We start from the raw sequence: 57,671 nt of genomic DNA on the forward strand, positions 1-57,671 counted from the left end.
CGAGCTTCTGAATTTCCTGCGTTCCTTCATAGATCTGAGTGATTTTTGCATCGCGCATAAAGCGCTCGACCGGATAATCCTTTGTGTAGCCGTATCCGCCGAATATTTGCACAGCCTCCGTCGTCACTTTCATGGCCGTATCCCCTGCGTAAAGCTTTGACATGGCGGAAGCTTTTCCATAAGGCAGTCCCTCTGATTCCAGCCATGCCGCCTGGTAGGTTAAAAGCCTTGAAGCTTCAATCTCCGTCGCCATATCAGCCAGTTTAAAAGCGATGCCCTGCTGCTCGGCGATCGGCCTGCCGAATTGCTTCCGCTCTTTCGCATACGCCTTCGCCGCCTCAAATGCGCCCTGGGCAATCCCGACGGCTTGAGCGGCAATTCCGTTTCTGCCTCCATCGAGCGTCTTCATTGCGATTTTAAAGCCTTCACCTTCCCCGCCAAGGCGGTTTTTTAAAGGCACGCGGCAGTCCTGAAAGATAATTTCGGTTGTCGGCGATGAACGGATGCCCAGTTTCCTCTCTTTTTTCCCGACTGAAAAGCCGGAAAAATTCTTTTCAATGATAAAAGCGGTTGTGCCTTTGTGTTTCTGTTCCGGCGCAAGGTTGGCAAACACGATGTAGAAGTCTGCGATTCCGCCGTTTGTGATAAAAATCTTCGTCCCGTTTAAAATATATTCATCACCGTTTTTGACCGCGCTCGTTTTCATGCCGCCGGCATCGGAGCCTGAACCGGGCTCCGTCAATCCGTAGGCTCCTATTTTTTCACCGCGGGCCATCGGCTTTAAGTATTCCTGCTTCTGTTCTTCTGTTCCGAATGCGTAAATCGGCCAACCCGCAAGCGATGTATGGGCAGACAAGGTGACACCCGTTGAGGCGCAGACTTTCGAAAGCTCTTCAACCGCGATGACGTAGGCGAGATAGTCGCTGCCGATCCCTCCGTATTCCTCAGGCCACGGTATACCCGTCAGCCCCAATTCCGCCATTTTTGCAAACAGTTCCCTGTCAAACCGCTCTTCCTCATCCCGCTCCTTCGCAGTCGGCTCCACCTCGTGATGGGCAAAGTCGCGCACCATCTTCTGTATCATTTGGTGCTCTTCACTCAGCTTAAAGATCATCCTTTTTCCCCCTTTGACACCTTATAAATGCTTACCGATAACGATCCGCTGGATCTCGCTCGTGCCCTCATAAATTTCACACACTTTCGCATCCCTGAAATATCGTTCAGCGTTAAAATCCTTTGTGTATCCGAAATCTCCGAGCAGCTGCACGGCCTCTCCGGCGACATACATCGCCGTTTCCGAAGCGAACAGTTTAGCCATTGAAGCAGCTTTTCCCGTCTGCATGCCTTGCTGTTTCAACGAAGCGGCCTGATAGACGAGAAGCCTGGCTGCCTCTGTCCTCGCCGCCATGTCGGCCAGCTTAAAGGCAAGCCCTTGTCCGTTCTTATACAGCTCTCCGTCCGGATACCGTTTTTTTAGAAATTGGACAGCTTCAAAAAGCGCTCCTTCGGCGATGCCTAGAGCCTGCGCCGCAATTCCGATCCGGCCGGTATCCAGGTTGGACAGGGCCATTTTGAATCCCTTTCCTTCCTCCCCCAGCAGCTGCCGCGCAGGAATGACAGCGTTATCAAAATTTAAAGTGACTGTTAGCGAACCGTGAAGCCCCATTTTCTCTTCATTTTTTCCGATGAAAAAGCCCGGCGTGCCCTTCTCCACGAGAAAAGCCGAAATGCCTCCCGTTCCCGCCTTCGGATCGGTTGAAGCAAAAACAAGATAAATGTCCGCGGCTCCGCCGTTTGTGATAAAAACTTTCGTTCCGTTCAGCACATAGGTATCGCCGCGCTTTTCGGCCCTGGTTTTTAGACTGCCCGCATCGGAACCGGCACTCGGTTCGGTTAAACAAAAAGCTCCCAAGTACTGCCCTGCTGCCAGCTTTTTAACATAATGCTCTTTTTGCCGCTCATTTCCGTATAAAAGAATGGGAATGGTGACAATTGATGTGTGTACAGATAGAATCGCACCTAGAACGGCACTTTTCTTTGACAGCTCATGTATGGTCATCATATAGGTGATGAAGTCATGGCCGGCCCCGCTGTACTTAGCCGGTATCGGAAGCCCCATCCAGCCGCGCTCCGCCATTTTCTTCAAAAGAGAGGTTGGAAAACGTCCTTTTTCCATTTCAGGTACAAAAGGAGCGACCTCCTGTTCGACAAACTCCCTGACAATCTTCTGCATGCGGGTCTGCTCTTCTGTAAACTGAAAATTCAAGCTCACCCCTCCTTATGTCGGCTGCTTTTCGTACGTATAAAACCCTCTGCCCGTTTTCTTTCCGAGACGTCCTGCGCTGACATATTGTTTAAGGAGCGGACAAGGCCTGTATTTATCATCGCCAAAGCCTTCATGCAGCGTCTCCATAATATACAGACACGTATCCAGACCGATCAGATCGGCGAGAGCCAACGGGCCCATCGGATGGTTCATGCCAAGCTTCATGATTCCGTCTATGCTTTCTTTCTCAGCGACGCCTTCATAAAGTGCAAAAACCGCCTCATTAATCATCGGCATTAAAATGCGGTTGGAGATAAATCCCGGAAAATCCCGCACCTCTATCGGAACCTTGTTCATCCGCTCCGCCGCAGCCACGACGGTTTCATATGTTTCGCCGCTCGTCTCAAGCCCCCTGATGACCTCGACAAGCTGCATGACCGGAACCGGGTTCATAAAATGCATACCGATAACGTTCTGAGGTTTTTTCGTGACGGAAGCAAGTTCCGTAATCGACAAGGACGATGTATTTGATGCCAATATGGCTGAGTCTTCGGTCACTTCATCAAGCCGCTTGAAAATCTCTTTTTTTACATCCATTTGCTCAACAGCCGCTTCAATGATGAGAAAGGCTTCCCGCGCTTCATCGAGCGAAGCCGAAGGAGAAAGACGCTGGTAGATTTGCTGCACGTCTCCATGCGGCAGCTTGCCTTTTTCCGCCTGTCTGACTAGCTGGCTGGAAATGCGCTTCATTCCTTTTTCAATTTGTTCAGGTGATACGTCATACATATAAACATTGTATCCGGCCTGGGCAGAGACCTGGGCGATCCCGGCTCCCATCTGGCCGGCTCCGATGACCATGATCGTGTCTTTTTTCATTTGAAATCCCCCTTTTTATACCTCGATCATCACGGCGTCTCCCTGGCCGCCGCCGCTGCAAATAGCAGCAATACCCGTACCGCCGCCGCGCCGTTTTAATTCGTACATAAGCGTTAAAATGATTCTTGCTCCGCTCGCACCGATCGGATGGCCAAGCGCAATGGCGCCGCCGTTGACATTGACCTTCTCCATGTCAAGGCCCGCGATCTTTCCGCTTGCCAAAGCAACCGCGGCGAAAGCTTCATTGATTTCAAACAGGTTGATATCAGAAAGCTCGGCTCCCGTTTTGTTAAGCAGTTCTCTGATGACAAGACCGGGGGTTTTCGGGAAGTCTTTAGCTTCGACTGCAATGGATGTGTGCGCTTTAATGACGGCGGACGCCTTCATATTAAGTTCCTTTGCCTTGTCTTCATTCATCACGATAAGTGAGCATGCCCCATCATTTACCCCCGGCGCGTTTCCCGCAGTAATTGTCCCATCATGGTCAAAAACCGGGGCAAGCTTTGACAGCCTTTCCAATGACGTGTCGGCCCGCGGAGCTTCATCTTGATCAACAGTTAATTCGCCGCCCCGCTTCTCTTGGATGCTGACCGGGACGATCTCTTCTCCGAGCACGCCTGAAGCCGCAGCCTGTACGGCCCGCATGTGGCTTCTGAGCGCCCATCGGTCCTGCTCTTCCCTGGCAATCTCCAACTCTTTCGCAGCGGCATTTCCGTAGGAGCCCATGTGAACGCCTGTAAATGAGCATGTCAGCCCGTCTGTGATCATTAAATCTTTAACCGCTCCGTCTCCCATTCTCAGCCCCCACCTCGCTTTTTGAAGTAAATAAGGGGCGTTTGACATCGATTCCATACCTCCTGCGGCAATGACCTCCGCATCACCGGCCCGGATGATCTGATCCGCCATTGTGACGCTTCTTAAACCTGAAGCGCACACTTTATTAATCGTTTCCGTTTTGACGTCCCATGGAAGTCCCGCAAAACGCGCGGCCTGCCTCGACGGCAGCTGCCCCTGTCCGCCTTGAAGAACTGAGCCCATGATGACTTCATCGACATCCTCAGGATGTACACCGGAACGTTTTAATGCCTCTTTTATAGCGATTCCGCCGAGCTCCGCCGCCGTCTTTGATTGAAGCGCGCCCCCGAGTTTTCCAAAAGGCGTGCGCGCTCCGCCTGCAATAACCGATCTCGCCACCTGACATCCTCTCCCCTTATCATGATTTGTACATACCGAAGATAAAAGAAGGCGGAGATCCAGCTCACACCTTCTTTATTCAAAACCTGAAATCCGTCTATGATGCATGTTCTTTTTGTTCTGACCCGAATACGGCGCGTTCAAGCAGCTCCGCTACATCGTACGTGCCGACCTGATCCTCCAATTCCTTGGCTTTTGTTCCGTCACCGAGCATCGTCAAACAATACGGACAGCCCGAACTGATGACAGAAGGCGAAGTGCTGAGCGCCTGCTCCGTTCTGGCAACGTTGATCCTTGTTCCAGCCTCTTCCTCCATCCACATGAGGCCGCCCCCCGCTCCGCAGCACATTCCGTTTTCACGGCTGCGCTCCATTTCCGTTAAACGGATGCCCGGAATGGAGCGGAGAATATCGCGCGGCGGATCGTAAACCTCATTGTAGCGGCCCAAATAGCATGAATCATGAAAGGTGACGGTTTCGTGAACCGGAAACTCAGGTTTCAGCCTTCCTGCTTCAATGAGGGCAGCGAGAATTTCTGTATGATGATATACTTCCGCTTTCAGACCAAAATCAGGATATTCATTTTTAAAAATATTGTATGCATGCGGATCGATGGTTACAATTTTTTGAACATCATTTTTTTCAAATTCTTCAATGTTTTTTGCGGCAAGTTCCTGGAATAAAAACTCGTTGCCAAGCCGCCTCGGCGTATCGCCTGAATTTTTTTCTTTATTGCCTAAAATCGCGAACGTGACCCCGGCTTGATTGAGGAGGCGTGCGAAAGCCATGGCGATCTTCTGGCTTCTCCGGTCATACGATCCCATCGACCCGACCCAAAACAGGTATTCAAAGGACTCGCCTTTTTTCTTCATTTCCTTCACTGTCGGCACCTCAACGTCGTCTCTCATGTCACGCCAGTTTTCACGTTCTTTTCTGTTTAATCCCCAAGGGTTCCCCTGCCTTTCAATGCTTGTCATGGCGCGCTGGGCATCTGCATCCATTTTTCCTTCTGTGAGCACGAGATAGCGGCGGAGATCGATGATCTTATCGACGTGCTCATTCATGACCGGGCACTGATCTTCACAATTCCGGCAGGTTGTGCAGGCCCAAATTTCTTCTTCTGTGATGATGTCGCCGATTAAGCTCGGATTGTAAAGTTCTGAAGCAGCCGCTTCCCTTGTTCCTTCTCCCCCTGCCGCCATGGCCAGCTGGTTGCCTTTCGTATGCTGAAAGAGCGGCGCGGGAACCCAAGGCGTTTTCGATGTCACTGCTGCTCCCTTTTCTGTCAAATGGTCTCTGAGCCGCAAAATCAGATCCATCGGCGAAAGCATCTTGCCTGTTCCGGTAGCCGGGCACATATTCGTACAGCGCCCGCATTCCACGCACGCGTAAAGGTCGATCAGCTGGGACTGCCTAAATTCCTCGATCCTTCCGACGCCGAACGTTTCTTTTGTTTCATCTTCAAAATCGATTTTTTGAAGCTTTCCAGGGTTTGTCAGCCGACTGAAAAATACGTTTGCCGGTCCGGCAATTAAGTGGGCGTGTTTTGACTGCGGCACATAGACTAAAAATGTCAGTAAGATGAGAAGGTGCGCCCACCATGCCAAGTAGAACACTGCCGCTGAGGCGGTTTCCCCCATAAAGCCGAAGGCAAAAGCGATGCCTGATGCCATCGGTTCGTGCCATGATAATGAATGTTCATGCCAGACCATGTTCATACCGTTTCCGAGTAAAACGGTAAACATCAAGCCGCCGATCAGCATGAGCACGATCCCCGACTTAAAATTGCGCTTCAGTCTGACGAGCTTTTCAATATAGCGCCTGTGAAAAGCCCAGACTACCGCAATTAAAATCATCAGCGTGACGATTTCCTGAAAAAACGTAAACGCCGGGTAGACGCCGCCAAGCGGAAGGCCTTGATCAGGAACGAGCCCTTTCAAAATAAAATCGATCGCTCCGAACTGTACGAGAATAAATCCGTAAAAAAACATGACATGGATGATGCCGCTTTTTTTATCTTTAAGCAGTTTCTTTTGGCCGAACACATTCTCCCATATCTTTTGAAGGCGCTCCTTCGTCCGCTTATCAAAATCCTCTTTTTGTCCGAGCCTGATGTAACTGATTCTCGTTCTGATCAAATAGACAAACAGATAAACGGCGTAAGCGGTTACACCTAAAAACGCAATGAAATTCAACCACAGTAAGACATTCATCAGCTGCTCCCCCTTTCATTTCCCCAACCTTAAATCCCCTTGAACTACCTTTATCTTAAATAATGAATGAGTGTTCAGTCAATATATTTTCATAAATGCAGGAAAATAGGGGGACACTATTCTTCACACGAAAAAAGGGAGTGTCTTCATTGGTGCCGCTTATGATTATGGTATGTTTTCTCATCCTGCTTCTTGCGCTCGATTTCCGTTTCGGCCGTAAAGCCTTTGAGAAGAAAGCCTACGAACCCGTTTTTTCAGAGAAGAAAAGCGATATTGAACTGATTCATAATGGAGAAGACTTGTGTGAGCGGCTTATGGATGACATCCGCCAGGCCGAATCGTCGGTGCATGTCATGTTTTATATTGTGAAGAACGATGACATCAGTCTTGAATTTTTGAAGGTGCTGAAGGATAAAGCGAAATCCGGCGTATGCGTCCGCTTGCTGATCGACCGGATCGGCGCGATGAAGGTGAAGAAAAAAGTGCTGTCCGGCTTGAAACAAAGCGGAGCGCACGTTTTTTTCGTCAACAAGCCGGGCTTCCCTTATTTCTTTTATCGGCTGAATGCAAGAAATCATCGAAAAATCGCCGTCATAGACGGAAAGATCGGCTATGTGGGCGGATTTAACATTGCGAAAGAATACCTTGGTAAAAAAGCGGAATTCGGACCGTGGAAGGATTACCATTTGCGAATGGCGGGAGAAGGCGTGGCCGACTTGCAGCACATTTTTTTATCGGACTTCAAAAGAGAAGCGCCGCAGCCAAAGCCGGACAGCAGCGTGTTTCCGCCGCTGCATCGAGGAGCGGTCACCCATTCCATCCATGCGACAAAGGGGTTTTCTCTAGAGGAAAAATACATTTCATTTATTGAACAGGCAAAAGAAAGAATCATGATTTGCACGCCTTACTATATTCCGAGCCCGGCTTTGCAGCAGGCTGTTCTTTCAGCCAGGGAAAGGGGCGTGATCGTGTCGGTTCTCGTGCCGATGAAAGCTGACCATCCGCTTGTCAAAGAGGCCGCCTACACGCACTTTCCCGCACTCTTGGAAGCAGGCTGCTATATTTACCGGTACTACAGGGGCTTTTATCATGCAAAAGCAGTGATCGTCGATGACCGGCATGTGATGATCGGAACATCGAATTTTGACAACCGGAGCTTGTTTCTCAATGATGAAGTGAATGTCGTCATCCATGATAAAAACTGGGCAAAACAATTCTTTGACGTCGTCAAGGAAAGCATTGAACATGCTGAGCTTCTGACAAAGGAGCGGTATGCGAAGCGGCCGGTAATGCAGCGGCCCGTCGAATGGCTGGCGAAATCGATTTCATATTTTTTATGAATCGTACGTTTATCCTGCATGAGATGCGGGTAACATTTCACCAAGGTGATGATTACATACGGAGGGATGTACGATGAACCAAGCAGAGTCGATTAAACTCCGCGCACAATCGATGACATTAAAAAACTTGATTGAGCTGTACAGGCTTTGCCGCTCAGCCAGACATCAGCTATATATATGCTCAAGAAAAACGATGTGCAAAATTAAAGATTTAATTGAGTTGGAAATGTTCAGAATGGCCAATCGCGAAAATGAGTGCCTGATTGTCATCGAAGGGAAAATGGCGCAGGAATTAGTAAAAAAAGCACAATCGATTCTTTCTGAAGCTCAAGTTCAATAAGAGAAGGCGGCGCTCCTTCCTTTGTGAGACGCCTCCCCACCAAATAAAGAAAAAAGCCCCCGTTCAATGGACGGGGGCTTCGTTTTACATTTTTTCAGGCGCTGATACGCCGATCAGCTTGAGTGCATTATTTAATGTGATTTGTGTTGCCTTCATCAATGATAAACGCGCCCGGCTTTTTTCTTCATCTGCCGGATCGAGAACTTTCTCAGCATTGTAAAAGCTGTGGAGCACAGATGCCAATTCAAAAATATAGTTTGTAATGCGGTGCGGAATCCGCTTCTCTGCGGCATCAGCGACAGCCTCAGGGAACGAGCCGATCACTTTTAGCAGATCATACTCTTTTTCAGAACCGATTTTCGTCAGATCAAGGTTTCCTTCAAATGAAATACCTTTTTCTTCGCCTTGGCGCAGCATGCTGCAAATTCTCGCATGGGCGTACTGCGCGTAGTAAACCGGATTTTCATTAGATGTAGAGACGGCCAGATCCAGGTCAAAGTCCATGTGGGTATCGGCGCTGCGCATCGCAAAGAAGTAACGCACCGCGTCAAGGCCGACCTCATCAATGAGATCACGCATTGTGACGGCTTTTCCGGTTCTTTTGCTCATTTTCATTTTTTCGCCGTTTTTGTAAAGGTGGACGAGCTGGATGATCTCGACCTCAAGCGTTTCTTTGTCATAACCGAGCGCTTCAATGGCCGCTTTCATGCGCGGAATATAGCCGTGATGGTCCGCTCCCCATACGTTGATCAGCTTTTGGAAGCCGCGGTCAAGCTTGTCTTTGTGATAAGCGATGTCAGGCAGAAGATACGTGTAGGACCCGTCTTTTTTGATCAGCACGCGGTCTTTGTCATCGCCGAACGCCGTCGAGCGGAACCATGTCGCCCCGTCTTCTTCATAGATGTGCCCTTTTTCGCGAAGGGCTTCGAGCGCCTGGTCGATCTTTCCGTTTTGGTAAAGCGATGTCTCTGAGTACCAGACATCAAATGGGACACGGAAATTCTCGAGGTCTTCACGAAGTTTGCCCAATTCGTACTTTAAGCCGTATTCGCGGAAAAACGCGAGGCGTTCACTCTCTTCTTCATGAACAAAACGGTCGCCGAATTCGCCAGCAAGCTTTCGGCCGATTTCCTTAATATCTTCGCCGTGATATCCGTCTTCAGGCATCGGCTTATCTTTTCCAAGCGCCTGATAGTAACGGGCCTCGACGGATAATGCGAGGTTGTTGATTTGATTGCCGGCATCGTTGATATAATATTCGCGGCTCACTTCATACCCCGCTTTTTCAAGTACATTGCAGAGGGAATCTCCGACAGCGGCTCCGCGGGCATGTCCAAGATGCAGGTTGCCCGTCGGGTTTGCTGAGACGAATTCCACCTGAACGCGTTCTCCGTCCCCGATATTTGTTTCACCGTAGGCCTCTCCTGCTTCAAGCACAGCCGGAATCAGCTTCGTTAAATATTGATTGTTCATGTAGAAATTGATAAAGCCCGGTCCTGCGATATCAAGTTTGTCGATCGACGCTTTTCCTTTGTCAAAGGATGCGACGATTTCCTCGGCAATATTCCGCGGCGCTTTTTTGGCGATTCTCGCCAGCTGCATAGCCATATTAGTAGAATAGTCGCCATGCGACTTGTCTTTCGGAACTTCCAATACGACTTCAGGAATCTCGCTTTCTGCGGCGAGGCCGGCTTTCATGACAGCTTCCTTAATTTCCTGCTTCAGCACATCTTTCATTTGTTCGACTATGTTCATGACTCGTGTCCTCCTCTATACGAAATCGACATCTTATGTAAATGCTTTTGTTCATCGCTTACAATCATATCGTACTCAACGCTGATCTTTCCGTCTGGCGGCTGATGGGTGACGGATACGGCTTTTGTATCCACGCCAAGCTCGAGTCTGCCGAAAGGCATTTTATAATGAGTGACGGTGCGGCTGCCCGGCCTGAAACGCTGTTTCATTTCGATGGCGCCGGAACGCATGACCAGAACTTCGTTTTCACTTGCTTTGACGATCGTCTTCACCTTTCCCGCATCATGCTCTTCATGATAAGAAAGATATATTTTATCTTTTTTCATATAATAAAACCCAGTTGTCCGAAACTCGATTGTTTCTGTATCCGATCCTTCCCGGATAACAGATTTCACATGGATATTAACGGGTGTCTCCTGATCCATTCCGACACTTCCTTTTTTGATCCGATTTGACTTGATTAGTATAATCATTCGGGAAAAAAAGTTCAACCGCAGCTCCTTTATACCATCTTAACAGAACGGACGGGGAGATAAACCATTTTCTAAGAAAAAAGCCGTCCTGAAAAAAGGACAGCCTGTTTTATTTCACCCAGCCGAGCAGCATTTCGCGAATCAGCTTGCTTGCCGTATTTGCGGTTTGTTCAGAATGGTCATAGACCGGAGCGACTTCGACAAGATCTCCTCCAACGACGTTGACGTCTGAGCGGGCGATTTCGTGAATCGAAGCGAGCAGCTCTTTTGATGTGATGCCTCCGGCGTCAACCGTACCGGTTCCCGGCGCATGTGCGGGATCTAAGACATCGATGTCAATTGTGACATAAACCGGACGCCCTGCGAGTTTCGGCAGGACGGCTTTAAGAGGCTCAAGCACTTCAAATTTGGAAATGTGCATGCCGTTTTCTTTTGCCCATTCAAACTCTTCTTTCATACCGGAGCGGATGCCGAATGAATAGACATTGCCAGGACCGATCAGTTCCGCGGCTTTACGGATCGGCGTCGAATGCGAGAGCGGCTCTCCTTCATAGTCGACGCGAAGGTCTGTGTGCGCATCCATATGGATGATGGCAAGATCGGGATATTTTTTGTACATCGCTTTAATGACCGGCCATGAAACGAGGTGCTCTCCCCCCATTCCGAGCGGGAATTTTCCTTTTTCTAAAATGCTGTCAACATATTCTTCAATCATGTCAAGGCTCTTCTGCGGGTTCCCGAAAGGCAGCGGGATGTCGCCGGCGTCAAAGAAATGAACCTCGTCCAGCTCCCTGTCCAAATAAGGGCTGTATTCTTCAAGCCCGATGGACACCTCGCGGATTCTCGCCGGACCGAAGCGGGAGCCGGGACGGTAGCTGACCGTCCAATCCATCGGCATCCCATAAAGGATGGCGTCCGCCTCTTCCCAATCGGGGCGGCTTGCGATAAACACCTTGCCGGAATATGCTTCATCAAATCTCATCTTCAAAAACCTCCCTGAAAAAAAGCGCAGAATGCCATCCTGCGCCAAACTGTTTTATTTGATTAAATCGCTGACGAATTTCGGAAGGACGAATGCCGCTTTATGAATTTCTTTTGTATAGTATTTCGTCTCAATATCGAAGAAGCGGCTGTCCTCCACTTCAAGAGGATCGTATTTTTTCGAACCGATCGTAAACGTCCACAATCCGCTTGGATATGTCGGAATGTTGGCCAAATACAGCTTTGTAATCGGGAAGATCTCTTTTACATCGCGCTGAACGTTTGTGATCAGTTCAGGTGTAAACCAAGGGTTGTCCGTCTGAGCAACGAAAATGCCGTCTTCCTTTAGCGCTTTTGCTATGCCGGCGTAAAAGCCTTTTGTAAACAAGTTGACAGCAGGCCCTACTGGCTCGGTTGAATCCACCATGATGACATCGTACTCATTTTCAGATTGGGCAATGTGCATGAAGCCGTCATCGACTTTTACTTCGACGCGCGGATCGTCAAGTTTGCCTGCAATGGAAGGCAAGAATTTCTTGGAGTATTCGATCACCTTGCCGTCGATATCGACAAGCGTCGCTTTTTTCACGCTCGGATGCTTCAAAATTTCACGGATGACGCCGCCGTCTCCGCCGCCGACCACAAGCACATGCTCAGGATTCGGATGCGTAAACAGAGGCACATGCGCCACCATTTCATGGTAGACAAATTCATCTTTTTCAGATGTCATGACCATGCCGTCCAGAAACAGCATGTTGCCGAATTCTTCCGTCTCGGCCATTTCGAGCTTTTGAAAGTCTGTCTGCTCTGTATGTAAAGTCCTGTTGATTTTCATCGTAATGCCGAAGTTTTTCGTTTGCTTTTCTGTATACCAAAGTCCGCTCAAAGCGTCATCTTCCTTTCATAATAAGCTGTATTTCCATCTATTTTTCTCGCCTGCAGCGACGATTATTCTGCACTGAAGCATCGGCTTTTGCCTAAGGAAAAAGTATAGAGGAATTGCAGGTGATTGTAAAGACAGATCGATTCATTTTCAGGGGTCATTCCAAGATCATTCTATTCCCATTGGCTGATTTTTCTTTTATAATGGCTAAGCTTAGCACAGATGTCCGTAAGGCTTATTCTGCCGTACTTTTGGAGGTGTTCTCATTTGCAGAACAAACAACTGCTCAAACTGTATATAACCGGCCGCCGGAAAAGGTTTTTATTGATATTTTTTCTGATCGGGGCGGCCGTTTTGTTTTTCAGCCCCGTTTATATCCGGGAGGCTGCCGTTCCGTCTTTGCTGGATTGGCTTCTCGAAGTCAGCGGATCCGTTTATTTGATGCATATGGTCGCTGTCCTGTCCGCAGCCTGTTTGTTTTACGGCACAGCGGAATGGATGCGGCGTTCAGCCGGTGCAATTGTAACAAACAGAACGGTTTGGCCATTGATTTTGCTCGGCTGCACCGTTTCTGCTTTTGTGATGATCTGCCTGCTGTTTTGGAGCACGGCCATCGGCTGGTTTACATTCGGCGGCTACGGCTCAGAGAATGTTCATCCTTTTTTTGAGCTGTCAGGTTCTCCTCTCTGGTTTGTCGTGTCACGCCTGTTCATTGACTGGTGGTTGCTTTGCTTTTTGATTTTTCTCGGTTTGGCGGGTGCGCTGATCGCAAAGAAAGAGCAGCTTGCTTTATGGCTGCCGCTTGCATGGTCTGCCGGTTTAATGCTCCTTTTCAAATTCAATATATCCTTTAAAGGGCTGCTCCCGGGAGAAGGCATGCTGTTGTCCATCCATGCAGCCGGGGCTTCCCCGATTCTGGCCGCATCTGTCAGCGAAGGTGCCGTTCTCGTCTTATGGCTGATTTTATATGTGATGACCCCCAAAAAATAGGATTCCTCGGATTGCTGTGTTAATCAGCCGCTCGAGTGTCTGCCGTTTTTTCCTTCCCGCTTGTTTAAATCCTCCTCTTTTTCCTCATAATGATAAGAACATTTTATTTATCCGGGAGGAGATTTGAACATGGACATGATGACGGACAAGCGGGTCCGTTTAACCATCAAGACGATACGCGCATTTTTGTTCATGGGAGCATTGATGCTGATCTTCCTTTCAATCGTTGTCATGACGGTGGTCCTGGCGGCCAAATGGCAAGGCGCTCCTTCGATTCAGGTGCCGAGGTCTACCGTGCTGTATGACGGAAGCGGAAAGCAGATGGGGGAAACGCATTACGGGCAAAAGCGGTACTGGGTTTCGCTGAAGAACATCAATCCCGCAGTCATCGATGCCACGCTTGCAGTTGAAGACCGGAACTTCTTCCGGCACCACGGCTTCGACTATATGAGGATGGGCGGCGCCCTCATTGCCGATCTAAAGGCGATGTCCAAGGTTCAGGGAGCCAGCACCATTACCCAGCAATATGCGAGAAACCTCTACCTCGGCCACGATAAAACATGGAAAAGAAAGTGGAATGAAGCTTTTTATACGATACGGCTCGAACAAAACTACACAAAGAAAGATATTTTAGAAGGCTATTTAAATACGATTTATTACGGGCATGGAGCCTACGGGATCGAAGCGGCTTCCCGGCTGTATTTTGGCAAGCGGGCCAAAGATATCAATACGGCGGAGGCTGCGATGCTTGCCGGCATTCCAAAGGGGCCTTCAGTTTATTCGCCTTTTGTTAATGAAAAAAAAGCGAAAGAACGCCAGGAAATGATCCTGACAATGATGGAGAAAGAAAACAAGCTGACGAAAAAGCAAGCGGCAGAACTGAAAAAGCTGCCGCTCCGCTTTGAAAAACAGGATAAGCAAACAACCGCAAAAACCGCTCCGTACTTTTATGACGAAGCTGTTAAAGAAATCGCGCGATTGCTGCATTTGACCCCGGAGCAAGCGGAAACAGGCGGCTACAACGTATTCACCACACTCAACCCGCGTCTCCAAAAAATTGCCGAGGATACGATCGAACACACGATCGATTCGTCATCCGATATTCAGGCAGGGTTTGCAGCGATCAACCCGACCGACGGCAGCGTTCTTGCGCTTGTCGGAGGACGCGACTACGAAAAAAGCCCGTTTAACCGCGTAACGCAGGCTATGCGGCAGCCCGGCTCCACCATGAAGCCTTTCCTTTATTATTCGGCTGTTCAAAACGGTTTTACGCCGGCCACCCGGATGAGGAGCGCGGAAACGACATTTGAGCTCGGGCAAGGCAGCTCTTATTCCCCAAGCAACTATCACGGCTATTATGCAGACGGCCCGATCACTCTTCTGCAGGCCTTGGCTTTGTCCGATAACATTTACGCCGTGAAAACGCACCTTTTCCTCGGCATGGACAGACTGATTGATGCTGCAAAACAATTCGGGATTACGAGCCCGCTGCAAAAAGTGCCGTCGCTTGCGCTCGGAACATCCCCTGTGAAGCCGATTGAAATGGTGAACGGATACGCCATGTTTGCCAATGGCGGGAAAAAAATCGAACCTTCCTTTATTACGAAAATTACCGATCCGAACGGGAAGGTTCTATACGAAAAACCGAAGCGAAGCAAACAAACCCTTGACCCAAAAGCAGCTTTTATCACGGCGAACATGATGAGCGGGATGTTCGACAAGTCACTCAACGGCTATACATCTGTTACCGGCCAGACGATCGCAGATCGGCTGACGCGCCCATACGCCGGAAAATCGGGAACAACCAGCACCGACAGCTGGATGATCGGCTTTTATCCCGGTCTTGCTTCAGGTGTGTGGACGGGATATGACAAAGAGCGGACAATCGATGCCGTCGCAGAGAAAAACTATGCCAAACAAATTTGGGCTGAATTTATGGAAAAAGCGCTTGAAGACGCGCCCGCCGCAGCTTTAACACCGCCTGAAGGCGTGAAAGGGATGTACATCGATCCGGCTTCAGGCTATGCGGCGGCTCCTAGCTGTCCGTCCAAATATTTCGCTTATTTTATCGAAGGTACTGAACCCGAGCAGGTATGCTACGGAAAGGAAATCTATAAGGAGCAAAAAGCCGGGCACGAAAAGCCGGCCGCTCCCCACAAGCGGAAAAAGTGGTGGGAAAAATGGTTTAAAAAAGAAGAATAAACTCTTTTGGCGGGATAGACGAACCCCCCGGACTTCACGGCGGTCCGGGGGGTTTTTTTCCTATTGCTGGAGCAATCCCTTTTTCAGCTCGTCTGATGAACGGTCCCAAAGCCCTTGATCATGATTTTTCAGAAAATCGGCAAGAACGCGCTTAGAACCTTCATCCATATGCTCGACGATAATCTTCCGCTTCATCGACTTATCCATTAAATTCACGTGCTCCGGAAGCGATTTGTAGCCGCGGCGGATGCTTCTGTCCACCGTCATTTCACAAGCCGTCACACCCGCATAATAAGGGCCTTCTTCCCTGCGGTCGATCGTAACCCACACAAGCCAGTAAGGTTTTCCGTTCGGCACCTCTTCCTTGTTCGGCAAAAATTTGATTCCTTTTTCAACTGTGCTGCGGGCGTGCATGGCGCCGATATCAACAAACGCTTCTTTCTCTTCAACATCGACAAAGACAGGCGAGATGTTGTCAAGGCTTAAAGCGCCTGCTCCAAATCCCCCGTGTCCGTCTGTCGGATCGCTTTTTATAATGTTGAATCCGATTGTTTTTTTCTTTTTACCTTGTTCCATCAAAAATACCTCCTACATCAGCGGCCGGAAAACGCTGTTAAATATCGAGATGATCAATTCCCGCCCGTCATTCAAAAATGGCCAGAATACATATTGGCCAAGCGGTGTAATGACGATAATCAGAAACACGATCGAGCCGTACGCTTCATATTTCGACAGCTTCGCCCGCACCTTGGGCGCGACCACATCCTGTATAACCCGAAAACCGTCAAGGGGCGGGAACGGCATTAAATTAAACAAAAATAAAAGCAGGTTGAGATTAACCCAAATCGTAAAAAATTGAAGCAAGCCGCTGTAAAAACCGGAAGGCAGCGTCCCGGACAGCTTCACGGACATAAGCAGCAATATAAAACCGATGAAAGCAAGGATCAGGTTGCTGATCGGTCCTGCGATTGAGACGAGAAGTCCGGCCAGCCTCGGATTTTTAAAATAAAAGCGGTTAACGGGCACCGGCTTTGCCCATCCGAATCCCAAAATAAAGATTAAAATCGTCCCAAACGGATCAAGATGCTTGAGCGGGTTAAGCGTCAGCCTGCCCTGCCGTTTGGCCGTCTCATCGCCGAATTTGTAAGCCACATACGCATGGGCGACCTCATGCACGGTGAATGCGGCAGCAAGTGTCAAAACAACATACGGAATCATTTCCAGCGGATAAATAAGAAAACGGTCTAAAATGTGGCTTTCCCTCTTTCTCATATACAAAGATTTACTATCTCCAGTATACTATAAGAGCACCTGATGCTAAAGTGAGCAGCCATTTTTTAAAAAGGAGGAGGAGAACATATGCCATACGTAACAGTTCAAATGCTGGAAGGCCGCACAGATGAACAAAAAAGAAATCTGGTGAAAAAAGTGACCGAAGCCGTCTCCGAAACAACTGGCGCACCTGCAGAAAAAATCGCGGTCATCATTGAGGAAATGAAAAAGGAAAACTACGGTGTCGCCGGCAAACGAATGAGCGATATGTAATGAAAACGGCGTCTGCCGCTTACGTGCGGGACGCCGTTTTTATTATCTATACCAAGCTTTGTTTTTTTCGATCTCTTTGTTATGCTCCGCGTCCCACACATCGACAGAATAAGCGTAGTCATAGTTCATAATGCAGCGGATTCCGCTTCCTTGCGCATCATGCCCCAAGCCGAAGTTATGGGAAAATTCGTGTGTAGCCGCTTTTGCCGTGTTGGCCGTTCCCTGGTCAAGGTTTACGCTGAAGGCGCTGCCGTTCGGCTTGCTGTTGTATACGTATGCGATACCGCCTGCATCAAAATTGCTGTTTGCCGTAAATCCGGCGACAAATTTATAGTTGCGCCCGCTGAAATTGCTCTGAAGGTTTGATAGAATTTGAGAGCTGTTGCTGCCGGAAGAGGTCCAAGGCGCCACGGCTTCGACGACAAAATCAATATCGTGATCCCTGTTGAACATGACATCCGCCTGCTCAATAATTTGGACGATTCTCGTCTGCCAATCGCTGTATTTCGCGCGATACTGAGCGTCAGCCACAGCCAGGACGCTCACTTTCTGACTTCCCGTGCCTGCCTGGGTTGAAAATGTCCCTTTGCTCGTATTTTTTTTAAACGTTTTCGTCCCCGTCACATTTCCTTTATCATCCAATATTTTCGTATTGACCGTTCTTTCAATTTGAACTTTTCCTTTCAAGTCTTTAAAGTCTTTCGCTTTAGGCAAAGAATCGATATGAGTTCCTTTTACTTCATGGCCGTGCTCATGATCGTGCCCGTCCACCTTGGCGGCGCCGGCTGTCACACCGGGGATGAGACTGACGGAAAGTAATAGAGATAAGAATAAAGAACGCTTTTTCACTGCTAAACCCCTCCTTTTTTTGAACGAATGAAAGATTCTGCTAGTCACCTAAAAATTCCTTCAATTCATCCAAAAAGAGGAAATATTACACACGTTCTGTTTACTGCTCTTTCTATTTCCCCGCAAAAATTCCAAAATGTTTACAAAAAAACAAAACAAAAAACCTACCGTTTCCGGCAGGCTTATGAACAAAGGTCTCTGAGCTTTTTTATGTAAGCGACGGCTTCATCGAACTCTTCGTCCGTATACCGCTGTTTGCTTTTTACGGTAAACACTTTTTCTCTGATCTCTTCCTGCTTCAGCCCTTCAAAATACAGAATCGTCGATACCAGTTCCAAAAAACGCGATGACTGGCCGTTCACGTCGTCAATATAGGCTTTAATATCCCCCATATCCAGCTCACACTGGCTCAAAAATTGCTTTCCCGCTTCAGTGGGCGAATAGCGGTATTGATAATAGCCGCCTTTTTTTTCTTTGACTTCATGGAGAAATCCGAGATTGCAAAGTTCTTCGACTTGAAGCGTCAGCTCCTCTGAATACGGCCCGTAAAAATGAAAATCATACTTTTCATAAAAGGGAAGCTCCAATTTCTTTGCGATATAAATAATTTTCTGCAGCTTTTTCCGCCCGACAATCTCCCCCGAATCCGAGAAGACCTTCATCAGCTTTGCATGTTCTTTTAACAAATCTCCGCCATCTCCTTCATCCTTTTCTTTCTATATCAGTCCGAGCAATTCTTTCATTCTTTTCGCATGACGGCCGTCAGGCAATCCTTCGATCAAATCGAGCGGGAAATACAGCTTATGGTCCGTTCTCCGCTTGCCTGATATCGCATCGACAATATCGGACTGCCGCGACAGCTCCTTAATCTGGCCGTTGTGCGTCAGCAATTGAATCGGGAGGCGCTCCTCTTCTTCCCCCGGTCTGTAGAAATCATAAGGAAGGTCTGAGGACGAATCCACCACAAGATAATAATCGGGATCAATCCCTGATTCTTTAAACAAGGCGGTCAGTTCAAAGTAAGTCGCCATTTCCTCATTCGGGTTGAATTCCGCATACTGGAACAGCCTGCGGTTGATAAAACGGCGGCATAAATCAGACAAAATCTCATCCTCTTCTTTTTCCCAGGCCTGAAAATAATAAAGAATGATTGATTCATCAAGACTTAAATAATCTTCCAATGTGACATTGCCTTCAAAAATAGAGTAAAAATGCACGGGCGCATGCGTGAACACATAGCCTTCCTCATGAAGCTGCTTTGCACGGTGAAGAATCTTCGTCAAAATCACTTCCGCACTTCTTGTCACAGGATGGAAATAGACCTGCCAGTACATCTGGTACCGGCTCATAATATAGTCCTCAACAGCATGCATTCCGCTTTGCTTAATGACGATTTGGTCTTCGCGCGGCCGCATCACGCGGAGAATCCGCTCCATATCGAAATGGCCGTAGCTGACGCCGGTATAATAGGCGTCCCTCTGAAGGTAGTCCATGCGGTCAGCGTCAATCTGGCTTGAGATCAGGCTGACGACCTGTTTATTTTGATAGGTTTTCGCGATGACCTCAGCGACATCCTTTGCAAACGTCGGACTCACCTTGTTTAACACTCGGTTAACCTCTGTATCGCCTAAAATGATCGCTCTCGTAAAATCTTCATGATCAAGCCGGAAGACCTTTTCAAACGAATGGGAAAACGGGCCGTGCCCCAAATCGTGCAGCAATGCGGCGCAAAGGCACAGATCGCGCTCGCTGTCATCCCATTCCCCCCTGCCTTTAAAAACGTCATCAACCATTCTTCTGACAATTTCGTAGACGCCGAGAGAATGGTTGAAACGGCTGTGTTCGGCTCCGTGAAATGTCAAATAGGTCGTTCCAAGCTGTTTGATTCTGCGCAGCCTCTGAAATTCACGGGTTCCGATCAAGTCCCATATCAGCTTGTCCCGTACATGGACATAGCGGTGAACAGGATCTTTAAACACTTTTTCTTCTGATAATTTTCCGTTTGGATACGCCATTTTTGTCCCTCTTTTTTTTCAAACGTGAGGCAAACTGATCGCTGCCCATCCGTCTCTTTTTCTTCGGAAAACTAAATGTATATTGTAAGTATTGCCCGATCTGCTTGTTTTCTTTTAGGTCTGTTTCTATTATATCGAGTCTGCTTTTTTGAAAACATCCTTGAATTTACCCGGCCATTTGTTCCAGCCTGCAAAAAACCCGGCAAACAAGCAAAAACGCCTGACCCGTTAGGGAGGCGGTTATTTTTTGAGTTTCTTTTTCACTTTTTCGATCAGCTCGTCTTCATCAGGAGCTGACAGCGGACGATTATTGACAAACGCGAACGATTTTTTTCGTCCCGGCCCGCAATATGACTGGCAGCCGATTTCCACTTTTGCATTCGGATCGATTTCTTTCAGACGGGGCAAAAGCGTCTTTAAATTAGTGGCCTGACAATCGTCGCATACTCGAAATTCATTAGCCATTTCATACGCTTCCTTTCGTTTTGTTCATCTGTCTTTATGAAAGGCATTCAACCGTGCCGAACTTTGATAAAAAATGACACCATCCTTCATTTTACAAGGATTCTTTCATTCCTGCAAGGATCGCGCTAAAAAAATCAGTTCCTATTCTTTTAGCAAACTTGTATAAATATTTTCCAAAATGGACAATCTAATACCAATACTGACAATGGGAGTTGAGAAGTGATGAAACAAAGACAAGACGCTTGGTCTGAAGAAAATGATTTACTGCTTGCTGAAACGGTATTGCGGCATGTCAGGGAGGGCAGCACACAGCTGAACGCCTTCGAGGAAGTCGGAGACAGACTGAACAGGACATCAGCCGCCTGCGGTTTTAGATGGAACGCGGTTGTCCGCCACCAATACGAAAAAGCATTGCAGCTGGCTAAAAAACAAAGGAAGCAAAGAATGCGCGCCCTTGGAAACGGCCAGCCGGCGAAAAAACGCTTATTATACAAGCCGCCGGTCGAAACAGATGCTGAACCGCCTGCAGAAAGCGTCGTTGAGCAGCAGAAAACAACCGCCGATTCAAGCGAACAGCAGCCGATCGCTAGCGAGCATCTGCCTTATGTTGATGAGAGCTTTAAAGAAGAGTTAGCTAGTTTATCGCACCTTCTATCACCAAATCAGCCGCAAGCCGGCCATACAACCGATTCATCGAAAGACATGACGATCGATGATGTGATCCGCTTCCTGCAAAACTATACAGGAAACGAAGCACAGACTGCCGCTTTAAAAATGGAAAACGACCGCTTAAAACAGGAAAATGAAGAGCTGACGAAAAAAGTTGAAAAGCTTGAAGCGGAAGTCAAAAAGCTGGAAAAAGACCAGACGACCATCCAAGAAGACTACGAAACGCTCGTGAAAATTATGAACCGTGCAAGAAAACTAGTTTTATTCGAAGAAGACGAACACGCTGCGCCCGCCTTCAAAATGGACCGGAACGGCAATTTGGAAAAAATGGCTGAATAGCCTTTCAGAGGGGGCGGCAGAGACGCTCAGGCAGCTAGGACTGACAACGCATACGATAATTTTTCGAACCGATGATACCCCTTTCTTAAAAAAAGGGGGTATTTTTACCTCTGCGGCTTGCTTTCATATGACAAAAATTTCATAATAGGGATAGCAATTCATAAGGCGGGGTATTTGATGAAGTTTGTTTTATATGCGGTTCAGTTCGGCACTGCGGCCCTTTTGTTTTTGTTTTCTGCATTGGCAAGCTGGTATCAAGGCAGCGAGCTTTTAAAGGTGCCGTGGGAGTGGAGATATACAGCCAAGTTTACAAAATTGCTCTATGGAGAGGACTCCATAAAACACTCACACGATATTTCGCAGCTTGATTTTTTCGTCTACGCGGCCAAGCATACGCCGGCAACCGTTATTTTAATGGCCGTCAGTTTGGCGTATATCATCGCTTTGGCGGCTTATCTTCTCATCAAAACAAATGTAAAACGAAAAAGCGCTTCGAGCGCAGCATAAAAAAAACCGCTTCGGAAGCGGTGAGGTGTGACAAAATCCTGAAACGTTCAACCGTTTTAGGATTTTGCCGTCTTTGAAGCATTTTCACAGTCCGCTAGAGGCCGCTGCGGTTTTTCACCGCTTTAAGCAAGCCTGCCAACGAATATAAAGGCGGCGCAGGGGCTCCTCTTCTAACCAAAAACTTTTTCATTCCGTTCAATCATACGGACAAGGTTTTTCTCATATGCTTCCTCTTCTGCGGGCGTGAGGGGGCCTTGGTAAATCTCCCCGCCCAGCTCTTTCAGCTGTGTCAGAAGCAAGAGCATCAAGTCCTGAACCGAGATGTCTTCATTGAGAAGTTCAGAGAGCGAAGCCATCGTTTCCGGGCGAATATCTGGATAAACGGCTTTGGTTTTCCCGCGCATGTCTTTCAATGCGGTGTCGTAGAAGCGTTTGATCAGTTCAGCGCGCCCGCTTCCGCTTTGATCAGCGCACAAATAAATTTGAACAGCCACTCCGCCTCTCAGGCGCCTTTGGGAAATTCCCGCAAACTTCCTTCCCCCGATGCTCAAATCAAAGCTGCCCGGACAGTAAGAGCCTTTGATTTCATAGGCTTCGATTGCTGCGTCATAGGATGACAGCATTCGCTTAACGAGCTCAAACATCGCTTCATAGCCCCGGTCGATATCAATTCCGTTTTTCTTATCCTGAAAAATCAGCGAAACGTTTAAAACCCCGCTGTCCAAAACGACGGCCAGTCCGCCGGAATTGCGAACGATGACTTGATACCCCGCTTCTTCAAGCAATGAAATCCCGTCTTGTAAATAAGGAAGCCTTGTATCCTGAATTCCGAGTACGATCGTGTCATGGTGCACCCAGGAACGCGCCGTCGCCGGAGACAAACCCTTTCCGACAGAAGCGCACAGCGTATCATCTATCGCAAATGATTGTTTTGCATCAAAATATGGGCCGAGACTGGATTGGTCAATGATTCTCCATTTCGGCTGGATGAGTAGATCAATCGGTTGCTTTGCCATATATATTGTAAACCCTTTCGTTATGCATTTCAGCCAACATCCATTATACCATTTACGAAAACATGTTGTGGAAATTTTCTTATCTCCGGCGTTTCCACTTCATTCAAGTGACGCTTAAAGACGGTTCTCCGAATTCAAGCGGCAGCCCGACATAATTTTCGGCAAGACTTTGAGCGGCCGCTGTTGAGGTTGTGACATGGTCAAGTTCAGCCAATTGTATTTGGTAATCAAATGGCGTGTAGCCGTGATGGCGGTGCAGCAGGGATGTCATATACCAGGAAAAGCGCTCCGCTTTCCAGACGCGGCGGAGGCAAGCCTCAGAATAGCTGGCCAGCCGTTCGCTTCTGCCGGCTTCGTAATAGTCTTCGAGCGCCCATGCAAGCCGCTGAACATCCGCCATCGCAAGGTTCAGGCCTTTCGCACCTGTCGGCGGTACAATATGCGCGGCATCCCCTGCTAAATAGAGTCTGCCGTATTGCATCGGATCGCATATAAAGCTTCTCATCGAGACAATGTTTTTTTGAATGACCGGGCCTTCAGTCAGCTTCCACCCATCATCGGCCGACAGCCTTAAGTGAAGCTTCTCCCATATCCTCTCGTCCGGCCAGTTCCCGATTGAATCTGAAGGACTGACTTGCAGGTAAAGCCGCTGGATTTCCGGTGTCCTCGTACTGACGAGGGCAAACCCGTCTTCATGATGGGCATATACAAGTTCAGGCGAGGACGGAGGTGCTTCAGCCAATATGCCGAGCCATCCGTAAGGGTACACCTTTTCGTACTCTTTGCGGATCTCCTTCGGAATGCTTTGTCTGCTCGGTCCGTGAAAGCCGTCGCACCCTGCGATGAAATCGCAGGTCAGTTCTTCTGTATCGCCGTTTTCATTCTGATAAGTGATGACGGGCGCTTCTGTATCAATATTTGACAGGCGGACGCCAGACACATTGAAAACGATGCGCCCTCCCGATTGCAGGCGGACGGCGATTAAATCTTTGATCACTTCATGCTGGGGATAGATGGCAATGTACTTTCCTCCCGTCAGCTTGTGCATATCAATTCTGTGCCGCTTGCCGCCAAAGCGGATCTCAATCCCTTGATGAAACATGGCTGTTTTCATCATCCGTTCACCGGCGCCTGTTTCATTCAGCAAGTCTACCGTCATTTGTTCAAGAACGCCTGCACGGACGGTCTCTTCAATCTCCTTTCGCGAGCGGGATTCGATCACGACCGCATCGATTCCCCGGCGGTGGAGCAGGTTTGCGAGCATAAGCCCGGCAGGCCCCGCTCCGATAATTCCCACTTGTGTCCGCAAAATGGTTTCCTCCCTTTATCCATGTTTTGATGTAGCTTCTAATGTAAACTCGGCGCTTTCCGACTTAGAGACAAAATCAAATGAAGCATGTTTCTCTTGGACGAGCATGATGCCGAGTGCAGCAAAAACACTCGGGATCGCGAACACCATGAAAGCCTGCTTCGGCTCCATCCCGGAAGCAAGAATCAATGCAAACAGCGAAGGCGCAATGATCGCTCCGAGTCTGCCGACCCCGAGCGCCCATCCGATTCCGGTCGCCCTGATTTCTTTCGGATAATATTCTGAAATATAAGGATTGGCGATATTTTGCGCTCCGACAGTGCATGCCCCGCCTAAGGCAATCAGCAAGTACAAAAGAACGGGGTTCATCGTCATTCCAAACGCTGCAAAACAAAAGGCCCCGATGACATACATAGCCGCAAGCACTTTTTTGTGGCCGGCTTTATCCGCCAAATATCCGCCGAATACCGCTCCTGCGGCTTGTCCACTGCACAGCGCCAGATTGAATGACAAGCTTGACGACAGCCCGTAGCCTGACGCCTGCATCATTTTCGGAAGCCATGTATTCAAGCCGTAGACCATGAGAAGGCAGCTGAAAACGGAAAGCCAGAATGCGAATGTGCTTGCTGCACGTTTTTGTTCGAACAGTTTTTTTACCGGAAAGCCCTTCTTTTCTTTCGCAATCATCGAGATTTGATAATTGTCGTCTTCCCTGTACCGTCCCGCCGGATGCACCTGATTGAGAATCTCAGCCAGCGCTTTCGTCTTTTTCTTCAAAACGTAAAATGACAGAGATTCGGGGAACCGGCTGAAAAAGAACGGGAGCACGAAGAGCGGCACGGCTCCGATCAGATACAGCACTCTCCAGCTTGTCCCGGGCACGGCGAACATGCCGACGAGGGAAGCCAGCACACCGCCTGCGGAATAGCCGCAATACATGGCGGCTACGATCACCGCTCTGTTTTTTTTCGGCGAATACTCTGTCATCAGCGAAATCGCATTCGGCATCAATCCGCCCATTCCAAGAGCAGCGAGAAACCGCATGATCGTAAATAAAAGCGGAGAATCGATCAGCCCGGCAAATGCCGTAAACAGGCTGAACAGAAAGATACAGAAGCCTAACACCTTTTTGCGGCCGTATTGATCTGCGATCGGTGAAAAAATAAGCGCGCCGAGCATCATGCCGATCAATGTATAGCTCCCGATCGCTCCGGCTTGAATGGCGGTCAGGCTCCATTCCTCCATCAGCCATGGCAGGCTGACGCCGTACATCGCAATATCATAACCGTCAAAGGCGATGGCGAAAAAACACCACAGGAAAACAGTCAGGTGCACTTTGTTGAATTTGCTGGCCGCCATGACTTCTGCTGGATGAACTGAACGATTTTTCATGTTCCCCTCCACGATTCTTATCGTATTATGAAAACCGCTTAACGCACGGTATCTTTTTCATTGAAAGCGTGTGACGAAGCTTTTAGCCCCGCCGGTTCGAATGCCATGACGACATTGGAGCTCCCGGAAGACTGACCGTATCCGTAAAACGTGCTTTTACATCCGTCCTCAAGCACGCCCAAAAGCATTGCGATGTGGCGGCCGCCGGCTTCAAGCCCGGCATTTTTAGCATATTGAGGCAGCATCTGCTTAGCTGATAAAAGATCGTTATCTGTTAAATAAGTTAAAAATTGTGCATCGAGGGCCTGTTCGGCCAATGTCGGCATACATTCAGGCCCCCTCACCAAATGATGGCTGAGTGCCCCGCTGCTGATGAACACGGTTTTCTTTCTGCTTTCTTTCAGCACTTTTCCGGCAAGCCGGCCCCACAAATACGTTTCTTCCAGGTTCGCCGCCAATGTAACCGATAAATCGATGACCGGAATATCCCCTTTTGGAATGAGATAGCGCAGCGGAACAACCGTCCCGTAATCCCAGCAGTAGGCTGGATCATTGATAGGAATGACGGAAAGCCCCCCTTTTGCGCCGGCTTCGGCCAAATGCATCGCCAATTCAGTGTCCCCGGGGTAAGAATACGGAACATCGGAAATTAAATTCGGACACTCCAAAGCTGTTAAAACGCCTTGATGGTCGGGAGCTGCATCGATCAGATGGTCAAAGCTTGACGTCCAGTGACAGGAAATCAGAACAACGGCATCAGGCTGAATTCTTTCAATGGTCCCGGAGAGCCGCTTCATACCTTTGACCAGCTCTTTTTGGAAGTCAGGGGTTTTATCTTCAAAGCACATCCTCGGTGTATGCGGCACAAGTGCCGCCAATTCAATTGACATGTCGGTTCCTCCCATCGCCTTCTTTAAGGTCTTAATTTTGAGACCGGTGTTCCGCCAATGCCCCAGTGGCTTTTAGGAACTTCGGTGACAAGAACGCGGACGTTTTCACTCGGAGCATCAAGGGTGGCGCTCAACGTTTCCGTCACTTTTTGAATGACTTCCTCGACCTTTTCAGGCGGCCGGCCTTCTAATAGTTGAATATAAACGATCGGCATATGATCACCTCAGGTTATGATTGGACTGAAAATGATACATCTCCCAGCCCTTCTACTTGTGCTGAAACGCGGTCGCCCGGCTGCAGCATGACAGCTCCCGTTACACCGCCCGTTAAAATGATGCTGCCGGCCGCAAGCTTCTGTTTTTTCCGGGAGAGCATGTTGGCGAGCATGGCCGCCGAATTTGCGGGATGTCCGACAACCGCTGCTCCAGTGCCCTGCTCTTTGACTTCGCCGTTTATCATTAAAGAGACTCTTGCTTCATCCAGCTTGAAATGGTCCGGCTTCTTCACTTTTTCACCTAACACCACTCTTGAAGATGACGCATTGTCCGCAATGACGTCAGGCAGGGTAAATGAGAAATTTTCATAGCGGCTGTCAATCACTTCAAGTACAGGAATCAATTCAGCAACGGCTTCAAGGACCTGCTCCTTTGTAACACCCGGTCCTTCAATATCCTTCCCCAGCACAAAAGCAATCTCCGCTTCTACCTTCGGGTGAATCAGCTCGTTCATCCGGATGCTCCCGCCGTTTGGCACGATCATATCTTCAAAAATATAACCGTAGATCGGCTCCTCGACGTTCATCTGCTTCATTTTTGCCCGGCTTGTCAAGCCCATTTTCGGACCGATGATGCCATTGCCATCCCATAATTTCAGCTGAATCAGCTCTTCTTGAATCGCATACGCCTCTTCGACAGTCAGCTCCGGGTAGTCCTTTGTGATTCTTTCAACTTCGCGCTTCTCTGTTTCGGCAAGATACAAAAGGCGCGCCGTATCTTTTAATGCTGCGGCATTCATCCGTTTTCCCCCTTTTATAGCTTGATACATATATTGGTTAATTCGCTGAAGAATTCGAGGCTGTGAATGCCTCCTTCTCGTCCGAGCCCGCTCTGTTTCATGCCGCCAAACGGCGTCCGAAGATCGCGGAGAAACCAGCTGTTGACCCACACCATACCTGATTCGATTTGCCCGGCTACGCGGTGCGCCCGGCGGAGGTCGTTCGTCCAAACGGTCGCGCTTAACCCGTAATGTGTGTCGTTAGCCTGTGCAATCACTTCCTCCTCATCGTCGAACGGAATTACCGTTACGACCGGACCGAAGATTTCTTCTTTGATGAGCCTGGAATTGCGGGAAAGTCCGGTAATAATCGTCGGTTCAAGAAAGCAGCCGGATTCCTGTCCTTCAGGGCGTTTTCCTCCGGTTAAAATACCGCCGCCTTCCCGTTTGGCCAATTCGATGTAGTTCATCACACGTTCGGTGTGTTCAGAAGAAATCAAGGCACCGATATTCGTATCCGGATCAAAAGGATCGCCAACTTTGAGCTCTTTCGTTTTCTCAACGAACTGGTTCAGAAATTCGTCATACGCTTCCCGCTCGACATAGATGCGGGAGCCGCTCATGCATACTTCGCCCTGGTTGACGAAACTCGATTTCAATGAGGTGCTGACGGCTTCCTCTATGTCGGCATCGGCAAAAATAATGTTCGGGTTCTTCCCCCCCAATTCAAAGGAAAGTTTCTTTAATGTTTTCGAAGCAGCTTCCATAATGACTTTGCCGGTTGTCGTTTCTCCGGTGAAAGATATCGCATCGACATCAGGATGCTCAGAAAGCGCAGCGCCGGCGGAATCAGGCCCAAATCCGTGGACGATATTAACGACTCCGTCAGGCATCCCTGCATCATGGCAGATTTCCCCGAGGAGGGTGGCTGTCATCGGCGTCAGTTCAGCCGGTTTAATGACGGCTGTATTTCCCGCCGCCAGGCAAGGCGCCAATTTCCACGTCAGCAAAAGAAGCGGCAAGTTCCACGGATTGATCAGCCCGACCACTCCGACCGGACGGCGGATCGCATAATTGATTGCAAGATCATCAGTTTGATAAGCTTCCGTTCCGGTTCCTCTTATAAAATCCGCAAAGAAATGAAAGTTGAAAGCAGCGCGTGGAATATCCAAAGTGCTTGAGAGTGAAAGCGGCTTTCCCGTATCCAATGTCTCGAGCCTTGCCAGTTCTTCTTTGCGCTCAAGTATGATGTCGCCGACCTTTCTGATGATCCGAATCCTCTCGTCAGCGGTCATGTTTCTCCAGCGTCCGTTTAAAGCACGCCTGGCTGCCGCGACTGCAAGATCGACCTCTTTCTTGCCTCCTTCCGCAACGCTTCCGATAATTTCCTGTGTGGCCGGATTGATGTTGTCAAACGTGCTGCCGTTCTCTGAAGGAAAATACCTGCCGTTTATGTAGTGCTGACAGTCAAAAGGTTTTACGAGTTTTGCCGATGGGGTCTGAATATTCATATTCTACAAACATCCTCCTTTTCAAATCCTTTCCATTAAATTAAATGATTTTAAACGACAAGAAAACAGCAATGTTCCTCTATGCGGAACAAACCGGACATTTTTTCCGAAAATTTGATATTTTCCGCTTTTTTATTTTTCAGATCGTGTTATATTATGGAATAAAAGGTAACAAAAACAAGGGAGAGAGTTGAGGAACCTATGACTGTTGAGACAAAGGACCACCAGCTGCTCGGCTCAGTAAAAAATGCACTTCGGCTGCTTCAATCGTTTACCTTAGATACACCGGAAAAGAAACTAACCGAACTCGCCTCATCGCTCGGCCTCGGAAAAAGCACGGTCTCGCGCCTTTTGTCTACATTGGAAAGCGAAGGGTTTGTCATGAAGGACCCGGAATCAAGAAGATACAAGCTCGGCTTATCGGTCCTGCAGTTAAACACCATTGTCAACTCCACTCTTGAAATCAACCGTGAATCTCAGCCGGTCCTCAAACAGCTGACAGAAGAGACCGGCGAAACGTCGCATATTGCGATGCGCCGCGGTCTCAGCGTCGTTTATCTCAATCGGACGGAATGCCCCCGCCCGGTCGAACTTCTCTCATATATCGGGCGGCAAAACCCGATGCATTGCACAAGCTCGGGTAAGGTGCTTCTCGCCTTTGACGAAGATGGCATATTGGACGAGTATGTGAAGGAAGGCTTGAAAAGCTGTACGAAACAAACGATTACAGACGGGGACAAATTGCGGGAGGTGCTGAAAACCGTGAAAGAAAACGGATTTGACGTCAGTTGCGGGGAATTCATTGATGGTGTCACATCAATCTCAGCTCCTGTCAGAAACCACGCGGGTCGAGTGTTGTACGCCGTCAGTGTCGTAGGCCCTGCAAAACGCATAAAGTCCCGGCAGGCGAAAATCGTATGCCAAGTGAAAAAAGCGGCCCGGGATATTTCCGAAAGGATCGGGTACTGGAAACGAATATAAAAATTGGGGGAATCGGCTTTGTATGATCTTCACACTCACTTTATACCGCACGATGTGCTGCTTTGGCTGGACGACAATGAAAAGAGAGTCCACGCGGTCCGCGAAAAAAAGGCTGGCTGCCAAGCCGAGTTTTTGACGGTCAATCACAAATGGGGCTTTGAATTAAAAGAGCTTTTTTACCAGGAGGCTTTATATTTGAAAGCCCAGCAGGAGGCCGGCGTCACACACTCATTGGTATCGCCGGTTCCCCAGCTTTTCCTATACGACCTCGCCGAAGAAATCACAGACGAATTGTCCTTTGTATACAACAAAGCGCTTGCCGGATGGGTTAAAAAACACGACGGCCGCCTCTCAGGTCTCGGCACCGTCCCGCTGAACAGCCCTTTAAAGGCGAGCGAGCGCTTGAATGAGGCGATGAACAACGGGCTTAAAGGAGCGATTATCGGCCCCGGCGCTTCGCAAATGCTTCTCTCTGACGAAGCATTCACACCGTTTTGGGAAACGGCTGACAGAAGAAAAGCGATTATCTTTATACATCCACTCCTTTCAGAAGATCCGCGGCTCCGCCGCAGGATGCTGCCAAACTTGATCGGCGTTCCGTGGGAAACGACGATTTGTGCCGCAGACCTTTTATTAAGCGGGTTTACAGACCGCTTTCGCAATGTGAAAATTCTTTTGGCGCACGGCGGCGGCTTTTTGCCTTATCAGATCGGAAGACTGAACAAAGGGTATGAAAAATGGGCCGGCGTTTCTTCATCGCTTTCGGCTCCGCCGATCGAATATTTGCGGAAGTTTTGGTTTGATGGCGTGCTGTGGGAGAAAGAAAGCGCAGCATATTTGAAGAAGCTCGTCGGAGAAGACCGCCTTGTCCCGGGTTCCGATTTTCCTTTTGACCTTTGTCAGTGGCCGCCTCTCGATCCCGGCCGGAAAGGGGCGGAATCTCTGCTGAATGTAGCGATTGAGGCATAAAAAAGGCGAACCTCATCAGGTTCACCTTTTTCAAAAGCCTATTACATTGCTTGAGCCGCCGTAATCAGCGCAAGATTATAAACGTCCTCAGCGTTGCAGCCTCTGGACAGGTCGTTTACAGGCATGTTCAGCCCTTGCAGAATCGGACCAACCGCTTCGAAGTTGCCGAGGCGCTGAGCGATTTTATAGCCGATGTTCCCCGCTTCAAGGCTTGGGAAAACAAATACGTTTGCATCACCTTTAATGACGGAGTCCGGCGCTTTTTTCTCAGCGACAGACGGAACGAATGCCGCGTCAAATTGGAATTCGCCGTCCAGTGTAAGCTCAGGAGCTTTTTCTTTGGCAATCGCAACCGCATTGGCTACCTTTTCAGTTTCATCTGATTTTGCCGAGCCTTTTGTCGAAAAGCTGAGCATGGCGACACGAGGGTCAATGTTGAACATTTTCGCTGTGTTCGCACTTTCGATTGCGATTTCCGCAAGGTCCTGACTGTCAGGTGCAATGTTGATCGCACAGTCTGCAAATACATACTGCTCATCGCCACGCGCCATGATAAAGACGCCAGATGTTTTCTTCACGCCTTCTTTTGTTTTAATAATTTGCAGCGCCGGGCGAACCGTATCCGCTGTTGAATGAGCCGCACCGCTGACAAGACCGTCGGCAAGTCCTTTATAAACAAGCATCGTTCCAAAGTAATTTTCGTCTAAAAGGATTTGTCGGGCCTGTTCTTCCGTCGCTTTTCCTTTGCGGCGTTCAACGAAAGCCTGAACAAGGTCTTCCATTCCTTCGTATGTATGAGGATCGTATATGTCAACGCCGTCCAGCGTCAAATTCAACCCGTTTGCCTTATCTTTGATTTCCTGCTCGTTTCCTACAAGGATCGGCTTTAACACGTTGTTTCCGGCCAAATCGTTGACAGCTTTGAGAATGCGCTCGTCCAAACCTTCCGGAAATACGATTTTAACTCCTTTTCCTGCTACTTTTTCCTGCACTGTTGTAAATAGATCTGCCACTATATACCCTCCTTGAAAGTGTCACAAATACTTCATTTCTCTATTAAGCATACTCTTTTGTGATATAAATTCAATCCTTCTGTATTTTATTATAATGCTTTCACTTTTTAAACGCTTTTTTTAAATTAATTTAAGTGCAGCAAGGCTTCAAACACTTCTATTAGTATATAACAGCCTTTCCCAGTTATACGACAGATGTCACCTTTTATTCAAATCTTCTATACGGATAAAACGCGGCAAACTATGATATGATGAAAATAAGTACATACAAATTGGGAGTGATTGCAAAATGAGTGAACAGCAAAAAACGAACGAAGCCGCACAAACGCTTGACGGCTGGTATGCCCTTCACGATTTCCGGACAATGGACTGGTCCGCATGGAAAATGCTTTCAAGCGATGAGCGCCAGATCATTATCAGTGAATTTACAGGTCTTCTTGAAAAATGGGGAGCTGCTCAAAAAGAAGGTAATGGAAGCCATACGCTTTACAGCATCGTCGGCCAGAAAGCGGACTTCATGCTGATGATTTTGCGTCCTACGATGGAGGAATTAAATCAAATCGAACTTGAGTTCAATAAATCCAAACTCGCTGAATACACGATACCTGCTTATTCATACGTATCCGTTGTCGAGCTGAGCAACTATATGGGAAGCGGAGACGGAGACCCTTACGAAAATCCGCAAGTGCGTGCGCGTCTGTACCCTGAGCTGCCGAATGCCAAATATGTCTGCTTCTACCCAATGGATAAAAGAAGATCGGGCGATGACAACTGGTACATGCTGTCTATGGAAGAGAGAAGAAACTTGATGCGCAGCCACGGGATGATCGGACGCGGCTATGCGGGCAAAGTGAAGCAGATTATTACAGGCTCAATCGGATTTGACGATTATGAATGGGGTGTCACGCTCTTTTCAGATGATGTGCTTCAGTTCAAAAAGCTCGTCTATGAAATGCGCTTCGATGAAGTAAGCGCCCGCTACGGTGAATTCGGTTCGTTCTTTGTCGGCAACCGCCTGGCAAATGAACAGCTGCCTGCATTTTTGCATGTGTAATGATAAAAAGCTCCAAAGACCGAGGTCTTTGGAGCTTTTTTGCTATCTACTTGCAGTTACACGGCTGTGTAGGCGGAGTCGCCCTTTTTTGCACCTCGATTGAAGATTCGGCATAGAAAGTCGATCCGAGCCCCAGTACTCTGTTCTCCGCCCGGAATGTATACTTTCCTGCGGCAGGTAGCGTTTTGTTTGCCAGCACCAGCTTAAACTCCGCAATACCAAGCAGATCAATTGTAAGCGGCAGCCTTACCGTTTTTCCGTTGTTCAAAATTTGCCCGGTTGTCAACGCTCTTCCATTCACCGTATCTTTCGTTGTTGCGGAAAATCCCGACGGCAATGTAAATTCAACCGTTCCCAGCGCCAGAATTGAATTAGGACGATACGTTAACTCAATATCCGAGAACGACCACTCCTGTTTGCTGGCACCTGTTATCACCGAATACAAGGAAGCGCTCGCAGCCGGGCGGTAGACAGATTCAGTTTTTGTTGTTTGAGCGCTGGCCTGGAACGAAGGCAAAAAAATCGAAGCCATCATTACGAGACTAACCGCCAAGATTGACAATTTAGAACGATACATTCTTTTCAACACAGCAATTCCCCCTAGTCATCATTTTTTTCATCATTCGTCATGACGAAAGCGTGCAAGAAAGACGTAAAATCAAGCAACGCCTTCTTTCCAAAGCGCCGGCACTTTGGTGATTTCTATTAAAAACTACCATTTTTTTTGTGTGTAGTAAATGTTTTCCATGTCATATTTTTAAAAGAAATGCAAAATAATAGAATTTAACCAGGCGTTGTTCCTCTTGATTTTCTCCGCTGTGCTTTAGTAAAGGACAAAAGGCCTGCCCGCTTCCCTTCTTTTCATTCTCCTGATTTTTTGTTGACAAACGATGTATCTGGCTGTACATTATTGACATTATTGAAACATCACAAACCGAGTTTATGATTGAAATAACCTTGCTTTTTCTCCATTCATGTTTTTGACTGAATGGATGAAGAAAGGAACGAAAAAATGCCTAAATTGGTTTCTTCAAATCTTGTAAAAGGTAAGATCATCAATATTAGTCCGCCGCAGACACTGGCTCTCAGTTTCTTGATTATCATTGCCATCGGCGCCTGTTTATTGAAGCTGCCCGGTGCCTCCACAACTTACATCTCATGGGTGGATGCTTTATTTACAGCCACCTCAGCAACTACGGTAACTGGCCTTGTCGTTGTCGATACAGGGGCAGATTTTACGGTTTTCGGACAAACTGTTATTATGTGCCTGATACAAATTGGCGGGCTCGGCTTAATGACATTTGCCGTCCTCGTCGTCATGATGATCGGCAAAAAAATCGGCTTGCAGCAGCGGATTCTCGTTCAAGAAGCATTTAACCAGACTTCTTTAGGCGGGCTTGTCCGCTTGGTCAAGCATCTGTTTATTTTCACCATTGTCATAGAATTTGCGGCATTTCTGATCCTTTCGATCAGATGGGTTCCTGAATATGGTTTGCAAAAAGGCTTGTTTCATAGTTTGTTTAACACGATTTCAGCCTTTAACAATGCGGGGTTCTCCCTGTGGCCGGACAGCTTGTCTCAATATGTCGGCGACCCGATTGTCAACCTTGTCATCACAGGCCTTTTCATTACAGGGGGTATCGGCTTTACCGTTCTGCTGGATTTATGGACAAAGCGAAACTTCCGGAAATTATCGCTGCATTCCAAGCTCATGATCATTGGAACATTGATCATCAATACGACAGCCGCCTTGCTGATTTTTATTTTGGAATACTCAAATCCGGGTACGCTCGGCGGACTGCCTTTAGCCGACAAAATGTGGGGCGCTTACTTCCAAGGTGTGACACCGAGAACTGCCGGATTCAATACACTTGATATCGCCCAGATGACAACGCCGTCCCTCCTGTTAACCATCGTTTTGATGTTTATCGGAGCCGGAAGCGCGTCAACGGGAAGCGGAATTAAATTGACAACGTTTATCGTGATGATCTTGGCGACGATTACCTTTTTAAGGGGGAAAAGCGAGACGGTTGTGTTCAACAGGGCGATTAAAATGAAAACCATTTTAAGAGCTTTGGCCATCATCGTCATCAGTTTTTTATTCGTGCTTTTCGCATTATTTATATTGACGATCACAGAGAATGCTCCATTTTTGGAAATCGTCTTTGAAGTATTTTCCGCTTTCGGAACGGTCGGCCTGTCGATGGGGCTGACACCTGATTTAACGACCGCAGGCAAAGCGGTGATCATGGTGATGATGTTCATCGGCCGCGTCGGGCCTCTGACCATGGCGTTTACGCTGGCCAAGCCGAAGAAGGCGCCGATCCGCCATCCCGAAGATGAAGTGATTACAGGTTAATATGGAGAAAGACCGCTCTATTCGCGAGCGGTCTTTTTGTTTTTCTCTTCCTAACATGATGTGTCGTCATATTCGACCCCGCCCGTTCATACTGTAAAAGGGATGGGAAATATTGATCTATCATCTTGAGTCATCCCCCAGCTTTTTCAGCCGGATCGTCTTCATAGCAGCACTTTATCATTCCTCATGTATGGATGGTAGGCATGACTTTGACACAATGAAATGAGGAGGAACGAGATGAAATTTAAAAAAAATCAATTTCAGCCGCTTCAGGAGCTTGAGATGCCGGATTTCCGGCAGCAAATGGGGCCCAACCCTTATCCGCAGATGGGACAGATGGGGCAAATGTACCAGCAGCAGGGACAGCAGCCTTTCACCCAAATGGGAGGGCAGCAATCGTATCAGCAGCCCGGTCCCCAGCTGACCCAGCCGCAGCCGGCAGGAGTCCAGGTCCCTCCGATGCCTTCAGGACAGCAGCCTTCACCGAGCATCCCCGGCATGCTGCCGCTTGAGCAATCCTACATTGAGAACATTTTGCGGCTCAATCGCGGAAAAGTGGCAACCGTATATATGACATTCGAAAACAATCCGGAATGGAATGCAAAAGTCTTTCGGGGAGAAATTGAAGCAGCCGGCCGCGACCACATCATTTTAAGCGATAGAAAAACAGGCACACGCTATTTGCTGCTCATGGTGTATCTTGACTATATTACGTTTGATGAGCCGATCACTTATGATTATCCGTATTCAATGGCCTCATATACACCAAGATAAAGGTTCGGTTTAATTAAAACCGAACCCTTTTTTTATAGATATTAAGCGAAGTTTCTCACATCATTATTACGTTTGAATTTGTAAATAACGATGAGGAAAAAGACAGCAGCGAAAGCAAACAGAATCATGATATTCAAATACAGACCTTGAAGCTGCTGTCCCTCCTGCAATTTTGCCAGCGTATCCAACACCCACCGCTGCGGAAGAAAGTCCGCGATACGCTGTGCGAAAGACGGCATGATTTCAATCGGCCAAAAACATCCGGACAGCATGATCGTCGGCATAAAAATTAAATTTCGCAATACCCCGGATGACTTGGAGCTGTTTGCAAAGACGACGGTGATCAGCGCTAGGCCGACCGCACTAAGCGCAAAGATCAACAGCACCGCTGCCATCTCCCAAAATGAGATGCCGGTCTCCATCCTGAAAACATATTTCACCATAATCAATGTTAAAAAGGTTTGGCATGTGATGACAGACATACTGACGGCTACGTTGGACATGACGTACTGCCTTGCGGTTATCGGTGTGGTCAAAAGCCTGAAATACGTTCTGTTTTCTTTTTCCTTCACTAACAGTTCGGTCAAGCTCCCTGCTGAAAAAAGCATCGCCATCAGAAGAAAACCGACCGTCCGCTCCGTCATGTTTTTATTTTTCGCCGTGTCTTCAATCGTATATGTTTTGACACTCGTTTCAGAACTCCGGTAATTTTTATAAATTTCCTCAAAGCGCTTTTCATTCCCCTGCGCCGATTTACCGATTGCGGCGATATTATCAATATAATGATAAACATACGATTTCACAAACCCGGTGATTTCAGCGCCTTTGACAGATGCAATCGCGATATGAGCCGGTTCGCCGCTCTGCACGCTTTGAGAAAAGCCTTGTTCAAACGTAATGACGCAATCAAGCTCCCCTGCCGCAACTTGACTTTTCCCTTCTGCTTCACTGACCGCACTGATGTTGACATTCTCGATCCCCTTCAAAAAATCCTTAGTATCTTCGGCGATTCGTCCGCCGTCATGATTGATAATTCCGACGCGCAAATCTGTCTTATCCATGCTTCCCTCTGTCAAAAGCGATACGAATATGCCTAGCAAGGGCAGACATACAAACAGAAAGATATTGATCTTCTTTTTAAAAGTGACATTCAGTGTGTTTTTGACAAGCCATAGCATTTCTTTCATCTTACAGCCCCTCCCTTCTCTGCAATGAGACAACGGCAATCAGCAGAAATAACAGGGATAAGCCGATGTTCAGCAAGATTGCGGGCAGCCCCGCCGCTAGATCGTTCGCAAATATGATGTTCATAATGGCTTCGTTTGTCCAGGCGAGCGGAGACATGTCTTTGATCAAAGCTAGAACACCTTCCGCATCATCGACAGGAAAATAAGCGCCTCCGAAAAACGCAACCAGCGGAATCACCACGTTAATGATCGCCACTGCTGCTTCCCCCGTTCTCGTCAAATAACTGACGCCGAGGCCGAGGCATACGGCAAACAATACGATGCTGAACAGCACGGCTGCCACAAGGCCGAGATGATCTCCCCAGTCCGCTTTAAATACGTATTTGCTGAATGCTACGACGGCAAAAATACACAATCCGTTTGTCACAAGATTGCCAATCAGCTTGCCGGCAAAAATCTCGCCTTTATGAACCGGTGCCGCGATCAGCCGGTCGGCTGTTTTCCCAAGCCGCTCTCCCCTTATTAAATAACTGGCGCTTAATGCACTGTAAAGCGCGATCAGTGTGGTCATGGTAACCGCGTAATAATCCATTGAGCTGGGCTGCCTGTCTGAGCTGAGCGACGTCTCCTTGATATAATTGTCGCCCGGTGTGTCACCGAGCACGGCACCCGCTTGCTCAGGAGCGGCTTTGATGATCTCTGCTGCGGCATTGTACCGGTTTGCAAACGCGGTCAGCATTCCTTGAATAATGCTGTTTTTCATACTATTTTTATCCATTTGGTAAAGCTTGATGCCGCTGTTTTCGATTTCAAGATAAACATCGTAGTTCCCCTGTTTGATTTCTTGTTTTTCATCCATATCGGACAATACTTTTTTAAAATGAACGCCGGATGTTTTCGCTTCCTTTGCGAATGTTTTAAAACCTTGGGAAAACGCTCCGTCAGACTTGTCTTTATACAAGACATGAACCTCGCCGACCGCTGCTTGTTGATCGAAAGCATTCGTCAGTGCGGTACCCAAAATCATAATCAGTACAATCGGAAATGCCAGCATAAAAAGGAGCGTCCGTTTGTCCCGAAAAGCCGATACAATTTCTTTTTTCGCAATGATGAGTGTATTCAAACCATGGACCTCCTTTCTAATCGCGCAACTGTCTTCCGGTCAAGGTCAGGAACACGGTTTCCAAATTAGGCGCTTTTTCTTCCAATGAACGAATCTCGGCCCCGTTCTTCATCAGCTTTTCAATAATCTGGTTTAAATTGTTGACGCCTGCATCCGAGTTGATTTTGATCGTATTGTCTTCAAGAGCAGCCACCTCCACGCCGCTGATCGTTTTCAGTTCGCCGATATCGATATTTTCTGCAGATTTAAGAACGACCTGAATATCTTTCGTGTTGGTAATGATCGATTTCAGCTGCTCCTTCGTTCCCTCGGCGATAATTTTTCCGTGATCAACGATGGCGATCCGCGTACAGATCTCTTCAACTTCCTCCATATAATGACTCGTGTAAATAATCGTACATCCCATCGCATTTAACTTTTTGACGGACTCCAAAATATAATTTCTCGAATGCGGATCAATTCCAACCGTCGGTTCGTCCATGATGATCAGCTTTGGCCTGTGGGCGATCGCGCAGGCGATATTGAGCCTTCTTTTCATCCCGCCGGAAAAATTTTTCGGAAAGCTTTTATGCTTATCGCTTAAACCGACGAACTGCAATGCTTCTTCAACACGATTGTGCAAATGGGCACCGCGCAGACCATAGAGCCCGGCAAAAAACTTCACATTTTCATATGCCGTTAAATCCTCGTAAATGGCCAGATCCTGCGGAACAATGCCGATATTCATCTTGGCGAACTTGCGGTGTTTTGCAATGTTTTTTCCGAGAATCAAAATCTCGCCTTCATTGCTTCTCAGCAAACTCGAGATCATGTGAATGGTCGTACTCTTTCCCGCTCCGTTTGCCCCGAGCAATCCAAATATTTCGCCCTCTTCTATAGAGAGTGATATATTGTCGACGGCAACGAAGTCGCCAAATTTTTTCGTTAGATGATGGATTTCCAATACATTCATGTTCTCACCTCATTTTGATTTCATTATAAAAAAAAGATGAATGGTGCAGCAGTGCAGCATTTCATCTTTTTCACATGAGAAAATTCATATTCAATTCATGAAATCATTCATGCTTGGGCAGCAGGGTGGTGACAGAGAAGCCGTTCGAACCGTCAACGATCACCTTTCCGTTAACAGAAGCGGCCCGTTCCTCCATCCCGATAATCCCCATCCCTTTCTTAATTTTCTGCCGCCCTTTTCCGTTGTCTTTCACTTCGGCTTTAATGAGCGTATTCAGCACATGAATATAGATGGATACATGTGTCGCATCAGCATATTTCACAGAGTTTGTCAGCGCTTCAGTGATATTTTCAAAAATAATCTTCCATTGAATCTGAGAAATAACATCCAAATCGCCTTTATGCAAAAATGAAATATTCATATGGTACTGCGCCGAACATTCATCGATAAACAGCTTCAATCTGTGGATACCCATCTGTTCTGAGGGCGGTTTGACGCTTTTTAACGTCAATCTGATGTTTTCAATCCCGTCCTTGGAGATGTTAATCGCATTTTGCAGGAGCTCGGAAGCTTTTTCCTTGTCTATGTCAAGAATGCGCTTCGCCGCTTCAAGCTGAATGAGCGCTCCTGTCATGGAATGGCCGATTTTATCGTGTATTTCCTGGGAAAGCCGGTTGCGCTCCTCAAGCTTATACGTATATTCGGATTGTCTGATAAACTCTTTGTTTTCACGCAGCATGTTTGTTAGCTTCTGCAGGTCTCTTCTCGTTTGGTCAATATGATGTTCAAGCTTTTCAATCCGCGTTGCATCATAGCTTGCCGCCCAGTACAGCAAAAATTGAAATGCGGTTGCCAACGCGTAGACCGCTAAGATGCTCTCATTGATAAACAAGACCGGAACGATTGAAGCGGCAAGAACCGCCCACTTCGGCAGCCCGAAATTGGCTGCTCCTTCATACAGATTAAAAGGAAGGAATAAAATAAATAAGGGGTGCACCTCTGCATAAGAAAAAATTGAAATGATGACAGAAATGATAATAAACAGCTTTTTTATTTTTCCTTCAGGTAAAATCGCAATCCCGAGGTTGATACAGGCGTAAACAAGAAGGCTGAACACAAGCCACGGCAGATTGTCAATTTCCGAAGAAACGCATTGATAGATGATGAATCCCAACAAAATCAGTTTGCCGGTCATAATCCGCAATTCCATGGTGATCCCCCAAGTTAAAAGTTAACTTTTCCGGTTAAATAATAAATCGCAATTTGTGTCCGGTGTTCAAGCCCCGTTTTCCCCAAAATCGAAGAAATATAATTGGCGATCGTACCTTCAGAGATAAACAGCTCTTTCGAAATTTCTTTATTGGACAGCCCTCTGGCGATCAGCGCCATAATCCCGAGCTCGCGTTCGGTAAACAGGCTTTCGTCTATCTTAGGTTCCGCTTCTTTATGCTCCGCCAAATTGGACTTAATCTTGTCGAGGATGATATCCTGCATCACAATATGGCCGTTGAACACACTTTTAATCGCGTCTCTGATTCGCTCGGGCTCGGCATTTTTCAGCAAATAACCTTTTGCTCCGTTCCGTATCGCAGCGACGATGTATTCGTCGTCATCAAACGTTGTTAAGATAAAAGGCTTGGTGCCCGTTTCTGAAATAAACCGCGCAGCTTCCACTCCATCCATGTTGGGCATGCGGACATCAAGCAGTGCAATATCCACAGCTTGGGCGCGGCAAAATTCGACCGCCTGCAAGCCATCCTCCACCGTCGCCAGCACTTCAAATTCATCATAAGTGCTCAATATGATTTTCATGCCCTCTCTTATGAATGAATTGTCATCCGCAATGATCACTTTAATTTTCATCTTTTGAACGGAGACCGGTCCTCCGCCGTGCACATCCCTTCTGTCAAAATGCAAAAGCCGGGTCTTTCGCCCTGTTCATAACATTAAATTACCATGAATCAGCCCCTGTTAAAATAAAAAAAGCCAATCCTTTTCAGGAGATTGGCTTTTTTAGTAAAACTACAAGTATTTGACCGCTGAGACAACGACCATGATCCATGCGGCAATAAACGCTACGCCGCCCAGCGGAGTAATAGCACCGAGGACGCTGATTTGCGTAAGGCTGAGGACATATAAGCTTCCTGAAAATAAAACGATTCCGGCAAACATCAGCCACCCTGCCACAGATACGCTTCCCGCATCTGTAAGTTTTGCCGCGATAAGCGCGACGGCAATTAAACCGAGCGCATGATACATATGATACTGAACGCCGGTCTGCCAGATTTGCAAATATTTCTCGGGAATTTTTCCTTCAAGACCATGGGCTCCGAACGCCCCTAAAGCAACCGCAAGCATAGCATTGACAGCACCTAAAATTAAAAATAATTTCACGATCAAATCGCCCGCCTTTCTTTTATCATCATAGCGTACACGCTCTGAATTTCAACGTTTGCAAATCTCATGACACGATATTGTCATATTTCTTTTTCCTAAGCTGTATCTGTTCCGCAGCAATCGCTACAATTGTTCCAAGGACAAGCCCGTTGCTTAAAATGGAAACAAAAACAGGATGCATTCCTTTCAAAGCAATTTCAGGTACAAACATGACCCCCACACCGGCAAGGAGCGCAATCCCGGTAACAAAACGGATGCGGCCGGCCTCGTCCTTTTCATAAGAATCGAATTCAGCAAATGCCAAGCCGACCATCGTTGAAAATACGACGAAGTTCACCGCAAAACCGACCGGAGACGGCAGGCTGGCAAAAGTATTCATAACCAGCGGGAAGAAGCTGATGACGATCACGATCAGACTCCCGAGCAAAAACGGTTTTTTGGAAGACATTCTCGTCGTTTGAATAAACCCGGCCGCCCCGGATATCGGCACCGTCCCTACAGCTCCGAGCAAACCGCTCAGCAAATGGCTGACGGAGGCGATAAATCCGGCCGGACGGGCACGCTTCCTCTCCTCCAGCTTCTCAAACTGTCTGACCGCTCCTTCAACCACCCGTATGCTGGCGAGCATATTGACGATTAACAACACTGTAATAAACAGCGAAGTAACGACTAATCCGCTGTCAAACAGCGGCATCCCGAAAGGAAAAATATCAGGAAGGTGGAACAGCTGGTTCGCACGCTCAGGCGCCTTCGCCACACCGAATACGGCAAATAAGACCCAGCCGCCGAAAAGCGCAATTAAAATTGAATATTGCTTGAGAACCGGAATGTTTGACCGGCTCATTAGAAACGTAGCCAGCATAATCACAACCGCCAGCAAAAACACGGGTATATCGACCTCGTTTTTCCGGTAGCCGATCCCCATGACACCTTTAACGATCGGATCGCTAAGCTGGATGACCAGCAGCAGTAAATAAATGCCCGTCACAACAGGAGTAAACATCACAGCCAGCTTATCAATGACTTTAAACAAACTAAAAATAAAGAAGAAAACCGCGCTTAACAGCATCGCTCCCTGCAGCCCCTGGAGCGTTTCGATATGAGTCGCAAATACGGTCCCTGTAAGACCGGAATAAATCGTGTATACGCCCCACCAGAGGCCAGCCGGACTCTCATTAATCGGCAGGCGGTGTCCTACTAAACATTGGATAAAAGCCGTTGTGCCGAGCACGAAAAAAGTGCTTTGAACCAGCCCTGCAGTCTCTGCCTGGTTCAGCCCGAATGACTGCCCGATTGCAATGGGCACCACGATTGCGGACGCAATAATAAATGCCGTCCATTGTAAAGCCCCAAAAAGCAGTTTCAAGTTGATCAACCTCTCTTTTTTAAAACAGCCGGATGGCGCCTAGAAATCAAAAATAGAATCTCCGTTGCCGTCATCTTCATGCTTTTGTTTCTCTTGTTTTTTGTATTGTTCAGCACCGGCGCTCCCCATCATTTTTTCTAGCATCAGCTGATCGCTCGATGGTTTATTGGCCGTTTGAACATAAGGCGAAGACTGGACGGACGGCCGCTGCTGCGGTTCAACAATGACGTCGCAAAGGGAGCGGATAACCGCGATATGCATTTTCAATTCGTTTTCCTGGTTGCATTCCTTTGCTTTTTTCAATTCGTCCTCCATCTTCTGCAGTAAACTTGATATATGTATGTTCATCAAATCGATCCTCCAAACCGTTTTCAGTTTCCATTTCATTTTACCAAATTAACTTCTCTCATGCCGAATGCACTTTTCAAATATCCGTTGCAAAAAATTGCCTCTCTCGCTATAAAAAATATGGTCTTTTACATTTCAAAAAAAGATATCTACGGGCAAAATGCGGGTGAAAACACCGATTTTCTCACGGTCAAAAGTTGACAGCTGAAAAGACTGTCACACATAATGAAAAAAACTTCACTCGAATTTCTAAAAGCGAAAGGAAACAGGGAATGGCAGAACAAACAACCCCTATCGAAACGACCGTTACCGAGCAAAAGCGATATTTTTTAAGCGGGGCAACACTCGCTGTTGAAAATCGTCTGGAACAGCTCAACATTCTTAAAGATGCTGTAAAAAAATATGAACGGGACATACTTGAGGCTCTACAGAAAGATCTTAATAAATCAGAGCACGAAGCCTATATGACGGAAATAGGCATTGTACTGGAAGAAGTCCGCTTCATCAGCAGACGATTAAAAAAATGGGCCAAACCGAAAAAGGCCAAAACGGCCTTCTCGCACATCGGTTCCAAAAGCATCGTCATTCCTGAGCCTTACGGCACGGTCCTGATCATCGCGCCATGGAACTATCCGTTTCAGCTTGCCGTCTCACCCCTGATCGGCGCACTTGCTGCGGGGAATACCGTCGTCATCAAACCGTCTGAGCTTGCTCCCGCCGTATCAAGCGTCATATCCGAGATGATCAAGGAAATCTTTCCGCCCGAATATGTGTCCGTTATTGAGGGCGGAGTGGAGACGAATCAAGAGCTTTTGCGGCAAAAATTTGACTATATCTTTTTTACGGGCAGTGTTCCCGTGGGCAAGGTTGTCATGGAAGCTGCAGCAAAACAGCTTATTCCAGTCACCCTCGAGCTTGGCGGAAAAAGCCCCTGCATCGTGCACAAGGATGCTGATCTCAAGCTTGCAGCTCAAAGGATTGTTTTCGGAAAGCTGACAAACGCAGGACAGACGTGCATTGCGCCTGACTATCTGCTCGTACACAAAGATGTGAAAAGCGAGCTGATGCGCGCTCTGAAACAATCGATCCAAACATTTTACGGAGAAGAGCCGGAAAACCATCCGGCGTACGGAAAAATCATAAGTGAACGTCATTTCGAACGGTTAATCCGCTTTTTACAAAACGAGAATATCGTCACAGGCGGAACATATCAAAAAGGCGGACTCAAAATTGCACCGGCCATTATCGATGAACCTGACTGGGAATCGCCGATCATGCAGGAAGAGATTTTTGGACCGATCCTCCCCGTCATCGGCTATGAAACAATCGAAGACGTTATCCAAATGGTTCAAAGCCGCCCTAAACCGCTCGCGCTCTATTTGTTTACGAATGAAAAACCGGTACAGAAGCACATCCTCAGCCGGATTTCATTTGGCGGGGGGTGCATCAATGACACGCTGATGCACACAGCCACACCTTACCTCCCCTTCGGCGGCGTAGGCGAAAGCGGAATCGGAAGTTACCATGGGTATCACAGCTTTAAGACGTTTTCCCATGAAAAAAGCGTTTTAAAACAGACAAACCTGTTTGACATTTCATTCCGTTATCCTTCATCGAAAAACGGGCTGCGGATCATCAAAAAACTTCTCAGGTAGGATAGGAGCGAGACAAACGAAGAACCGCTTTTTTTAGCGGTTCTCGCGATTTTAAAGATTCGGAAGGGACCAATCAATCGGCTCATCCCCGATTTGTTCCAAATACTGATTGGCTCTTGAAAACGGCCTGCTCCCGAAAAACCCGTTTCTAGCCGAGAATGGGCTCGGATGCGGCGATTGGATAATAAAATGCTTAGATGTATCGATTCGTTCTTTTTTCATTTGGGCATGCCGGCCCCAGAGAATAAAAACGACCGGCTTATCTCTTTTGTTTAAAACATCTATTATACTGTCTGTCAGCTGTTCCCAGCCTTTTCCTTTATGCGAATTTGCCTGGCCCCGCCTCACGGTCAAAACGGTGTTCAGCAGCAGAACGCCTTGCTTAGCCCAGCTCACGAGAGAACCGTGATTGGGGATGTCGGCTCCAATGTCATTCTGCAATTCTATAAAAATATTTCTCAAAGAAGGCGGTGGATTGACACCGGGTTGCACGGAAAAACTTAAGCCATGGGCCTGACCCGGACCGTGATACGGATCCTGGCCGAGAATCACGACTTTAACACTTTCATAGGAAGTATAATGCAAAGCATTGTATATATCGTTCGGTTCAGGATATACGGTGTGTTCTGCATACTCCCTTTTCAGCATTTCCCTCAGTTCTTGATAGTAAGGCTTATTAAACTCGTCATTCAGCTGTTGCCACCAGCTGTCATTCAAAATCTGTTTCAATGTTCAGGCCTCCTTAATTCAATTGTCTTGCAGCAGTGAGCCTGGATGCGACCGGTTTTCCGTCCCAGACGATTTCGCTTTCCGCTTTCCTTTTTTTCATGGCAGGTTCTTCGAGAAGCACGAAAAAGTTCTTTGTCGGCAGCTTGCCAAGCTGATGCTTTTCACTCAAGACATCCAAATAATACTGCCTCATTCCGCCAAGATCTCCGGACTGGTTGTCACCCTGGTCTGAAAACGCATAGATGACGCTTGCGAAAGGAACCCTTTTCACCCGAAACCGCTCAGCGGCTCTCAGGAAAAAGTCCCAATCCCAATAATTGTGGACAGCAGGATCGAAATAGCCGATTTCGTCATGAAGAGAACGTTTGTACATACTCCCTGAAGGAACATATGTAGAAAACTTCCTCATTTCATCCAAGTTAAAGGAATACGCAAAAAGATAACGGCTGATCGGAATTCTTTTATCCTCTTTTTCTTCGAAAGACACGATCTCAGCATCCGAATAAACAAAATCGGCGGTCTCCAGCGCATTCAACATTCTTTCCATATGACACGGAGTGAAAAAATCATCATCATCACACAGCATAATAACATCTCCGGAAGCTTCTTTCACCCCTATATTTCTCGCTTTTACATGCTTCACGTTTTCTTTCAGATGGATAACTCTGATCGGAAGGTCTGAATAAAGGCGCTCAACAAAGTCGACGCTCTCCCCGGCATCATTTACAATAATGACTTCAAACGGTGCAACAGACTGTTTTGTAATGGATTCAAGCAATTCGCACAAAGCGGTGACCCGATTATGCGTGACAACTACGATAGATATGTTCATGTTTGTGATATACGCTCCTTCTTATTTCATTCTAAACATATTAAATCATAATGCGAATGATTTCACATGGATCAAAAGATGGTTTGGTTTTTTATGCCAATCCATTCACGAAATTTGGCAGAGGACCGCTGCACTATAAAGCGACAGCCATTTCATTGTGATCTTGCGAAAAGCTGTCTATAATAAGTAATAAGCCAACTTTGGATGGAATCTCTTATCGTGGAGGATTGACTGAACATGACAATGCATAAAGCACTGACAATCGCCGGCTCTGACTCAAGCGGAGGCGCCGGCATTCAGGCGGACTTAAAAACGTTCCAGGAAAAGAACGTCTATGGAATGACGGCCCTTACGGTTGTTGTCGCCATGGATCCTGAGAACAATTGGAATCATCAGGTATTCCCAGTTGATACGGAAGTCATCCGCGCCCAGCTGTCGACGATTGTGGACGGCATCGGTGTAGATGCGATGAAAACGGGAATGCTTCCAACCGTTGACATAATTGAATTGGCGGCAGACACAATCAAGAAGCACAGCATGAAAAATGTCGTCATTGATCCTGTTATGGTATGTAAAGGGGCAAATGAAGTGCTGTATCCCGAACACGCAAAGGCCTTAAGAGAGCTTTTGGCCCCGCTTGCCACGGTCATTACGCCAAATCTTTTTGAAGCCGGCCAGCTCAGCGGACTTGGAGAAATTAAAACGGTTGAGCAAATGAAGGAAGCGGCAAAGGCCATTCACAACCTCGGCGCCGAACACGTCCTCATTACAGGAGGGGGCAAACTGAATCACGAAAAAGCGGTAGACGTATTATTTGACGGCCGGGATGCAGAGGTCATCGAAAGAGAAAGAATTGACACCCCATACACACACGGGGCGGGCTGCACCTATTCCGCGGCGATTACGGCTGAGCTTGCCAAAGGTTCAAATGTAAAAGAAGCCATTTACTCTGCAAAAACGTTCATTACGGAAGCGATTCGCGAATCGTTTCGTTTGAATCAATACGTCGGGCCGACGAAGCACTCCGCTTTGCGACTCAGCGGCAAATAAAAAAAGCCCCTTTTACATAAAAGGGGCTTTCAGCTTTCCCGTTTGATCGTTCTTGCAGATGACCTTAAGAAGGTCTCGATCGATTCCACAAAAAGAGCATATTCTTTCATTTGTTCATAAGTGTCTTGAAGTTTCTTTTGTACTTCTTCATCATTCGGGATTGTTTTATCTTCAATACCGCCGATCAGCTTCTTCATCTGAAGAAGCAAACCATTGTATTCCTCTCTCGTATCCTCAATATGATCCGCTATTTTTTTCAAACGCACGGCTGTCAACTTCTGCTGATTTTGATCCAAAAAAACAACCCCTTTATCACTGCACTCTCTCTAAAAAAAGCATATCATAAAGGGATTGTACAGAAAATAGCAAACCGCAGCCGCTCCCTTTATACCACCGTCCAGGATGTCACATTCATTATGATTTCTTTTCTGGCACTGATCCAAACATCATTATTTCCCGGGTAAGGAAAATATCTTGCCGTAAAGACTTCCTCTCCCCCATTCACGAAGATTTCAATAGAAGATGCGTCTAAAAAGATATTTAAATCGCGAAGCTCATGTAAACGGCACTGTCTGGCTTCCGTTCTTTCATCAACATAACTGTTTCTCTCCAAGGTTATGATGCCGTCTGCTTTATTGTAAATGAGTCGCGCGGCACCCCTGAAGGAAATCTCAAAGCTCTCTTCAATAAGTTGCGGGCTGATGAAAAGCTCGGCTTTATCCGGTTGAACAATGTCCAGTTTTTCGGTGCCTTGATTAACTGATATTGCCGCGTTTTTTTCGTTTTGGCGGAGCGTTCTAAGCTCCGCGACCGGTTTTTGAACGATTTTATCATTTTGCAAATACAATTCCCTCGGCAATGTCATACAGTGCACCCATTGATGCGGAATCGTCGGCTGGCTCTGTTCATCCTGGTCTGGAACACCCATCCAGGCAACCAATATCCTCCGGCCTGATTCGTCTTTTGTCGTCTGCGGCGCATAAAAGTCAAAGCCGCGATCAAGCTCTTCAAAATCCCCGTGTGTAAAACCGGGTTTCTGCTCGTTCAATTCACCGACAAAATAGCCTGACTGATAGACGTTTTGGTAGCGCATCTCCTCTGCTTCAAGGCCTTGCGGGCAGACAATTAAGACGTCTTTGCCGCCCAGTTCGAACATGTCAGGGCATTCCCACATATAGCCGAATTCCCCGAGTTGACCTGTATTTGAACCTGTGATGTCGCCAAGGAACTGCCAGTCCTGCAAATTATTCGATTGAAACAGCACCGCCCTGCCCTCAAGGTTTTCAGTCTGGGCGCCGAGTACCATGTACCAGCTGCCGTTCTTTTTCCATACTTTCGGGTCGCGGAAATGAGCCGTATATCCTTTCGGAAGCCTTGCAACAACCCCCTGCTTTTCAAACGAGTTGCCGTCTTTTGAGACGGCGAGACATTGATAGGTCTCCCTATTTCCCTCGGCGTCTCTAACATTCCCCGTATAAAACAGATGCAGCACATCATTTTCAGCGATCGCGCTTCCTGAATAACAACCGTTTTTATCAAACCAGTCGCTCGGCGTGAGGGCGATCTCTTCATGCCGCCAGTTAACGAGATCTGTTGAAGAGTAGTGTCCCCATAACTTTGCTCCGTGCCCCGTTTTAAAAGGCATCCACTGATAAAAAAGATGGTAAACCCCTTTCCACTGAATGAACCCGTTCGGATCATTCAGCAGTCCGACAGGAGGCATGATATGATAATGCAGCCGATAGGGATCAAGATTTACAATATCCCGGTATTCTTCAACCCGGTTCATTGCCTTTTGACGAAGTTCCTGATCTTGATTCATCGTTTTCCCCTCACTTATGTCACTTTTTCTCGTCTTCATTAATACCTAAGATAAAGGCTGTGATAAACGCAACAGACACAGAAATCGCCATTCCGATTAAATAATGGATCAGGTTGCCCATTCCAAGCGGAGCGACAATCGCAATCATCGGAATTCCCGTCAAACCGTAGGCGTTTGCTGCAACATTCATAAAGACAACGTATGCTGCCCCCAGCGCTCCCCCGGCCATTGCCGCAATAAACGGCCTGCGGTAACGGAGGTTGACACCGAAAATAACAGGTTCGGTAATGCCGAGAAAAGAAGAGAAAGCAGCAGGTAAAGCGATTTCTTTTGTTTTTGCACGCTTTGCCAAAAAGAAGACAGCAAGTCCGGCCCCGCCTTGGGCGACATTGGACATAGACCAGATCGGAAGCAGGTAGTTCCTGCCGATATCAGCGATAAGGCCGGCCTCAATCGCATGGAAACTGTGGTGAACACCGGTTAAAACGATCAGCGAGTATGTTCCTCCGAAAATCAATCCGGCAACAGGCCCGGCAAAGTCATATACATATGTTAAAACGTTTGTAATCCCAGTACCTAGCATTCTTCCTAAAGGACCGATTGCGATAAATGCAATAAATCCTGTTGAAATAATCGTGACAAACGGTGTTACTAAAAGATCGATCGCATTTGGAACGATTTTTCTTACGCCTTTTTCAATTTTACTCATCACATACACGGCAAGCAAAATTGGAACAACGGTTCCTTGATAGCCAAGCATCTCGATTTTGAGTCCGTAAAAGTTCATCACATCCGGTGATGCAGTTGCCAATCCCCAAGGATTGAACAAGCTCGGGTGAATTAAAATTCCTCCAAGTACAGCCCCTAGGTAAGGATTGCTGCCAAACTCTTTCGCAGCACTGACACCGATCAAGATTGGAAGGATAATAAATGCCGCGCTTGAGAACATATCAAGCATTTTATACAGCGCCGCATCAGGATCGACCCACTGAAATGCCTTCATCATTCCCAACAGCCCCATTAATAAACCGCTTGCAACAATGGCCGGAATGATTGGCACGAAAATATTTGACAGCGTTTTCGCGAATCTCGCTAAAGGATTCATTTTTCCCTTTGCAGCATCGCTGTGCTGAACCGTTTCCTTTTGATCAAGATTCAGCTCTTTGGCAAACTGTTCATACACTTTATTAACAAGCCCTGTTCCGAAAATAATCTGGTATTGACCAGAGCTCGAAAAGGCTCCTTTTACACCTTCCAGCTCTTCGACCTTTTCCTGGTCGATTTTTGCTTCGTCCTTAATCACCAAACGAAGCCTTGTCGCACAATGAGCTGCACTGATGACATTATCTTCTCCGCCAAGAAGTTGTATAAGACGTACAGCGATTTCTTTGTGATTCATGATGACTCCTCCTTTTTTTTTAAAAAAAGCAGAAAAGACCTAAAATTCACCAACGAATGGAGGATAGATTCTCCCCATTCATCTAGCAAATTTTAGGTCTTGCCTGCTTTACCAGTCACAATCCCCGGTATTTATTTTTTAATACGCTTTCATTTTATTATGTGATAACGCTTTCGTCAACAACTTTTTTATTTTCTGTGAAAATCGACCTAAAAAAAGCCTGATCGCGCGTTATCAGGCGGTATTACCTATAGGAATCATTTAAACGCTGGACATGCAGCGTAATATATCCGACTTCTGATTCCGGAAGATGAAGATCATATTCAGTTTTTACGTAATCCGCCAGCCCTGCCGCACACCGGTAGCTTTCAGGATACTTTTGCCGGATGAAATAAAGCATGTCATCGTCCATGACATGAAACGCTTCATTTGATTCCAGCCGGTTGATGGCATACCTGAGATGCGTGACAAGACGCTGATATGAGATGCTGTTTTCGTCAATCTTCTGATTGAAACAGCATTCGATTTTTTCTATCAATTCTTTGATGATGTTCGTGTATTTAAGAGTCTTCTGCATGTTTTCCGCATCCATTTTGGCGGTATGAATATGCAGCGCAATATAACCCGCTTCATCATCAGGCAATTCGACTTTCAATTTTTCTTTGACCAAATCGATTGCCCAGAGTCCGATCTCATATTCTTTTTTATAAAGCGCTTTGATTTCATTTAATAATTTATTTTGAATGACGAATCCTTTGCGGATTCGCTCGATCGCAAATGACAAATGATCCACAAGGGCGATGTGGATATGATCGCTCAACGGTGCGGACAGCTGCCCTTCCGCATAGCTGATGATCTCTTCAGCAGCTTCAATATGTTCTTCCGGAAGTGTTTCGAGGATTTGTTTAAACTTTTCATTTTCTTCATGAATGGTAAAAATTTTTTCTACCTTGTTTCTTGGAATGGTATCATTTTTGCCTTTTTGAAAAGCGATACCAGGCCCCATGACTATTTTTTCTTGACCATCCTCCTTTATGATTGCTGCATTGTTGTTCAATACTTTATAGATTTTCAAAGCTGTCACCCACTTCCCGTTATGAGTGGGATTTTACCTTGTTTAAGTTCCCGTGTAAAGAGTTGGTCCGGCTCTTACCCTCTTCACTGCTTTTTTGCAAACAGCCCGGTTAGGTTCTGTCGTAAAACTGCCGGGCTTCACTCTCTTACAGCCCGACATCCGCTCTGTTTGCTCTTCTCTTTTTTCCGAAAAGCCGCCTGCCTGATAAGCATCGGCAGCCTGATATGTACCGCCGGCGAACGCCATCACCTTCATCTGATTCTCTCTGACAGGCATCACCGCATTCAGCAGCACCGCCGTCCATAACTTTAAAAATGATATCAAACCTTTCATACCGATCCCTCCAGTTTCGTTTTGATAAAACTAGCAACTCTATTAAACTTTCTTGCTCTATCTTATCCCAGCAAAATGAAAATGTTTGTCACAATGTGTGTGCAAAATGATTCTAGTTTTTAGAAGTTTTGTTGAAAACTGCTGGAATCGCATGATTCAGCGGAAACAAACCATGAATTCAACTTACTCACAGCTTATCCTAAGGATAAACACATATTACCCACAGGGAATATCCACATATCCACATATTTATTCAATATTTAGTATAAGAACGTACATTCCCTACAATATCTATACACAGGTTTATTCACTTATACACAGTAAATTGTGAATAAATCTAAAAAGTTCACTCCAATACATTGAATCTTTGAAAATTATTTCTATATATAGAAGGATTTTTTTGAAACTGAGAGAATATTTTAAAAGTTCGCAACTCTAAGGATTACAAAGAAACCATTTATCCATAAGGGGGAAAACAGATTGAGAAAAAGTATCGTGCGCTATTTTGTTATGGCTTTTATTCTATTATTTGCGTTATCCACATTCCTCACCGGAGTGCAGGCAACATCCATTCCTGATAAGAAATCGCCTGAGCTTGAGAAAGCTGAAATCTACGGTGATATTGATGTGACGTCTGATAAACAGACGACGGTTATTGTGGAGCTGAAAGAAAAGTCGCTTGCCGAAGCAAAAGCGGATGGGGAAAAACAAACGAAAGCTTCTTTAAAAACCGCTCGAAGCAAAGCGAAAAACAAAGCGTTGAAAACACTCAAAAAAGCGAAAGTAAACCGCGAATACGACCGTGTATTTTCGGGCTTTTCAATGAAACTGCCGGCCAGTGAAATTCCGAAGCTGCTCGCCGTCAAGGAAGTTAAAGCAGTTTATCCAAACGCAGCTTACAAACCTGACAGCATAAAAGGAAAAGACGTGACACTTGCAGCAGATGCTATTTATCCACAGATGGATAAAAGTGCACCGTACATCGGAGCGGATCAGGCATGGAAATCGGGCTATACCGGTAAAGGCATAAAAGTAGCCGTTATTGATACGGGCGTTGATTACACACATCCTGACTTAAAGAAAAATTTCGGTCCATATAAGGGGTATGACTTTGTTGATAATGATTATGATCCACAGGAAACACCGACAGGCGACCCGCGCGGGGGAGCGACTGATCACGGCACTCATGTTGCGGGGACCATCGCCGCAAACGGACAGATTAAAGGCGTGGCGCCTGAAGCAACACTTCTTGCTTACCGTGTGCTCGGCCCCGGCGGCTCAGGAACAACCGAGAACGTGATTGCCGGCATTGAAAAAGCCGTTGCGGACGGAGCAAAAGTGATGAACCTCTCACTGGGAAATTCGCTGAACAGCCCTGATTATGCAACAAGCATCGCACTGGACTGGGCGATGGCCGAAGGGGTTGTCGCCGTTACATCAAACGGGAACAGCGGTCCGGAAAACTGGACAGTCGGCTCGCCGGGGACTTCAAGGGATGCGATTTCCGTCGGCGCCTCACAGCTTCCGTATAATGAATATTTTGTGACGCTTCCTTCGTATTCGTCAGCAAAAGTGATGGGATACCAAGAGGAAAAAGATCTTGAAGCATTGAACGGTCAAGAGGTGGAGCTCGTTGAAGCCGGCATCGGACAAGCTGACGATTTCACAGGAAAAGATGTGAAAGGAAAGGTCGCGGTTATCCAGAGAGGCGTCATTCCATTTGTGGATAAGGCCGAAAATGCCAAAAACGCCGGCGCTGTCGGAGCGGTGATTTACAATAATGTAACAGGGGAAATCGAGGCCAACGTCATGGGGATGGCCGTACCGACTGTCAAATTGTCAAAAGAAGAGGGCGAAAAGCTTGTTCAACAGATCAAAGAAGGGAAACGCTCCGCTGTTTTTTCTTTCAAATTGGACAAAAAGCTGGGGGAAACGATTGCCTCCTTCTCGTCCCGCGGTCCTGTCATGGATACATGGATGATTAAACCTGACGTTTCAGCGCCAGGCGTCAACATCGTCAGCACCATTCCGACCCACGATCCGAAAAACCCTCACGGTTACGGTTCAAAGCAGGGGACAAGCATGGCTTCCCCACATGTCGCGGGAACGGCAGCCATTTTAAAGCAGGCCAAACCGGATTGGACGCCTGAGCAAATCAAAGGCGTGCTGATGAATACGGCGGAAAAACTGACGGATGAAAACGGAAAGCCTCTCCCTCACAATACGCAAGGAGCGGGCAGCATCCGTATCATGGAGGCCCTTAAAGCCTCATCGATTGTAACGCCGGGCAGCCATTCATACGGAACATTCCTGAAAGACAAAGGAAAACAAACGAAAAAACAAGCGTTCGCGATTGAAAACCTTTCTTCATACAGAAAAGCCTATCAGCTCGAGTACTCCTTTAAAGGAGCGGGCATCACGGTATCAGGAACGGAACGAGTCGTGGTACCGGCCAATCAAACAGGTAAAGCAACGGCAAAAGTAACCGTCAATTCCGCCAAAACGAAAGCAGGCACATATGAAGGCACGGTTTACGTCCGTGAAGGAGGAAGAAAAGTCGCCGAAATCCCGCTCCTATTGATCGTCAAAGAGCCCGACTACCCGCGCGTCACATCCGTGACGGTTGAACCGGGGGCAAAACAGGGCGCTTACACGATCGAAGCCTACCTGCCGGGCGGCGCTGAAGAGCTCGCATTTCTCGTCTATGATGAAAACCTGAACCTTCTCGGACAGGCCGGCGTTTACAAAAACCAGGGCAAAGGCTATCAATCTTATCAATGGAACGGCAAAATCAATGATGCCGCATCCCTTAAATCCGGAAAATACTATATGCTTGCCTATGCATCCGCCAAAGGAAAATCAAGCTATGTCTTGACGGAAGACCCTTTTATCGTCGAATAATGACAAGCCTTGTTGAGAACCACTCAACAAGGCTTTTTTATGTTAAAATACGGATAATGCGTTCAGGAGAAGCTCCCCCTTCTCTTCAAAACGTGAAAAAAGCAAACGGAGGACCTCGTATATATGCTTTCTTTTATCGTATTATTCGGCTTATCCTTCATTATTGTCTGCTTTATATTTTTCACGATTTTGTACTTCGCCGTCAACCTGCAGAAGCGCGAGCCCAAGCCATTTCAAAAAGCTGCAGAGCAAACCGTCGATACCATCATCCTCGTTCCGCTCAGCTGGCTGTTTACCGCTTTATACATATGCATTCTGTTTATTCTTTTCCCGATCCGCCATTTTCTCGATTTTTTTCAGCAAAAACGCTAATTTGACTGATGAAACGCTTTGGCCAGCAGCCGGTATGAATCCAGCCTGTCTTGAAAATCGTGAGTGATCGTCACCGCCATGATTTCATCCGTTCCGTAAGCGCCGGCCAGTTCAAGCAGCTGTTCCTTCACTTGCTGCGGCGTCCCGATAACCATCCGTTTTCGATTGTCTTCCACTCTCTTTCTTTCATAAGGAGAATATTGATATGACAGGGCCGTTTTCAATGATGGAAAGCCTTCGGTCACCATCCCCTGTTCATTGGCCAATAAAGAGAAATCCAAGCTTTTGGCAAGGTTCTCCGCTTTCTCTTCTGTTTCAGCGCAAATCACAAATACAGCAACGATCACGTTTGGCTGTTCCCCCAGTATAGAAGATTCGAACCTCTCTTTGTAAAGTCTGGCCGCCTCTTCTCCGCCTTCACCGTTAATAAATTGGGCGAATGTATAGGATGCCCCTGTTTGGGCGGCAAGCCTTGCGCTTTCCCCTGAGGAGCCGAGCAGCCAAACAGCGGGCGCTGTGGCGACGTTTGGCGATGCGGTCAAGTTGGGAAAGCGGTGATGTTCATCGGCTTGATCGTATAAATATGTGACGAGATCCTGAATTTGTTCGGGATATTGGTCAGCCATCCGTCTTGCTCCATTTTGAAGAGCCATGGAAGCGATCGGCATCCCTCCCGGAGCACGTCCGACACCGAGATCAATCCTGCCGGGCGCAAGTCCTTCCAAGACGCGGAAGTTTTCTGCCACCTTGTAGGCGCTGTAATGGGGAAGCATGACGCCGCCGGATCCTATACGGATCTTCTCTGTTTTAGCCGCAAGATAACCGATCAGAACCTCCGGACTTGATCCTGCCAAGTTCCTTGAAAAATGGTGCTCAGAAACCCAAAATCTCTTGTATCCGAGCCGCTCCGCCGCTTGCGCGAGTTCCACCGTATGTTGCAAAGCCAGTTCAGGTGTGCTTCCTTCAGAAACAGGAGTCTGATCAAGTATGCTTAATGACAACATCTTTTTCACCCCAAATCTTCGTTTACTTTTCCTGCGCAAAAAGAAATAATAGTATCATGGATAAACTAAAGGAGCTCCCAGTACTGATGAATGAGACGAAGCAAAAAACGCACCCGCCAGCCGTAGAAGAACGCTTTGCAAAAGGCTGTTTATTCGGAATCCTTTTCAGTCTTCCCTTTTGGCTGATGTTTTATCTTTTCCTTCAATACATGCTGACAAGATAAGTCCCCTCCGAGTCGGAGGGGAGGTTCCTTACCTTTTGTTCAAACCTTTTCCTTTAACGAATTCATTCATATACGCACGCGGCGGGTTTTTGAGGCTGCCGGTGATCTGGTCTGTCCATTTGTCAGACCGTTTGCCGTCTGTCCGCTTTTGGTAATAGTTTGAAATCGTTTCGTCATATGCGGACAATTGCTTTTCAAACTCGGCATCGTCCGCTTGATAGGCATTTTCATGATAAATGTGATCAAGCGGCAGACGCGGTTTTTTGGCCGACGGGTTGGCCGGATGACCGACGACAAGCCCGAACAGCGGAAGAACGTATTCAGGTGTTTCAAGAAGCTTCGAGACTTCGTCCAAGTTATTGCGAATCCCGCCGATATAGCAGATGCCGAGGTCCATTGATTCGGCCGCTATTGACATATTTTGAGCGGCAAGGGCTGCATCGATGACGCTGACCATAAAGGTTTCCGTCCCTTCAAGAGAAGCTGTGATATCTACACCCTTTTCCCGGGCCATTTTGTCATGCCGGTAAAGGTCTGCACAAAATACAAACAGATGGCCGTTTTTTTCAACATATGGCTGATTCCCGGCCAATTCTGCAAGCTTCCGCTTCTTTTCCGGATCGGTGACACCGATGATCGAATAAGCTTGAATATAGCTGGACGTCGATGCGCTTTGAGCGCTCTCCACAAGCAGGCGAACCTCTTCTTCGGTCAGGAGCTGATCTGTAAAAGACCTGAT

The 57,671-nt window shown here is 47.3% G+C and carries 58 protein-coding genes (2 of these 58 cut by a window edge); 17 read left to right on the forward strand and 41 right to left on the reverse strand.

Features of this window, described 5'->3' with window-relative positions; all coding sequences use genetic code 11:
• From MKX80_RS20305 to MKX80_RS20325, 5 genes are all read right to left on the reverse strand, one after another.
• Positions 1 to 1,114, reverse strand: the 5' portion of a protein-coding gene (locus MKX80_RS20305; protein WP_216929914.1) for an acyl-CoA dehydrogenase. 26 nt of this gene lie to the left of the window's left edge; 1,114 of the gene's 1,140 nt are visible here — the first part of the coding sequence; the start codon lies at positions 1,112 to 1,114; its stop codon lies off the left edge, out of view.
• Positions 1,115 to 1,135: 21 nt separating this feature from the next.
• Complete coding sequence (locus MKX80_RS20310; RefSeq protein ID WP_268293727.1) at positions 1,136 to 2,266, reverse strand: acyl-CoA dehydrogenase family protein; 1,131 nt, start codon at positions 2,264 to 2,266, stop codon at positions 1,136 to 1,138.
• 12 nt (positions 2,267 to 2,278) lie between these two features.
• Positions 2,279 to 3,142 carry a 3-hydroxybutyryl-CoA dehydrogenase gene (locus MKX80_RS20315; RefSeq protein WP_268308102.1) on the reverse strand — a complete coding sequence of 288 codons (864 nt, stop codon included), beginning with the start codon at positions 3,140 to 3,142 and terminating at the stop codon, positions 2,279 to 2,281.
• Positions 3,143 to 3,157: 15 nt separating this feature from the next.
• The gene (locus tag MKX80_RS20320) at positions 3,158 to 4,336 is read right to left on the reverse strand and encodes an acetyl-CoA C-acetyltransferase (protein WP_182069911.1); all 1,179 of its coding nucleotides are present in this window, start codon (positions 4,334 to 4,336) and stop codon (positions 3,158 to 3,160) included.
• A 97-nt stretch (positions 4,337 to 4,433) separates the two neighbouring features.
• On the reverse strand, positions 4,434 to 6,548 hold the full coding sequence (locus MKX80_RS20325; protein WP_182069910.1) for a heterodisulfide reductase-related iron-sulfur binding cluster: 2,115 nt from the start codon (positions 6,546 to 6,548) through the stop codon (positions 4,434 to 4,436).
• A 149-nt stretch (positions 6,549 to 6,697) separates the two neighbouring features.
• On the opposite strand from MKX80_RS20325, the gene cls reads away from it, so the two are divergent.
• Together cls and MKX80_RS20335 are read left to right on the forward strand one after the other, a co-directional pair.
• Positions 6,698 to 7,888, forward strand: a complete 1,191-nt coding sequence (gene cls / locus MKX80_RS20330) for a cardiolipin synthase (protein WP_154998407.1) — start codon at positions 6,698 to 6,700, stop codon at positions 7,886 to 7,888.
• A 73-nt stretch (positions 7,889 to 7,961) separates the two neighbouring features.
• On the forward strand, positions 7,962 to 8,228 hold the full coding sequence (locus tag MKX80_RS20335; protein WP_154998409.1) for a general stress protein: 267 nt from the start codon (positions 7,962 to 7,964) through the stop codon (positions 8,226 to 8,228).
• 84 nt (positions 8,229 to 8,312) lie between these two features.
• Here the strand turns inward: MKX80_RS20335 and argS are convergent, their stop codons facing one another.
• The 4 genes from argS to speE form a co-directional block, all read right to left on the reverse strand.
• Positions 8,313 to 9,983, reverse strand: a complete 1,671-nt coding sequence (gene argS, locus MKX80_RS20340; protein ID WP_268328345.1) for an arginine--tRNA ligase — start codon at positions 9,981 to 9,983, stop codon at positions 8,313 to 8,315.
• Positions 9,980 to 10,408 carry a DUF1934 family protein gene (locus tag MKX80_RS20345; RefSeq protein WP_234113274.1) on the reverse strand — a complete coding sequence of 143 codons (429 nt, stop codon included), beginning with the start codon at positions 10,406 to 10,408 and terminating at the stop codon, positions 9,980 to 9,982. Before MKX80_RS20345 ends, argS begins: the two co-directional genes overlap by 4 nt.
• Before the next feature lie 157 nt (positions 10,409 to 10,565).
• On the reverse strand, positions 10,566 to 11,438 hold the full coding sequence (gene speB, locus MKX80_RS20350) for an agmatinase (protein ID WP_043925194.1): 873 nt from the start codon (positions 11,436 to 11,438) through the stop codon (positions 10,566 to 10,568).
• A gap of 54 nt (positions 11,439 to 11,492) precedes the next feature.
• The gene (gene speE / locus MKX80_RS20355) at positions 11,493 to 12,323 is read right to left on the reverse strand and encodes a spermidine synthase (protein WP_003186080.1); all 831 of its coding nucleotides are present in this window, start codon (positions 12,321 to 12,323) and stop codon (positions 11,493 to 11,495) included.
• 264 nt (positions 12,324 to 12,587) lie between these two features.
• Between speE and MKX80_RS20360 the strand changes: the two genes are divergently transcribed.
• Together MKX80_RS20360 and MKX80_RS20365 are read left to right on the forward strand one after the other, a co-directional pair.
• The gene (locus tag MKX80_RS20360; protein ID WP_268342614.1) at positions 12,588 to 13,310 is read left to right on the forward strand and encodes a hypothetical protein; all 723 of its coding nucleotides are present in this window, start codon (positions 12,588 to 12,590) and stop codon (positions 13,308 to 13,310) included.
• A gap of 129 nt (positions 13,311 to 13,439) precedes the next feature.
• The gene (locus tag MKX80_RS20365) at positions 13,440 to 15,512 is read left to right on the forward strand and encodes a PBP1A family penicillin-binding protein (protein ID WP_182069908.1); all 2,073 of its coding nucleotides are present in this window, start codon (positions 13,440 to 13,442) and stop codon (positions 15,510 to 15,512) included.
• Positions 15,513 to 15,572: 60 nt separating this feature from the next.
• Here MKX80_RS20365 and MKX80_RS20370 read toward each other — a convergent pair whose 3' ends face one another.
• A complete protein-coding gene (locus MKX80_RS20370) occupies positions 15,573 to 16,088 on the reverse strand; it encodes a YwhD family protein (RefSeq protein ID WP_076788182.1) in 516 nt (171 codons plus the stop codon).
• Positions 16,089 to 16,100: 12 nt separating this feature from the next.
• The gene (locus tag MKX80_RS20375; RefSeq protein ID WP_268328444.1) at positions 16,101 to 16,784 is read right to left on the reverse strand and encodes a site-2 protease family protein; all 684 of its coding nucleotides are present in this window, start codon (positions 16,782 to 16,784) and stop codon (positions 16,101 to 16,103) included.
• An 87-nt stretch (positions 16,785 to 16,871) separates the two neighbouring features.
• Between MKX80_RS20375 and MKX80_RS20380 the strand changes: the two genes are divergently transcribed.
• Positions 16,872 to 17,057, forward strand: a complete 186-nt coding sequence (locus MKX80_RS20380; protein WP_003186089.1) for a 2-hydroxymuconate tautomerase — start codon at positions 16,872 to 16,874, stop codon at positions 17,055 to 17,057.
• Positions 17,058 to 17,099: 42 nt separating this feature from the next.
• On the opposite strand, the gene MKX80_RS20385 is transcribed toward MKX80_RS20380, so the two are convergent.
• The 4 genes from MKX80_RS20385 to MKX80_RS20400 form a co-directional block, all read right to left on the reverse strand.
• Positions 17,100 to 17,906 (reverse strand): zinc-dependent metalloprotease, encoded by an 807-nt coding sequence (locus MKX80_RS20385; protein ID WP_154998418.1) that lies wholly within the window; start codon positions 17,904 to 17,906, stop codon positions 17,100 to 17,102.
• A 182-nt stretch (positions 17,907 to 18,088) separates the two neighbouring features.
• Entirely contained in the window at positions 18,089 to 18,592 is a 504-nt protein-coding gene (locus MKX80_RS20390; RefSeq protein ID WP_154998422.1) for a YwgA family protein, read from the reverse strand.
• 30 nt (positions 18,593 to 18,622) lie between these two features.
• Entirely contained in the window at positions 18,623 to 19,921 is a 1,299-nt protein-coding gene (locus MKX80_RS20395) for an HD domain-containing protein (RefSeq protein ID WP_154998424.1), read from the reverse strand.
• A 240-nt stretch (positions 19,922 to 20,161) separates the two neighbouring features.
• On the reverse strand, positions 20,162 to 20,386 hold the full coding sequence (locus MKX80_RS20400) for a DUF1450 domain-containing protein (protein ID WP_268328346.1): 225 nt from the start codon (positions 20,384 to 20,386) through the stop codon (positions 20,162 to 20,164).
• Positions 20,387 to 20,605: 219 nt separating this feature from the next.
• On the opposite strand from MKX80_RS20400, the gene MKX80_RS20405 reads away from it, so the two are divergent.
• A complete protein-coding gene (locus MKX80_RS20405; protein ID WP_182069907.1) occupies positions 20,606 to 21,394 on the forward strand; it encodes an RsfA family transcriptional regulator in 789 nt (262 codons plus the stop codon).
• A 177-nt stretch (positions 21,395 to 21,571) separates the two neighbouring features.
• Positions 21,572 to 21,901, forward strand: coding sequence for a YjdJ family protein (locus MKX80_RS20410; protein ID WP_154998428.1), 330 nt, complete (start codon positions 21,572 to 21,574; stop codon positions 21,899 to 21,901).
• Between the two features lie 170 nt (positions 21,902 to 22,071).
• Here the strand turns inward: MKX80_RS20410 and MKX80_RS20415 are convergent, their stop codons facing one another.
• The 7 genes from MKX80_RS20415 to MKX80_RS20445 form a co-directional block, all read right to left on the reverse strand.
• The gene (locus tag MKX80_RS20415) at positions 22,072 to 22,917 is read right to left on the reverse strand and encodes a biotin/lipoate A/B protein ligase family protein (RefSeq protein ID WP_026580256.1); all 846 of its coding nucleotides are present in this window, start codon (positions 22,915 to 22,917) and stop codon (positions 22,072 to 22,074) included.
• Positions 22,918 to 23,020: 103 nt separating this feature from the next.
• On the reverse strand, positions 23,021 to 24,226 hold the full coding sequence (gene pobA / locus MKX80_RS20420) for a 4-hydroxybenzoate 3-monooxygenase (protein ID WP_268333020.1): 1,206 nt from the start codon (positions 24,224 to 24,226) through the stop codon (positions 23,021 to 23,023).
• A gap of 15 nt (positions 24,227 to 24,241) precedes the next feature.
• Positions 24,242 to 25,618: an aromatic acid/H+ symport family MFS transporter gene (locus MKX80_RS20425; protein WP_182069904.1), complete on the reverse strand. Its 1,377-nt coding sequence runs from the start codon at positions 25,616 to 25,618 to the stop codon at positions 24,242 to 24,244.
• A 38-nt stretch (positions 25,619 to 25,656) separates the two neighbouring features.
• Complete coding sequence (locus tag MKX80_RS20430) at positions 25,657 to 26,508, reverse strand: extradiol ring-cleavage dioxygenase (RefSeq protein WP_154998434.1); 852 nt, start codon at positions 26,506 to 26,508, stop codon at positions 25,657 to 25,659.
• Between the two features lie 23 nt (positions 26,509 to 26,531).
• Positions 26,532 to 26,723 carry a 4-oxalocrotonate tautomerase gene (locus tag MKX80_RS20435; protein WP_182069902.1) on the reverse strand — a complete coding sequence of 64 codons (192 nt, stop codon included), beginning with the start codon at positions 26,721 to 26,723 and terminating at the stop codon, positions 26,532 to 26,534.
• 14 nt (positions 26,724 to 26,737) lie between these two features.
• Positions 26,738 to 27,523 (reverse strand): fumarylacetoacetate hydrolase family protein, encoded by a 786-nt coding sequence (locus MKX80_RS20440; protein ID WP_182069901.1) that lies wholly within the window; start codon positions 27,521 to 27,523, stop codon positions 26,738 to 26,740.
• Positions 27,524 to 27,537: 14 nt separating this feature from the next.
• Positions 27,538 to 29,013: an aldehyde dehydrogenase gene (locus MKX80_RS20445; RefSeq protein ID WP_268328348.1), complete on the reverse strand. Its 1,476-nt coding sequence runs from the start codon at positions 29,011 to 29,013 to the stop codon at positions 27,538 to 27,540.
• A 201-nt stretch (positions 29,014 to 29,214) separates the two neighbouring features.
• Here MKX80_RS20445 and MKX80_RS20450 point away from each other — a divergent pair, with 201 nt between their 5' ends.
• Together MKX80_RS20450 and MKX80_RS20455 are read left to right on the forward strand one after the other, a co-directional pair.
• Positions 29,215 to 29,994 carry an IclR family transcriptional regulator gene (locus MKX80_RS20450; RefSeq protein ID WP_268328349.1) on the forward strand — a complete coding sequence of 260 codons (780 nt, stop codon included), beginning with the start codon at positions 29,215 to 29,217 and terminating at the stop codon, positions 29,992 to 29,994.
• A gap of 18 nt (positions 29,995 to 30,012) precedes the next feature.
• Positions 30,013 to 30,963: an amidohydrolase family protein gene (locus tag MKX80_RS20455; protein WP_182069900.1), complete on the forward strand. Its 951-nt coding sequence runs from the start codon at positions 30,013 to 30,015 to the stop codon at positions 30,961 to 30,963.
• 41 nt (positions 30,964 to 31,004) lie between these two features.
• On the opposite strand, the gene pta is transcribed toward MKX80_RS20455, so the two are convergent.
• Positions 31,005 to 31,976, reverse strand: a complete 972-nt coding sequence (pta, locus tag MKX80_RS20460) for a phosphate acetyltransferase (RefSeq protein ID WP_154998443.1) — start codon at positions 31,974 to 31,976, stop codon at positions 31,005 to 31,007.
• A gap of 289 nt (positions 31,977 to 32,265) precedes the next feature.
• Here pta and hemQ point away from each other — a divergent pair, with 289 nt between their 5' ends.
• A complete protein-coding gene (gene hemQ, locus MKX80_RS20465) occupies positions 32,266 to 33,030 on the forward strand; it encodes a hydrogen peroxide-dependent heme synthase (protein WP_043925214.1) in 765 nt (254 codons plus the stop codon).
• 46 nt (positions 33,031 to 33,076) lie between these two features.
• Here hemQ and bslA read toward each other — a convergent pair whose 3' ends face one another.
• Positions 33,077 to 33,616 carry a biofilm surface layer hydrophobin BslA gene (gene bslA / locus MKX80_RS20470; RefSeq protein ID WP_011198400.1) on the reverse strand — a complete coding sequence of 180 codons (540 nt, stop codon included), beginning with the start codon at positions 33,614 to 33,616 and terminating at the stop codon, positions 33,077 to 33,079.
• A gap of 426 nt (positions 33,617 to 34,042) precedes the next feature.
• Here bslA and MKX80_RS20475 point away from each other — a divergent pair, with 426 nt between their 5' ends.
• Together MKX80_RS20475 and gerQ are read left to right on the forward strand one after the other, a co-directional pair.
• A complete protein-coding gene (locus MKX80_RS20475; RefSeq protein ID WP_154998445.1) occupies positions 34,043 to 35,389 on the forward strand; it encodes a TrkH family potassium uptake protein in 1,347 nt (448 codons plus the stop codon).
• Positions 35,390 to 35,626: 237 nt separating this feature from the next.
• A complete protein-coding gene (gene gerQ / locus MKX80_RS20480; protein WP_011198403.1) occupies positions 35,627 to 36,163 on the forward strand; it encodes a spore coat protein GerQ in 537 nt (178 codons plus the stop codon).
• 41 nt (positions 36,164 to 36,204) lie between these two features.
• Here the strand turns inward: gerQ and MKX80_RS20485 are convergent, their stop codons facing one another.
• The 8 genes from MKX80_RS20485 to MKX80_RS20520 form a co-directional block, all read right to left on the reverse strand.
• Positions 36,205 to 37,350, reverse strand: a complete 1,146-nt coding sequence (locus tag MKX80_RS20485) for an ABC transporter permease (RefSeq protein ID WP_154998447.1) — start codon at positions 37,348 to 37,350, stop codon at positions 36,205 to 36,207.
• Between the two features lies 1 nt (position 37,351).
• Positions 37,352 to 38,473 (reverse strand): ABC transporter permease, encoded by a 1,122-nt coding sequence (locus MKX80_RS20490; protein WP_154998450.1) that lies wholly within the window; start codon positions 38,471 to 38,473, stop codon positions 37,352 to 37,354.
• Positions 38,474 to 38,489: 16 nt separating this feature from the next.
• Positions 38,490 to 39,425, reverse strand: coding sequence for an ABC transporter ATP-binding protein (locus tag MKX80_RS20495; protein ID WP_154998452.1), 936 nt, complete (start codon positions 39,423 to 39,425; stop codon positions 38,490 to 38,492).
• Between the two features lie 103 nt (positions 39,426 to 39,528).
• A complete protein-coding gene (locus tag MKX80_RS20500; RefSeq protein ID WP_154998455.1) occupies positions 39,529 to 40,635 on the reverse strand; it encodes a histidine kinase in 1,107 nt (368 codons plus the stop codon).
• A 14-nt stretch (positions 40,636 to 40,649) separates the two neighbouring features.
• Positions 40,650 to 41,288, reverse strand: a complete 639-nt coding sequence (locus MKX80_RS20505) for a response regulator transcription factor (RefSeq protein WP_154998481.1) — start codon at positions 41,286 to 41,288, stop codon at positions 40,650 to 40,652.
• Between the two features lie 159 nt (positions 41,289 to 41,447).
• Entirely contained in the window at positions 41,448 to 41,819 is a 372-nt protein-coding gene (locus MKX80_RS20510; RefSeq protein ID WP_154998457.1) for a DUF423 domain-containing protein, read from the reverse strand.
• A 67-nt stretch (positions 41,820 to 41,886) separates the two neighbouring features.
• The gene (locus tag MKX80_RS20515; protein WP_154998459.1) at positions 41,887 to 43,188 is read right to left on the reverse strand and encodes a purine/pyrimidine permease; all 1,302 of its coding nucleotides are present in this window, start codon (positions 43,186 to 43,188) and stop codon (positions 41,887 to 41,889) included.
• Between the two features lie 39 nt (positions 43,189 to 43,227).
• The gene (locus MKX80_RS20520; protein WP_043925224.1) at positions 43,228 to 43,536 is read right to left on the reverse strand and encodes a YwdI family protein; all 309 of its coding nucleotides are present in this window, start codon (positions 43,534 to 43,536) and stop codon (positions 43,228 to 43,230) included.
• 272 nt (positions 43,537 to 43,808) lie between these two features.
• Here MKX80_RS20520 and MKX80_RS20525 point away from each other — a divergent pair, with 272 nt between their 5' ends.
• Positions 43,809 to 45,191, forward strand: a complete 1,383-nt coding sequence (locus MKX80_RS20525; RefSeq protein ID WP_268333018.1) for an aldehyde dehydrogenase — start codon at positions 43,809 to 43,811, stop codon at positions 45,189 to 45,191.
• A 51-nt stretch (positions 45,192 to 45,242) separates the two neighbouring features.
• On the opposite strand, the gene MKX80_RS20530 is transcribed toward MKX80_RS20525, so the two are convergent.
• On the reverse strand, positions 45,243 to 45,920 hold the full coding sequence (locus MKX80_RS20530; RefSeq protein WP_154998464.1) for a uracil-DNA glycosylase: 678 nt from the start codon (positions 45,918 to 45,920) through the stop codon (positions 45,243 to 45,245).
• Positions 45,921 to 45,933: 13 nt separating this feature from the next.
• Positions 45,934 to 46,752: a glycosyltransferase family 2 protein gene (locus MKX80_RS20535; RefSeq protein ID WP_234112380.1), complete on the reverse strand. Its 819-nt coding sequence runs from the start codon at positions 46,750 to 46,752 to the stop codon at positions 45,934 to 45,936.
• Between the two features lie 237 nt (positions 46,753 to 46,989).
• Between MKX80_RS20535 and MKX80_RS20540 the strand changes: the two genes are divergently transcribed.
• Entirely contained in the window at positions 46,990 to 47,802 is an 813-nt protein-coding gene (locus MKX80_RS20540; RefSeq protein WP_268342612.1) for a bifunctional hydroxymethylpyrimidine kinase/phosphomethylpyrimidine kinase, read from the forward strand.
• A gap of 29 nt (positions 47,803 to 47,831) precedes the next feature.
• On the opposite strand, the gene MKX80_RS20545 is transcribed toward MKX80_RS20540, so the two are convergent.
• The 5 genes from MKX80_RS20545 to MKX80_RS20565 form a co-directional block, all read right to left on the reverse strand.
• Positions 47,832 to 48,098, reverse strand: coding sequence for a hypothetical protein (locus MKX80_RS20545; RefSeq protein WP_043925229.1), 267 nt, complete (start codon positions 48,096 to 48,098; stop codon positions 47,832 to 47,834).
• An 89-nt stretch (positions 48,099 to 48,187) separates the two neighbouring features.
• The gene (locus tag MKX80_RS20550; RefSeq protein ID WP_216929935.1) at positions 48,188 to 49,624 is read right to left on the reverse strand and encodes a sucrose-6-phosphate hydrolase; all 1,437 of its coding nucleotides are present in this window, start codon (positions 49,622 to 49,624) and stop codon (positions 48,188 to 48,190) included.
• Positions 49,625 to 49,643: 19 nt separating this feature from the next.
• Positions 49,644 to 51,023 carry a sucrose-specific PTS transporter subunit IIBC gene (locus tag MKX80_RS20555; protein ID WP_154998715.1) on the reverse strand — a complete coding sequence of 460 codons (1,380 nt, stop codon included), beginning with the start codon at positions 51,021 to 51,023 and terminating at the stop codon, positions 49,644 to 49,646.
• Positions 51,024 to 51,267: 244 nt separating this feature from the next.
• Positions 51,268 to 52,098 carry a PRD domain-containing protein gene (locus MKX80_RS20560; protein WP_154998713.1) on the reverse strand — a complete coding sequence of 277 codons (831 nt, stop codon included), beginning with the start codon at positions 52,096 to 52,098 and terminating at the stop codon, positions 51,268 to 51,270.
• Between the two features lie 42 nt (positions 52,099 to 52,140).
• Positions 52,141 to 52,431: a hypothetical protein gene (locus MKX80_RS20565; RefSeq protein WP_154998711.1), complete on the reverse strand. Its 291-nt coding sequence runs from the start codon at positions 52,429 to 52,431 to the stop codon at positions 52,141 to 52,143.
• Positions 52,432 to 52,911: 480 nt separating this feature from the next.
• Here MKX80_RS20565 and MKX80_RS20570 point away from each other — a divergent pair, with 480 nt between their 5' ends.
• Positions 52,912 to 55,332: a S8 family serine peptidase gene (locus MKX80_RS20570; RefSeq protein ID WP_339227528.1), complete on the forward strand. Its 2,421-nt coding sequence runs from the start codon at positions 52,912 to 52,914 to the stop codon at positions 55,330 to 55,332.
• Positions 55,333 to 55,455: 123 nt separating this feature from the next.
• Positions 55,456 to 55,704 (forward strand): hypothetical protein, encoded by a 249-nt coding sequence (locus MKX80_RS20575; protein WP_154998707.1) that lies wholly within the window; start codon positions 55,456 to 55,458, stop codon positions 55,702 to 55,704.
• Here the strand turns inward: MKX80_RS20575 and MKX80_RS20580 are convergent.
• Positions 55,701 to 56,708, reverse strand: a complete 1,008-nt coding sequence (locus MKX80_RS20580) for an LLM class flavin-dependent oxidoreductase (RefSeq protein ID WP_268342611.1) — start codon at positions 56,706 to 56,708, stop codon at positions 55,701 to 55,703. The genes MKX80_RS20575 and MKX80_RS20580 overlap by 4 nt on opposite strands.
• An 86-nt stretch (positions 56,709 to 56,794) precedes the next feature.
• Between MKX80_RS20580 and MKX80_RS20585 the strand changes: the two genes are divergently transcribed.
• Positions 56,795 to 56,932: a hypothetical protein gene (locus MKX80_RS20585; protein WP_182069893.1), complete on the forward strand. Its 138-nt coding sequence runs from the start codon at positions 56,795 to 56,797 to the stop codon at positions 56,930 to 56,932.
• 28 nt (positions 56,933 to 56,960) lie between these two features.
• On the opposite strand, the gene nfsA is transcribed toward MKX80_RS20585, so the two are convergent.
• Positions 56,961 to 57,671, reverse strand: the 3' portion of a protein-coding gene (gene nfsA, locus MKX80_RS20590) for an oxygen-insensitive NADPH nitroreductase (protein WP_154998703.1). It continues 39 nt past the right edge of the window; 711 of the gene's 750 nt are visible here — the last part of the coding sequence; the start codon falls outside the window, past its right edge; its stop codon occupies positions 56,961 to 56,963.

The organism is Bacillus sp. FSL K6-0972 (assembly GCF_037976035.1).
Lineage (GTDB): Bacteria > Bacillota > Bacilli > Bacillales > Bacillaceae > Bacillus > Bacillus haynesii.

Bases quoted from the DNA above. Each gene is read 5' to 3' on its own strand.
- MKX80_RS20315 (WP_268308102.1), bottom strand. From the start codon at position 3,142: ATGAAAAAAGACACGATCATGGTCATCGGAGCCGGCCAGATGGGAGCC.
- MKX80_RS20325 (WP_182069910.1), bottom strand. From the start codon at position 6,548: ATGAATGTCTTACTGTGGTTGAATTTCATTGCGTTTTTAGGTGTAACC.
- MKX80_RS20335 (WP_154998409.1), top strand. From the start codon at position 7,962: ATGAACCAAGCAGAGTCGATTAAACTCCGCGCACAATCGATGACATTA.
- argS (WP_268328345.1), bottom strand. From the start codon at position 9,983: ATGAACATAGTCGAACAAATGAAAGATGTGCTGAAGCAGGAAATTAAG.
- MKX80_RS20345 (WP_234113274.1), bottom strand. From the start codon at position 10,408: ATGGATCAGGAGACACCCGTTAATATCCATGTGAAATCTGTTATCCGG.
- speB (WP_043925194.1), bottom strand. From the start codon at position 11,438: ATGAGATTTGATGAAGCATATTCCGGCAAGGTGTTTATCGCAAGCCGC.
- MKX80_RS20365 (WP_182069908.1), top strand. From the start codon at position 13,440: ATGGACATGATGACGGACAAGCGGGTCCGTTTAACCATCAAGACGATA.
- MKX80_RS20370 (WP_076788182.1), bottom strand. From the start codon at position 16,088: ATGGAACAAGGTAAAAAGAAAAAAACAATCGGATTCAACATTATAAAA.
- MKX80_RS20375 (WP_268328444.1), bottom strand. From the start codon at position 16,784: ATGAGAAAGAGGGAAAGCCACATTTTAGACCGTTTTCTTATTTATCCG.
- MKX80_RS20380 (WP_003186089.1), top strand. From the start codon at position 16,872: ATGCCATACGTAACAGTTCAAATGCTGGAAGGCCGCACAGATGAACAA.
- MKX80_RS20395 (WP_154998424.1), bottom strand. From the start codon at position 19,921: ATGGCGTATCCAAACGGAAAATTATCAGAAGAAAAAGTGTTTAAAGAT.
- MKX80_RS20400 (WP_268328346.1), bottom strand. From the start codon at position 20,386: ATGGCTAATGAATTTCGAGTATGCGACGATTGTCAGGCCACTAATTTA.
- MKX80_RS20410 (WP_154998428.1), top strand. From the start codon at position 21,572: ATGAAGTTTGTTTTATATGCGGTTCAGTTCGGCACTGCGGCCCTTTTG.
- MKX80_RS20415 (WP_026580256.1), bottom strand. From the start codon at position 22,917: ATGGCAAAGCAACCGATTGATCTACTCATCCAGCCGAAATGGAGAATC.
- MKX80_RS20425 (WP_182069904.1), bottom strand. From the start codon at position 25,618: ATGAAAAATCGTTCAGTTCATCCAGCAGAAGTCATGGCGGCCAGCAAA.
- MKX80_RS20430 (WP_154998434.1), bottom strand. From the start codon at position 26,508: ATGTCAATTGAATTGGCGGCACTTGTGCCGCATACACCGAGGATGTGC.
- MKX80_RS20435 (WP_182069902.1), bottom strand. From the start codon at position 26,723: ATGCCGATCGTTTATATTCAACTATTAGAAGGCCGGCCGCCTGAAAAG.
- MKX80_RS20440 (WP_182069901.1), bottom strand. From the start codon at position 27,523: ATGAATGCCGCAGCATTAAAAGATACGGCGCGCCTTTTGTATCTTGCC.
- MKX80_RS20445 (WP_268328348.1), bottom strand. From the start codon at position 29,013: ATGAATATTCAGACCCCATCGGCAAAACTCGTAAAACCTTTTGACTGT.
- MKX80_RS20450 (WP_268328349.1), top strand. From the start codon at position 29,215: ATGACTGTTGAGACAAAGGACCACCAGCTGCTCGGCTCAGTAAAAAAT.
- hemQ (WP_043925214.1), top strand. From the start codon at position 32,266: ATGAGTGAACAGCAAAAAACGAACGAAGCCGCACAAACGCTTGACGGC.
- MKX80_RS20475 (WP_154998445.1), top strand. From the start codon at position 34,043: ATGCCTAAATTGGTTTCTTCAAATCTTGTAAAAGGTAAGATCATCAAT.
- gerQ (WP_011198403.1), top strand. From the start codon at position 35,627: ATGAAATTTAAAAAAAATCAATTTCAGCCGCTTCAGGAGCTTGAGATG.
- MKX80_RS20485 (WP_154998447.1), bottom strand. From the start codon at position 37,350: ATGAAAGAAATGCTATGGCTTGTCAAAAACACACTGAATGTCACTTTT.
- MKX80_RS20495 (WP_154998452.1), bottom strand. From the start codon at position 39,425: ATGAATGTATTGGAAATCCATCATCTAACGAAAAAATTTGGCGACTTC.
- MKX80_RS20500 (WP_154998455.1), bottom strand. From the start codon at position 40,635: ATGGAATTGCGGATTATGACCGGCAAACTGATTTTGTTGGGATTCATC.
- MKX80_RS20505 (WP_154998481.1), bottom strand. From the start codon at position 41,288: ATGAAAATTAAAGTGATCATTGCGGATGACAATTCATTCATAAGAGAG.
- MKX80_RS20520 (WP_043925224.1), bottom strand. From the start codon at position 43,536: ATGAACATACATATATCAAGTTTACTGCAGAAGATGGAGGACGAATTG.
- MKX80_RS20525 (WP_268333018.1), top strand. From the start codon at position 43,809: ATGGCAGAACAAACAACCCCTATCGAAACGACCGTTACCGAGCAAAAG.
- MKX80_RS20535 (WP_234112380.1), bottom strand. From the start codon at position 46,752: ATGAACATATCTATCGTAGTTGTCACGCATAATCGGGTCACCGCTTTG.
- MKX80_RS20540 (WP_268342612.1), top strand. From the start codon at position 46,990: ATGACAATGCATAAAGCACTGACAATCGCCGGCTCTGACTCAAGCGGA.
- MKX80_RS20550 (WP_216929935.1), bottom strand. From the start codon at position 49,624: ATGAATCAAGATCAGGAACTTCGTCAAAAGGCAATGAACCGGGTTGAA.
- MKX80_RS20555 (WP_154998715.1), bottom strand. From the start codon at position 51,023: ATGAATCACAAAGAAATCGCTGTACGTCTTATACAACTTCTTGGCGGA.
- MKX80_RS20565 (WP_154998711.1), bottom strand. From the start codon at position 52,431: ATGAAAGGTTTGATATCATTTTTAAAGTTATGGACGGCGGTGCTGCTG.
- MKX80_RS20575 (WP_154998707.1), top strand. From the start codon at position 55,456: ATGCTTTCTTTTATCGTATTATTCGGCTTATCCTTCATTATTGTCTGC.
- MKX80_RS20580 (WP_268342611.1), bottom strand. From the start codon at position 56,708: ATGTTGTCATTAAGCATACTTGATCAGACTCCTGTTTCTGAAGGAAGC.
- MKX80_RS20585 (WP_182069893.1), top strand. From the start codon at position 56,795: ATGAATGAGACGAAGCAAAAAACGCACCCGCCAGCCGTAGAAGAACGC.